We start from the raw sequence: 57,671 nt of genomic DNA, 5'->3' as shown, positions 1-57,671 counted from the left end.
CTCCGACGCGAGCGCGACGCCACGACGCGCGACGGGCGCCTCCTCCGGCGCCTCCTTCACCTCGAACGAGGAGGCCCGAAAGTTCGCCGCCTGGAACGGCTCCACCGACGAAGGCGGCGGGATCGAGGAGCGGAGCGTGCTCGGGGGCGGCAGGTCCACGGCCAAGCGCGTGGCCAGGGACGCGCTGCGCATCGACGCGGGGCCCTCGTCGGCGTCGTCCTCGGCCGGCGCTTGGATCATTCGGCCTCGTACGGACATCGGCGCCGGCTCGATGTCGTCGTCGTCGACCGGCGCGGGCGCGGCGAGGGGCGCGGCGCTGCGGACGCCGAGGCCCGCTGCGACCGGGAGCCCCGGCGGTCGATCGGTGATGGTGATCGAGAAGCGATGCGAGGACGGCGCGAGGTCGCGGACCGAGGGCGGCACGAGCTCGATCCCCGCGAGGGCCTCGAGCGAGGAAGGCATTCCGTCGCGGCGCGAGCGCGGCGCGTCGCTGTCGAGCGACGACGACGAGACGCTGGCGAGCGACGACGGAGGTAGGACGCTCGTGCGTTGCGACGAGTCGAGCCGCGACGAGGGCGAGAGCTCCCCGCCACGCCGGCTGCGCGGCCCCTCGCCCCGGCGCGAGCGCGGCCCGCCATCGCCGCGCCGGCTGCGCGGCCCCTCGCGCCACGACGCGGGCATCGGCTCGAAGACGCTCACGGGTCCGTCCTGGCCGAGCAGCTCCGAGAGCAGCGGTTTGCACGAGCCGCAGAGCGTCCCCGCGCCCGTCTTCGTCCCGAGCGCCTCGACCGACGGGCAGCCGCCCTCGATCGCCAGCGCGAGCGCGCCGCGTGTCACCCGCACGCAGCCGCAGACGATCGCCTCGGCGGGCCAGTCCGTGACGGGCGAGGACTCGGACTTCGGCCACAGGTTGCCCGTGCCGCGGAACCTGCGCATGTCCCAGAACGACAGCGGCAGCGGCGCTTTGAGCAGCTCGCGGATGCGGTCGAGGTTCTCCCACTCGCCCACGGTCACCGCGCCGATGAGCCGTCCGTCGCGGATCACGAGCTTGCGGTAGACGCCGCCGCCGCTCCACACGAGCGCGTTGCCGCCGAGCCGCTGATCGCCGTCGTGCTCGCCGAGCGCCGCGACAGTCTCGCCCATCAGCTTGAGCTTCGCCGAGATGTCGGCGCCGTCGAACTTGCGCTCGGCGCCGAGCAGGTTCGCCGCGAGCACGTCGACCATCTGGTAGCCCGGCAGGACGAGGCCGTAGGTCGTGCCCCGGTGCGACACGCACTCGCCGACGGCGAAGATCTGCTCGTCGGGCTGGCGTGTCTTCCGGTCGATCGCCTGCAGCCGATCATCGACCACGATCCCGCCGTCGCCGGCCATCTGCAGGCCCGCCGCTTTCGCGAGCTCGCCGCGCGGGCGCACGCCGGCCGCGAAGATCACCATGCCCACGAGGAGCGTCTCGCCGTCGTCGAAGTGGAGGCGCAGGCCCATCGGGGGGCCGATCTCGCCGGCGACCGCGTCGACGGCGTGTGGCGCCGGAGTCCGGTACGAGGCGGCCCCGTACGCTCCGCCGGGCGGATCGAGCGTGACCTCCTCGATCCGGAGGAGCTTCTTGCCGCAGCGGATCTTCACGCCCATCCGCTCGACCTTGTCGCGCAGGACCGCGCCGCCCTCGGCGTCGAGCTGCCGCGGCATGAGGTACGGCGAGACCTCGACGACGTGCACGTCGAGCTCGAGGTCGAAGACCGCCTTCGCCGCTTCGAGCCCGAGCAGCCCCCCGCCGATGACCGCGGCGCTCTTCAGAGGCGCGAAATCACAGGCGTACTCCTCGATGTCGGCGACGTCGTCGAGCGTGCGGTAGACGAAGACGCCCGGCAGGTCGGCGCCCTCGATCGGCGGCACGAACGGGCGCGAGCCCGTGGCGAAGACGAGGCGGTTGTACTCGACGCGCAGGCCCGAGCGCGAGCGCACCACGCTCTGCTCGCGATCGACCTCGACGATCGGATCGCCCAGGAAGAGCTCGATCCGGTTTTGCTCGTACCAGTTCGGCGGCGCGAGCGAGAACGTCGAGAGCGGGCGCCCGGCGAAGTATTCCGTGAGGTGGACGCGGTCGTAGGCCGGGAACGACTCCTCGCCGAAGACGAGGATGCGGATCTCGTCGTTCGCGCCGTACTCCACCATTCGCTGGCAGAGCTTCCAGCCGACCATCCCGTTGCCGATGATCACCAGGGTTTGGGACTGGTCGCTCAGGTCCACCGTCGGTCTCCGCTCACCCCTCGTACTCTCGGTCATCGCGGCGGCGCTCGGCCCTTATACTCCATCCCGGTATTTCACGGACGGAAGCGAAGGCTCGAAAAGACCACGCAAGCCGATTGGGCAAGCGATGCGGCCCACGAAAAAGGCCCGCGTTCCGCACTCCCCTGCCCTGCCCGCGCCGCGAGGCATCGCGTCAGGCTGGGCTCGCCGCGCCGCTCATGCAAGCCGAACCGGGAGCCTCCGAACGGCGGAGCACGCTCGGGCGTCAATCAATCGACGGACGGAACCGTGGCGTTCACCCAGGTCGCGACGCCCCGCGCGGCCGCGGGCGCCCGGAACGCCGCCGCCGAGAGCTCGCGCTGCATGCAGTTCGCCGCCGCCTCGTAGCGCGCCTCGGTGCCGCTCGCGCTGATCGACGAGGACACGAGGTAGCCGTCCACGTCGATTTTGAACCGGAGCACGATTGTGTCGGGCGGTAGGATCTTGCCATCGACACCACGGCAGCGCGTGACGAGCGGATAATAGAGCTGCGCCCGCGCGGCGCGCTCGACGGCCGGCGAAGGGATTCCCTCGTGGACGTCGGGGCTCCCCCCCTGGATCTGCATTCGTTTGCCCATGCGCGGCGCAGACGCGTCGAGGCCTTCCGTCGTGGCCCGCGTCTCGTCGCGGACGCCCGTCTCCGCACCCACGAGCGTCCCTCCGTCCGGGCCCGTCGACGTGGCCGAGGCCTTCGGCGCGGCGGCGAGGATCTCCTCCAGCACCCCCGGCACGGGCGCCTTCGCGACGGGCGCGCCGCCGTCCTCGGGCTCGGCGAGCGGCAAGCGCGCGGCGACCTCGGGCGAGAACACGGACGAGGCTGCGCGCGGCGCGGGCACGGGCGCAGGCGCAGGCGGGGGCTCGCTCGTGCACGCGGCGAACGCGGCGCACCATGCGACCGCCACCACGAGGCCTCCGTTCTGCTCTCTTCGCACCACGCGTAGGGTCTACCGAAAGCGCGCCGCTTGCAACGGGCGCCCTTGCTCGCCTGTCTTCGGGTAGCATCCGCGGCCCGTGCGCGATCTCTGGAGGATCCTCCGCGTCGTCCGGCGCTCCTTGCGCGGGGGCCCGCTCGTCGGCTTCGTTTTCGCGGCGGGCCTCGCGTCGCTCGCGGGCGTGATGGCGGGCGTCCTGCCGGGCCTCGTGGGGGTCGCGATCGGCGCGATCCAGGGGCGACCCGCGTCGCCGAGCCCCGGCCTCGCGGGCCTGTTCGCGCGCTTCGTGTCGGGGCAGAGCCCGTGGCTCGTCATCGCGGCGACGCTCGTGGCCGTGACGATCAGCGTCAGCGTCACGATGGCGCAGAGCCGCGCCGGATCGGAGCTCTCGGCCGAGCTCACGGCGGCGCTCCGCGTGGAGCTCGTGCGCGCCGCGCTCTGGGCCTCGCCGCGCGCGGTGGACGCAGCCGGCGCGCGCGCCCTCGCGCCGAAAGGTGGGCCGCCCGCGCCGCCCGGCGTGAAGGCGCCTGCCGTGCGCGGCTTCGAGGCGGTGAAGCTCGTCATTGCGCGCGACGCGGCGGCCGTATCGGATTTTGCCGTCGCTGTCATCACGGGCTTGCCGCAGGCGATCGTCACGCTCCTGGTCCTCGCGTTCGAGCTCGCGACGGGCGGCGCGTGGCCCGTCCTCGTGGGCACGGCGCTGCTCTTCGTGCTCTCGCGGCTGCTCTCCGATCGCGCCTCGCGCCGCGTGGGCGAGCGGATGCAGGCGATGCAGCGCTCGGACACGGCGGTCTTCGGCGCGCTCGGCGAGATGCTCGCGGGCACCGAAGAGCTGCGCCTGCTCGGCGCGCGGCAAACGGCGCTCACCGAGGTCACGGACGCGGCCCACCGCGCGGCCGACGCGCGCCGGAGCTTTGCCGCGGCGCTCGCGGCGTCGGGGCAGATCAAGAGCGTCCTCGTGGCGATGTCGCCGCTCGTCATCCTCGTCGCGCTCCGCCTCTCGGGTCGGAGCTACGAGGCCGGCGACGTGGCAAAACTCCTGCTCGTCACGCCGCTCCTGCTCGCCCGCTTCGAGGCGCTCGACGGCCTCCGCGCGGGCCTGCTCGAACGCGCGCCGCTGCTCGCCTCGCTCCGCGATCTGCTCTCCTTGCCGCCACACCCGCCCGAGCCCGAGAGCCCGCTCCCGCTCGCGGCGATCACGAACGACGAGGTCGTCCTCGATCACGTCGGCTACCGGCCCGAGGGCGCCCAGGAGGACGTCCTCCACGACGTCTCGCTCCGGATCCCCGCGGGCGCGGTGGTGGCCATTTGCGGCGCATCGGGCTCGGGCAAGTCCACGCTCGTCCGCCTGCTCTTGCGGCTCGACGATCCGACGCGCGGCAAGATCGAGGTCGGCGGCGTCGACCTCACGCGCCTCTCGCCGCGCGACCTTTCGCGCCTCTTCGCGGTGCTCGGCCAGGCGTCGGTGCTCTTCGAGCGCAGCGTCGCGCAGAACCTCGCGCTTGGCCTCGCCGATCCGCCGGACGAAGCGGCCATGCGGCGCATCCTCGCGCGCGTGCGGCTCGACGACCTGGCCGAGGACAAAGGCGGCCGGGGGCTCGAGGCGGTCGTCCGCAAGGTGCCGCCGAACTTCTCGGGCGGGGAGCAACGGCGGATCATGCTGGCGCGTATGCTCCTCCGCGACGCCCGCCTGCTCGTCCTCGACGAGCCGGAAGCGGGGCTGCCGGGGGCCACGGCGGAGGAGCTCCTCCGCAGCGTGGTCGAGCTCTCGGCCGGACGGACGACGATTCTCGTCACGCATGCGCCGCACCTCGTGAAATCGACGTTCCATGTGGTGCTCGACAAGGGCCGTATTGCGGCAATGGGCACGCACGAGGAGCTCGTGCAGACCTCGGAGGCCTATCGGGCGCTGCTTTCGGAGGGGCAACGAAAACAAGCGGCGCCGCCGGGCCCCGCCGCCGGTCCGATGCCGGGCCCGCCCCCTCGCCCGCCGCATTGACGCGAGTCTTTGTGGCGTGGTCCGCTTGGGTATGCGTGCTTTCTCTCCGCGTGTACGAACCCTCGTCTCCGGCGGGCTCCTCGCTTGCGCGACGACGGCGCTCGTGCCGCTCGGCTGCGGGGCCACGGTCCGACAACTGGCGCAGCAGGACGACCGCCCGCGCGTCCCCGTCGCCACCGCGGAGCGCCTGCGCGAATGCGTGGATGAGTTCGGTGGTGACCTTTCGGGGGGATACTACACGTTCGACGTCGCGGTGAAGGTCGACGAAGACGGCCGCGTGATCGATGTGGCGTCGAAGGGCGTGGCCCACGCCGATCTCACGGGCTGCATGCGGCTCGCGCTGCGAGGCATGACCATCCCGGAGGATTTGCTCAGGATGCGCAAGCTGCGCCTGTCCGCGTCGCCCGCTCCTGCGAACGGGCAGACACCGGCCGAGCGCGGGCTCGTCGGCAACCCTGCGCTCGTGGTCGTGGCGATCGCCCTCGCCGACCTCATCATCGAGGCGGCCCCCATCGTCGTCGTGATCGCCGCGTCGGTGGAGATTGGCAAGTCGGAGATTGCGGAGGCGGGTCGAAGGAAGAAAGAGACTTGTAGTGACCAGCTGGGCGCTTGCCTGGAGAAGCATCCGTGGAACGGACCGGGGGAACATCGGGGGGCGAGCTTGTGCCACGCGTGCTGGAAGAAGTGTTCGAACGGCAAATGGCCCGACATGATCCCGCTCGGCGACGAACTCGTATCGTGCAAGTATCCAAAGTAATCACACAAACGGCAGTCGTAGGACGAACATGACCACGAAAGAAGAAGAGAGCGACGAGCTCAGCAAGGAGTTCGTCGTGGCCAATGTCAGGCTCCTGGTCGAATCGCTGGAGCGGACCCGTACCTTCGCTGAGGCCGTCAACGACCACCGTCGGCTCGAGGCCGAGTTCGTGGCGCGCGCACCCGACAATGAATTCCATGTGCTCGAGACGAGACGGGGCATCGCCGAAACCATCCTCTCGCTCGCATACGAAAAGCACCCGCCCTTCGAGGCCTGCCGTGCAGCCTGGAACGAGGCGGTTCGCCTTGGCTTCAAAGACCTCGCTGCGAGGTGCGATGCGAGCAGGTTTTACGCGGATTGCTGCCGGTATGACGAGAAAACCGAAGAGGGGCTGGCCGTGCTCGAACCCCTCCTCGCCGAGCTCGAGCGCGGGTTCGAGGAAGCCAAGGCAGCGCAGACGTTCACGGGCCTTTACGAGCAGGAGCTGGCGAACCTGGGCGACCTCCAGGGCGCGCTTCTGGCGCAGCAGAGGGGAGAGCCCAACCCAGAGCGAAGCACCCGGCGGCTCGACGAGGCGCACCCTCCCACCCCGGAAGAGGAGAGGAACGATGCGCTCTGGGACGAGTTTTCCGAAGCGTGCCTCGCCGTTTACAAAACCTTCGCGAGGACACGGGAGCGGAGCTTCGCCGACGTCGCTGCCGATTACAAGCGGGTCGAGGCGGAGTTCACGGCCCGCGCCGGCGAAGACGAAGCCACCCAGGACCTCGTGCTCAGCGTGAAGGAACGCATCGCCGACGATCTGCTCAGGGCAGCAACCATGCTCGAACAACCCTTCGAGGTCTGCCGCGAGGCCTGGAACGAGGTGGTTCGCCTGGGCTTCCCGGAGCTCTGGGAACAATGCTGGATGGCACGTAGGTACGTGGAAGCCTGCTTGCGCAACCACAAGCCCGAGGAGGGCCTCGCCGTGCTCGAACCCCTCGTCGCGGAGCTCGAGCGTGGGCTCGACGCGGAGCTAAAGCGCCGGAGCGAGGCACAGGCGAAAGGCGAGGTTCCCATGCAGGCAGGCCTGACCCCGACGTATTACCAATCCATGCTCCGTTCTCTGCGCGAGCTCCGGGACAAGCTCGAAGCGCAACGAAGCGGCCCGTGAGCACACCCTGCGCAGGCCCTCCCTCCACCGGCCACCGTCATCCTCTTGACACCTTCCCCCATTCCCCCGTAGCCTGCCTTCCCGATCGAAGAAGGAGACCCCATTCCCATGCGCCCCCCCGACGAAGACGCCGCGTTCAACCACAATGTCCATTACGGCCGTTACGTCTCGCGGCGCCTCCGCCGGGCCCTGCGGGCCGGACTCGCGGCCGACGTCGAGGCGGCGACGCTCCTCGTCCTCCAGCACGGTCGTGAATGGGAAGATTCGAAGGGCCCCGTGCAGGACGCGCGCGCCGATCGCGACGCGGCCGACGACGAGCTCGATACCATCGCGCAAGACGCGCGCGCGCGCCTCGCCGGGCGGAGCGCCGACGCCGTCAAGAAGGCGCCGTATACGCTCATCTTCCCCGAAGGCATCGGATACTACACTGCCGCCCCCCTCGACGAGGAAAAGAAGCGATACGACGAGCTCCAGAAGCGGTTGAGCGAGCATCTCCCCGCGAATGACGAGGTCCGAAACGACGCCGTCCCGAAGATCACCGCCGGCCTCGCCGCCTTCGAAGCCGCCGAGAAAGCCCTCGCCGCGTCCCTGACCGCGGAGTCGCTCGCCTCGACCCGGCTCGACGCCGCCGAGGACGCCTTTCGGCGGCTCATGACCAAGGTGTATGGTCTGCTCGTCAGCGAGCTCGGAAAATCCGCCGCAGAGAAGTTCTTCCCCAGGCCGAGCGGCGCGAGGCGGAAGAAGGGCGGCGGCTCGGAAGGCTGAAGAACGAGCGTCCGGACGCGTCGGGATCGCGCGCAAGAGCTCCCAAGGACGCGCCGGACACGTCGGGAGGGCGCGCGAGAGCTCCCAAGGACGATCCGGACGCGTCAGGATGGCGCGCGAGAGCTCCGGCGGGCGAACCGGACACGTCGAAATCGGGCGGGGGACCTCTGGAGATGCGTCCCCCCGATTCCGAAGATACCGCCCTGCCTCGGCATGCCTCCTGTACCCACCGGTGCTACGCCCCGCGTCCCCCGGACGATCGGGGCGAGGAGGCAATCCCATGAAGCAAGCGTTCGTCCGGAAAATGCGGGGATTTCCCGGAATCCTCGGGACGGCTTTTCTGGTCCTGTTTCTTTTGATCCCCGCGGGCTCGGCGCTCGCCCTGCCGCGCGTGGGCCAGCCGGTGCGGCGGGTGGTCGTCGAGGATCCGGACGGGCGCGTCATGGACCTCGGGTTTCCCCGGCCGAAGCCGACGCTCATCCTTTACGAGGATCGCAAGTCGGCGGCGCAAAACCGGGCTTTGAAGGACGAGCTCAACAAGCTCGCGGACACGAAAGCCGAGGCCAAACAGATCCAGTTCGTGGCCATTGCCGATACGAGTGATTATCGCGCCTGGCCGCTGCGCGGCTTCGCCGAGCGCTCTGTGCGCAAAAAGGCCGTGGAGGTCGGGCAGACCATCTATTGCGACTGGGATGGCGCATTCCGGAAGACGTACGGCCTGCGGCGCGGCGTGAGCAGCGTGGTGCTCGTGGGCAAGGACGGGCGGATCGAATACGCGGCGGACGGCAAGCTCGACGCCCCGGCGCGGAGCAAGCTGTTTGCGCTCCTCCGGGCGCAGGTCCGCTGAGGCTTGCAGCGCATCCGCGGCCGTGGGATCAACCTTCTCCCATGAGAACGGCGCCTCCCTCCTGCCTGCCTCGCCGCACCTGGCTCCTCCTCTCGCTCGGCCTCCTCGCGAGCGCCGCGGGCTGCAAGGGCTCTGCCGAGGGCGGGGGCGCGGGCGCCGGCAAGGTCAAGCTCACGCTGAACTGGGTGGCCGAGCCCGAGTTCGGAGGGTTTTACGCGGCGCGTGACGGAGGCGCGTTCAAGCGCGCCGGGCTCGACGTCGAAATCATGCCCGGCGGCGCGGGCGTGCCCGTCCTGCAGATGGTCGCGAACGGGCAGAGCGATTTCGGCGTCGTCGGCGGGGACGAGGTCGTCATCGCCCGCGCGCGTGGCGCCGACGTCGTCCCGATCTTCGCGACGTACCAGACCTTCCCGCAGGCCATCATGGTCCACGCCTCGCGCGAGGCAAAGACCATGGCCGACGTCTTCGCGGGCGGCACCCTCGCGATCGAGCCGGGCACCGCGTATGCCGCGTACCTCAAGAAGAAATACGGTTTCGATAAGGTGAAGGTCGTGCCCTACGACGGCGGCATCGCCCGGTTCGTCGTGGACAAGGAGTACGCCCAGCAATGCTTCATCACGTCGGAGCCGATCGCGGCGCGAAAGAAGGGCGCGGAGCCGAAGGTCTTTCTCGTCGCCGACGAAGGGTATGACCCGTACGCCACGGTCATCATCACGCGAAAGGCGTTCTGGAAAGAGAACCCGGAGCGCGTCCGCGCATTCGTGCGCGCCGCGCGGGAAGGCTGGCGCGCCTACCTCGACGACCCGGCCCCCGCGAATGCGGTGATGCAAAAGCTCAACACCACGATGGACGCCGAGACGTTCACCGCCGTCGCCGCGGCGCAGAAGACGCTCGTCGAGAATGCGCAGACGAAAAAGCTCGGCATGATGACGCGCGAGCGCTGGGATACGCTCAGCAAGCAGCTCCTCGAGCTCGGCATCATCGACAAGGTGCCGCCGCTCGACGACTACCTCGTCGCAATCGACGAGTGATCCTGCTCCCTGGTCGATGCGCACCGCGTCGTAGACCAAGCACGTGCGCTGGATTGCCGGTGCATGGTGGAATCCGGCAAACCGGATCCCGGAAATGACACGTCGTCCGGACTTGGTCGTCTTCTCGACCTCTGGTAAGCTCGTGTCCAGGGTTATGGGGGTGGGCAGGAGCGGGGGTCGCGATGCCCGAATTGTCTGCGCAGGAGTTCTTTCGAGCCGGCGAGATTCCCGAGGGCGCCGTCCTCTCTGGCAAGGAGCTGGAGGCGGCGTTCTGGCAGATCAAAAAAATGCAGCGGGAGTCGCAGCAGCAGCAAGCGTTCTGGAAATCGGTGAACGACTCGCTCTCGGACGCGTACCAGAAGCTCGCGTCGTTCCAGAAGGAGCTCGCGTCGTCCCGGGAAGCGCTGCGGCAGGCCAACGAACGGCTCGAAGAAAAGGTGCGGGAGCGGACGCTGGAGCTCACCGACAAGCTCGAGAAGATCGAGGAGCAGCAGCGGACCATCCGCGCGCTCTTCACGCCCGTCATCCAGGTATGGGACCGGATCCTCGTCTTGCCCATCGTGGGCGAGCTCGACGCGCGCCGGGCCTCTGAAATGATGGGCGGCCTGCTCGAAGCGGTCGTGGACACGCAGAGCACGTTCGTCGTGCTCGACCTGACCGGCGTCGACGACGTGGACGCCGAGACCGCCGACCACCTCGTCAAAATGAGCCGCGCCGCCGGCCTGCTCGGCACCACCTGCCTGCTCTCGGGGCTCTCGCCGCGCGTCGCTGCCGCGCTCGTCGCGCTCGACGTCGCGCTCGGCGAGCTCCTCTCGTTCGGAAAGCTCCAGGCCGCATTGCAATTCGCGCTCCGGCGCCTTGACAAACCCACCGGCCGCAGCGTCTAGCACGCGAAGGGAGGCCGCCGCCATGTCCGACATCCTGCTCGTCGAGGACAATGAAATGAACCGGGAGATGCTCTCGCGCCGCCTCGTGCGCCGGGGGTTTTCCGTGCGGCTCGCGGAGGACGGGGGCACAAGCCTACGCAGGGTCGCCGAAGCGCTGCCGGACCTGATCCTGATGGATATGACCTTGCCGGACATCGACGGCCTGGAGGTCATCCGCAAGCTCAAGGAGGACGCGCGGACGCGCGACGTGCCGATCGTCGTGCTCACCGCGCGCGCAATGCCCGAGGACCGCGCGCGCGCCTTCGCGGCCGGCGCGGACGAGTACGACGTCAAACCCGTGGATATCGACCGCCTGCTCGAAAAAATGCGGACGCTGCTGGCGAGGAGGGCCTCATGAGCCCATCCCATCGCCCCGACACCATGCCCCCGAGCCGCCCCCCGCCCGGCGAGGAGGAGCTGCGGCGCCTCGTCGCGCATTTGCGCCACGAATTGCGAACCTCGCTCACGGCCGTGATCGGATACAGCGAGGACCTCCTGGAGACGCTGGAGGGCCCCGAGGCGCTCCGAACCGAGCTCGAGGCCTTGCGCGGCGCCGGCGCGGCCGTCCTCGCGCTCGTGAACGAGCGCCTCGGCGCGGAGGCATTGCGGGCGCTCTCGACGTCGACCTTGCCGCGCCTCGTGCGCGCGCTCGGCGACGCCTGCGCGGAGCCTGCCTCGGCCATCGCGCCCCTCTGCGTGCGCCTCGTCGCCGCGGCCGAGGGCGCCGGGCAATACGCCCTCATCCCCACGCTCTGCCGCATTCAGGCGGCGGGCGTGATGCTGAACGATCTCCTCGCCGGATACGCGCTCGAGCTCTTGCCGCACGCGCCCCCCCTTGGCGGCATGCCGAAGGCCGCGGATCCGACGAACGAGGCGCGCCTCGCCGAGGCGCCGTCCGCCGAGCGGGGCCACATCCTGCTCGTCGACGACAATTCGGTCACGCGGGACGTGTTGCGCCAATGGCTCGTCCGACAGGGGCACGACGTCGAGGAGGCGAGCGGCGGCGACGCGGCGCTCGAGCTCCTCCGGGCGCGCGCATTTGATCTCGTCCTGCTCGACCTCGTCATGCCGGATCGGAGCGGCATCGAGGTGCTCGACGTCCTCCGGGCGGAGGACCTGCTCGGGCGCGCGCCGATCATCGTGCTCTCCGCGCTCGACGAGTTCGACGGCGTGGTCTCCGCGCTCGAACGCGGCGCCGACGATTACGTGACGAAGCCCTTCCACAGGGTGCTGCTCCGGGCGCGCATCCGCATGGCCCTCGAACTCCGGCGGCACCGCGAGCGCGAGCGCGCCTACCAGGGAATGCTGGCGGAGCTCCGTCACGCGCGCTGACAAGCCCCCTTTCGGAACAACCATGCAGCTCGTCAGGCAGATCGTCCGGGAGCGGCGCGCGTACAACGGCTGGGTCGCCAACGAAACGATGGAGGATTACTCGCTGCGTTATGCGCCGAGGTCCTTCCGCAAATGGTCCCCGCTCCTGCTCGCCAACACCGCGCTCGGGGGCATCTCGTTCCTCGCGCTGGAGGCGATCGGCGGCTCGCTCGTCGTCCATTACGGCTTCCAGAACTCGTTTTGGGCCATCGTCGTCTGCAGCGCGATCATCTTCCTGACCGGCGTGCCGATCACGTATTACGCCGCGAAATACAACCTCGACATGGACCTCCTGACCCGCGGCGCCGGGTTCGGGTACATCGGCTCGACGGTCACCTCGCTCATCTACGCCTCGTTCACGTTCATCTTTTTCGCGCTGGAGGCCTCGATCATGGCCCAGGCGCTGGAGCTCTGGCTGGGCCTGCCGCTCGCCGCCGGTTACCTCGTCAGCTCGCTCTGCATCATCCCGCTCGTCCTCTTCGGCGTTACGCTGATCAATCGATTCCAGCTCTGGACCCAGCCCCTCTGGCTGGTCCTCATGATCCTGCCGTTCGTCTACGTCTTCCGGAAGGACCCTTCCGCGCTCGCCGGCTGGACGAGCTTCGGCGGAACATCCCCGAGCGGCCGCCATTTCGACCCGATCCTGTTCGGGCTCGCCGCGAACGTGTCCTTTTCGCTCATCGTCCAGATCGGCGAGCAGGTCGATTACCTCCGGTTCATGCCGGACAAGACGAAATCGAACCGCAAGCTCTGGTGGTTCGCGCTGCTCGCCGCGGGCCCAGGCTGGATCGTGCTCGGAGGCGCCAAGCAGCTCGCCGGGGCATTCCTCGCCACCCTCGCGATGCGGCACGGCGCGACCGTGGAGAAGGCGCTCCAGCCGATCTGGATGTACGTGGCCGGCTACGAGTACGTCTTTTCGAATCGGAACTTGATGATCGGGGTGGGCATCCTGTTCGTGCTCGTCTCGCAGCTCAAGATCAACGTGACGAACGCCTACGCGGGCTCGCTCGCGTGGTCGAACTTCTTCTCGCGCCTCTCGCACAGCCACCCCGGCCGCGTGGTGTGGCTCGTGTTCAACGTGGCGATCGCGCTGCTCCTCATGATGTTCGGAGTGTTCCACACCCTGGACAAGGTGCTCGCGTTGTATTCGAACGTGGCCATCGCCTGGATCGGGGCGATCGTCGCCGATCTCGTGGTGAACAAACCGATCGGTTTGTCGCCGAAGTACATCGAGTTCAAGCGGGCGCACCTCTACAACGTGAACCCGGTCGGGTTCGGGTCGATGGCCGCGGGCTCGGTCGTGTCGATGCTCTGTTATGCCGGCTTTTTCGGTCCGGCGCCGAAGGCGTATTCGTCGTTCATCGCCCTCGGCCTCGCGTTCGTGCTCTCCCCGCTCATCGCCGTGGCGACGAAGGGCAAGTATTACATCGCCCGCACGAACGACCATTTCTCGAACGACAAGGCCCACGGCAGCGAGCCGTGTTGCCTCTGCGAGCATTCGTACGAGCCGCAGGACATGGCCCATTGCCCCGTCTACCAGGGCTCGATCTGCTCGCTCTGCTGCACGCTCGACGGGCGCTGCCACGACGCCTGCAAATCGCAGCCCGAGAGCCGCCAGCGTATCGCGACCTTCCTCGAAGGAAAACTCGCGCCGCGCCTCGCCTCGCGCCTCCTGCGCTTCGCCGCCGTCTATACGGGCATGGCCTTCGCGGTGGCGCTCGTGTTTTTCCTCTTCCACCAGGCCTCGGGCGTGACGGGCGAGAGCCGCGCCGCGCTCGGCCGGACGTTCACCGAGCTTTATGCGGCCGTCGTGGTCCTCATCGGGATCGGCGCGTGGTGGCTCGTGCTCTCGTGGGAGAGCCGCGAGCTCGTCGAGGAGGAGCTCGACCGGCAAAACGTCGAGCTCGAACAGGAGGTGAAGGAGCACAAAAAGACGGAGAGCGCGCTCCGGCAAGCGCGCGCCGAGGCCGAGACCTCGGCCCACGCCGCGGAGGCGGCGAACCAGGCGAAGAGCCAGTTCCTCGCGAATATGAGCCACGAGCTGCGCACGCCGCTCAACGCGATCATCGGCTACAGCGAAATGCTGGAGGAGGAGGCCGACGAGGGCGGATACGAGGCCATCGTACCGGACCTCGGCAAGATCCGGCAGGCGGGCAAGCAGCTCTTGCTGCTCGTCGACGATGTGCTCGATCTGTCGAAGATCGAGGCGAACCGGATGGCGCTCGATCCCACGCCGTTCGACCTCGCCGCGCTGCTCGAAGAGGTGCGCGGGACGGTGCAACCGATGGTGGATCGCAATGGGAACGAGCTCTACGTCGAGGGCGCGGACGGGCCGCTCGAAATGGTGGCGGACAGGAAACGCGTGATGCAGACGTTGAACAACCTGCTCAGCAACGCGGCCAAGTTCACGAAGGGCGGGCGGATCCACCTGCGCGCGTCGCTGCACGAGGCGGAAGGCCGGCCTTGCGTGAGGCTCGCCGTGCGGGACGAGGGGATCGGGATGTCGCCCGAGCAGCAGCGCCGGCTGTTCCAGCCCTTCACGCAGGCCGACCTCTCGACGAGCCGCAAATACGGGGGGACCGGGCTCGGCCTCTCCATCACGAAGCGGCTCGTGGAGATGATGGCCGGGACGATCGAAATGGAAAGCGAGCTCGGGAAAGGAACGACCTTCACGGTGACCTTGCCGCGCACGCCGGCGCCGCCCGACGGCGAGGGGCTTTAATCGCGCGTGAACACCTCCGTGTGCTCGAGCCGGAGGTCACAGCCATTCGAGTGCATGGGCGCCCGTGTGTCGGCGAAGATCTGGCTGCGCCGCACGACGACGCGTGTGCCCGGGCCCTCGCAGCGCACGCCGGAGCTGTGCGAATAGCGGCCGAGCTCGAGCCCATCGAGCACGACACGCGCGCCGCCGCGCACGCTGAGCCCGCCCACGTCCTCCTCGGTGACCTGGGCGATCCCGCCCTCGCCAGCCGGACCATACACGGCGAACACCTCGCCGCCGCTCACGTGAAACGGCAAATAAAAGCCCGGGGCGACGCGGATCACCGTTTTGCCGTTGCCCAGCGCCGGAATGGCGTCCCGGATCTGGCAGAAGGGATCGTGCCTCACACCCGTGGCGTTATCACATTCTTCGTAATGCGTGACCACCTCGCGGCCCACATAAAGGACCTCTTTTTCGGGGATGCACCGGCCGCCCTGGTAAAGGTCGCACACGTTGCTCGCGCAGTGTGCGTGACGATTGCACGCCGCGCAGACTCCCTGGACGCAGCCGAGCCCGCCGGCGCAATCGGAGCCGTCCTCGCAGCGTCGCGCGATCGCGGACACATCCTCGGCGATGGATTCGGTTTCGTCCGCGAGGAATTCGGGATCGGGGCCCGCGCAGGCGGGGAGAAGGGGAAAAACGAGGAGGTATTGCAGGGTGTTTCGAGGAGACATCGGGGGGGGCGGCTGGCAAGGTCCGCGCCGCGCCCCCTTCTCCTTCAGCCCTCGGACTTGCCGACGGCCGACTTCCCCCGAACGGCGGCCCAGTAAAGCGCGCCCGCGATCGCGCCGAACGCGAGCACGCCCGAGATGTTCGAGGCCGAAAAACGCGTGAACACGGTGGAGAGGTCGAACTTGTGTTCCATCCCAAGCCCCGCGACGAGCGCCGCCACGAGGCCCGCGATGGCGCCGCCCGCGATGTATCCCGAGCTGAGCAGCGTGCCCGGGCTGAACTCTTCATCGCTGCCCGCCTGCCCGCGCTTCCGGTCGACGAGCCACCGCACGAGGCCACCGACGAAAATGGGCACGCTCGTCGAGATGGGCAGGTACACGCCGACCGCGAACGGCAGCGCCGCCACGCCGCAGAGCTCCATCACGATCGCCAGCATCACGCCGATGAGCACGAGGCTCCAGGGCAACTTGCGCGTGAGAATGCCGTCGATGATCAGCGCGAACAGGCTCGCCTTGGGGGCGTCGAGCTTCTTCACCTCGCGCAGCTCGTACACGAGCTTCCCGTCCTCGCCGAGATACCGCCCCGCGTGCATCGCCCCGCCTTCGGCCACCTCGTAGACCGTGTACGATTTGCGATCCGGGCCGAGCATCGAACCTTTGCTCGCCGCGTTCGCAGGCACGGCGGTATCGCCTTCGAGCTTCTTCGGCTCGTGCGGCACGCGGCCGCCGATGCCCGGGTCGATCACGAACGCCACCTTCCCCGAGTCTTCGACCAGGTATTTCCCTTGGGGAATGGCCGCGCCCGAGTTCGGCTGGTAGGCGACGCGATAGTCCTTCCCGTCCGGGCCCTTCTCCACCTGCGCCGTGATCGACTCGACCGGAATGGGCGCCTCGTACGTCTCGGCGGCCCGGGTCGTGTAGGACGCATTGAGGAAGAGGAGCGTGTATCCAATGACGAGCGCGCTCGTGACGACCCCGACGAGCAGGCCAATCTGCTGCCGCCGCGGCGTCGCGCCCACGAGATACCCCGTCTTCAGGTCCTGGCTCGTCGCCCCGCCGTTCGAGGCCGCGATGCACACGATCGCCGCCGTCGAGAGCGCCATCGCCCGGTGATCCACGCCCACCCAGCCCATCGCCAGGAAGAGCAGGCACGTGATGAGGAGCGTCGCCACCGTCATGCCCGAGATCGGATTCGACGACGAGCCGATTTCGCCCGTGATCCGCGAGGAGACCGTCACGAACACGAAGCCGAAGAGCATGATCAGGATCGCCGTGGGCAGCGAGATCCCGAGCGTGGGCGCGAGCCATATCGCGAGCAGGAGCGCGACGAGGCCATACACCACGAAGTTGAAAGGCAGGTCCTTCTCCGTGCGCGGCGTCGCCTTCTCGGCCTTGCCCGCGCGGAAGCTCTTGATGCCGCTCCGGAACGCCTTGACGATCGTGGGCAACGCGCGGCCGAGGCTGATGAAGCCGCCCGTCGCCACCGCGCCCGCGCCGATGTAGAGCACGTACCGGCTGCGGATGTCGTTCGGCGACATGTCGCGGATGAGCGTCGTCGCCGGGAAAATCGGGCTATCGATCTTGTCGCCGAAGAACGCGATGAGCGGGATCAGGATGAGATACGCGAGCACGCCGCCCGCCATCGTGGTGCTCGCCGTCTTCGGGCCAATGATGTAGCCGACGCCGAGCATCTCCGGCGTGAGCTCCCCCGCGACGCTCGCGCCCTTCCAGCTCGTGAACCGGTAGGCGGGGTTCATGTTGAAGAGCTTCAGCGGGTCGCCGAGGAGCTTGTACAAAAAGCCGAGCCCGAAGCCCGCGAACACGGTCTTCGCGTTCGTGCCGCCCGTCTCGCCCACGATGAGCACGTCGGCGCAGGCCGTGCCCTCGGGGTATTTCAGTTTTCCGTGCTCCTCCACGATGAGCCCGTGCCGGAGCGGGATCATCATCAACACGCCGAGCAGGCCGCCGAGCACCGAGAGCAAAAGCACCCGGCCCGCCGCGAGGTCGTAGCCCATGAGCAAGAGCGAGGGCAGCGTGAATGCCACGCCCGCCGCGATCGACTCGCCCGCGGAGCCCGTCGTCTGGACGATGTTGTTCTCCAGGATCGTCGCGCGCCCGAAGAAGCGGAAGATCGTGATTGACATGACGGCGATCGGAATGGACGCCGAGACGGTCAAGCCGACCTTGAGCGCGAGGTACACCGAAGACGCGGCGAAGACGATGCCGAGCAACGCGCCGAGCGCCACGGCGCGCACGGTGAGCTCACGTGGGCTCTCGCGTGCGGGTACGTACGGCTCGTGGGGCGCGTGCGAGGCCGAAGGCTCGGGGGCGGCGGCCTCGACTTCGGGGACCGGGGAGGGCGCGGACGCGGACATTGCGGCACCCTATCACAGAACCAGCGCGCCGATGTCTCGGCCTAACGCAAAGAAAGGTCCTCCTCCTGCAAGATGGCATTGATGCGGACGGCGGCGGCTGCCCCTTCGGCCTGCGCCACGCTGACGAGCTGGACCCGGGGCGAAGCGTCGCCCACGACGAAGACGCCCTCGGATTCCGTGCTCCCGTGGAACTCCGCCTCCGTCGTGCCGTCGCCGTTGATCTTGCAGCCGAGCTTCGTGGGCAGGTCCGAGCGCGGCACTTCGCCCGTCTTCAGGAAGATCGCCCGCCGCGGCACGACCTCGCCGTCGGAAAGCACGACCCGCGCGAGCGCCTCGCCGTCGCCTTCGAGCCGCTGGATGGGCGCCTCCCGCAATCCGATTCGATGTTTTTCGAAGAGGCGCCTGTCGTCGTCGGTGAGCGCGGCCGGGCCGTGCGTGAAGACAAGGATGTCGTCGCTCCAGCGGAGGAGCGACAATGCCGCGCGCCTCGCGCGGCGGGCAGGGCCGAGGACGCCGATCGGCTGGTCCCGGCACTCCCACCCGTCGCAAATCGGGCAATGGTACACGCCGCGCCCATAATACGTGAGGATGCCCTCGATGGCCGGGATGACGTCGAGCATCCCCGTCGCGAGCACCACCTTGCGCGCCTCGACCCGGCCTCCGTCCGCGAGCTCGGCCTCGAATCCATGCTCGCATCGCCGGACGTCGCAGACCTCGACGTCGCGAATCGTGACGCCGTACCGCCGCGCCTCCTCGCGCCCCCGCCGCAAGAGCTCCGCCGGGGGCAAACCATCGTGCCCGAGCAGGCCGTGAATGCCCCGCGCAGGCGCATTGCGAGGGGTGCCCGCGTCGCAGACGAGCACTTCGCGGCGGCAGCGCCCGAGAATCAGCGCCGCCCCGAGCCCGGCCGGACCTCCGCCGACGATGAGCACGTCGAAACGTTCCACCCCTCGCCTCCCCTCGTTGAGCCGCCCCGAGGGGAACGTGGCGCCGAGAGCAGCTCGCGGGAAGCCCAGCCAGGCGATCGGATGCAGGATTCAGGATCCGGGATCCTGGTACATCCGTGATCCAGGTGGATAAACGGAGACCCAGGTTTGCGTACGTGCCTGAGGCGTCGAAGCCTCAGGCCACCTTACAGGCGACGGGCGCCGCGGAAGCGCTGCGGGTACGAGCCCGTGCCGTCCGCGCCCGCGTTGAAGATCGACCAGCCGCCGGTGTTGCCCACGGTCGGGCCGTTCGCCGTCGTGCGGCTCGAAATGAAGCGGTAGTTCCCGCCGTTGTCGCGGCCCACGAACATGCCGACGTGGCTGATCGCGCCCACATCCTTGCCGCAGAGCAGGGCCGTGGCGATGGTGTAGTTGCACTGCGTGTCGAAAAAGACGAGGTCTCCAGGCTCGATCGCGGCGAGCTCGGTCGTCGTCGGCGCGCCCTGGAAGGCGGGGGCGCCCGCGGGATGCGTGCGGAAGGGGACGACGATCTTGCCGGGGGCGAACCGGTACATGTCCTCGCTCGAGCGCGGCAGGTGCCCAGGAACCGACTTCAGGGAAAGGGGAAGGCTCACGTCCTCGCCTTCATACGTGAAGTTCGTGCGGCTCCCCCACACGAGGCGCATGTAGCCCGAGCAGTCGAGCGCGCCTTCGAGGCCGAGGTCGGCCAGGATGCTCTTCGCGTCGATCGGATCCCAGTCGATGCCGAGGAAGTCGTGGAAATCGGCGCCGAGCGCGTACCGCGCGTCCTTCGAGCCGCCCTCCACGTAGTCGTACGAGATCGCGATCACGTCCTGCGTTCCCGCGTCGCAGTTCACCCCGCGGGCCGCATTCAGCCACGCCGAGATCTTCGCCTCCGAGGTCTTCTCCACGTCGAAAGGCTCGCTCAGGGTCCGCACCCACGTCGACGTGGTGACCGTGCTCGCCGACGTGGCCGCGCCGAACGTGCGCGAAGCCCCCGCCATCCGCACGGAATACCCGCCGTGCGTGAACCACGCGACCGGCTCGCCGCCCACCGACGCGATCATCGTGTCGCCCGACTTCGCGAACGAGAACGTCGCGACCTTCCCGCAGGGCCCCGCGCTTTGCGGCTCTTCCTCGACCTCCACGACCGGTTCGTCGTCGGGCGTCGTCGGCGTCTCGTCTCCGCCCGTCTCCTCTCCTTCGTCGCCGACCACGACCTTGGTATCTTCGTCGCCGGCGTCGGCGCCGCCTCCCCCGCCGAGGCAGCCGGTGAGGGTCGCGGCGAGCGCGAGGCTGGGGAGGAGCGCGCCTGCAAAAGAGCGAACGGCAGCCAAAATCGTGGCCATGGGGGAACCTCCGAGGGTCGGGGTTACGCGGCGCCGGGGATACCGGGCCTGCCGCCGGGGGAAGCGGCGTGGTTCGGCAACGATAAGCTGCAAGCGGTGTGCCGGCCGAATTTACGACGATCAGAACCGTCGCGCGGCCCGAAGCCAGGTGGGGCCTTCGGGGTCCCGTCCGGACCACGGGAGGGGGCTGTGGCACGGGAGGCACAGTCGATATGAAAAAAAGTCCAGATCGCGCGCCTCCGTATCGCCATTGCCGTTCTTTTCGGGCGGGAAAAGTGCAATGCGAAGCGCGCCGCGCCGAAGGTGCGCCGTCAGAACCGTCGCGCGCCGCGGAACCGCTTCGGGTAGGTCCCGCTGACGCCGGTGGCGTTGTTGAAGACCGACCAGCCACCCGTGTTCGCCACGGTGGGGCCGTTCGCGGTCGAGCGGGAGGAGAGGAAGCGGGCGTTGTTCAAGGTGTCGCGACCGACGTAGATCCCGGTATGGCCGATCGAGGTCCAGTCCGTGCCGCAGGAGGGGGTCGACACGGCGTAATCGCAGCTCGAATCGAAAAATACGATATCACCAACCTCGATCGCCGCGAGCTCCGTGGCCGTGGGGGTCCCGTTGAAGGCCGTGGCGCCCGTGGGCTGGGTGCGGAACGGCACGATGATCTTGCCCGGCCCCGATTGATATTGATCCTTGCTCGACCGGGTGAGCGTGCCCTTGACGTACAGCGACATCGGGATCTTCGCCTCCACGCCGTTGTAAAGAAAATTCGCATGCTGGCCGAAGAGGAGCCGCAGATACCCCGAGCAATCGATCTTGCCCAACTGCGTGGTGTCCGCGGCGATGATGTTCGCGTCGATCGGATCCCAGGCGAGCCCGAGGTAATCGTGGTAGTCCGCGCCGTTCGCGTACCCGGCGTCCTTCGGCGCGCCCTCGATGTATTCGTACCCGACGGCGAGGATGTCCGACATCCCCGTCACGCAATTGACAGCACGCGCTGCGTTGAGCCAGGCGCTGCGGGCCGTGGTCCCCATCGTGGCCGGATCGAAGGGTGTGGTGAGCGTGCGAATCCACATGGTCGTCGTGACCGACGGGACGCCGGTCACCCCGGCGGCAAAGGTCCGTGAGGGGCCGGTCATCCGGACCGTGTACGAACCTTTCGTGAACCATGCGACGGCCGTGGTGTTGATCGAGGCGGTCGTGACGTCCCCCGACGTCGTGTATTTGAACGTGGCCGCCACGGTACACGCCGCGCCCGCCTGGGGCGCCGAGCCGCTGCTGGCTTTTTTCCCTTTGGAATCGTCGGGTTCTTCCTCTTCGATCTCGGCCTCTTTGGCTTCGTGGTCGTCTTCGGGCGGGGCGCTGAGCTGCGTGATATCGAGCGGCTCCTCTGCGTCGAGGAGGCAGCCGGGGAGGCTCGCGGCGAGCGTCAAGCAAGGAAGAAGGGCAACGGAAACACGGAAAATGGCCGGGTTCTTGGGCATGACACACGTCACCTCCGGCACTACGGGGACGTGCACGCCGGGGTCGGGGGCGGCGCCGGACGTCGTTACGCAGTGACCATCTCCAGCGTAACCTGTCCGCCGCCACGGTCCTTCATTTTTGGCGCCGAATCGGACGAAGTCGTAAGTTTGGTGAGAAACATCTCACTTCATGAACGAATTCGAAACGCTCGGCGGATTCTCGTGGTCGCCCCTCGACGCGGGATGGTACCCTGGAGGGTTTTCGTTTCCCTCATTTCAGGGCAAGGAGCCGCCGCGGAAGGGAAAACGGCGCGCCGCGCCCCCGAGCCGTGGTATCGTTACCGGTTTGGGGATCTGTCGTCGAAGAGCGAAAGCTGTCTCTTCGGCCGCTGGAACGTGGTCGGGGCCTCGCGGGTGATGCGCTCCCGGTTCAGGCCGAGGCGCGCGCAATGGGCCTCGAACACCCGCTCGACCATGGCCCACCGGGGCCCGAGCCCCGAGAAGCGCGCCCCGAACGCGCTCTCGTTCATCTTGCCGCCGCGCATCTCCTGGATCGCATTGCGTACTTTTTGCGCCCGCAGCGGATACGCCTCGGCGAGCCGCTCTTCGAAGACGGGCAGGACCTCGGCCGAGAGCCGAAGGGGCTGCAGGAACGCCGTCCCCGCCCCCGCCTCCCGCGCGCGCTCGAGCAGCTCGGCGATGTCCGAATCGTTGAGCCCTGGAATGACCGGCGCAATGGCGATCCCGACCGGGACCCCCGCGTCCGCGAGGGCGCGCATCGCGCCGAAGCGCAGGCTCGTCTTGCTCGCCCAGGGCTCGATCTTGCGCCCGTCCTCGTCCCTCGCGAACGGAATGCTGAGGAACACGTGCGCCCGCGCCCGCCGCGAGAGCTCCGCGAGCAGGCCCGCGTCCCGCGCCACGAGGCGGCTCTTCGTGATGATCGAGACCGGGTTCTGGAAGGCGAGGCAAACGTCGAGACATTGACGCGTGAGCTCGTAGCTCGCTTCGAGCGGCTGATAACAATCGGTGTTTCCCGAGAGGACGACCCCGTCGCCGCGCCAGCTCGGCTTCTCGAAGGCCTCGCGGAGGAGGCGCGGCGCGTTCGTCTTGACCACGATCTTGCGATCGAAATCGGTGCCCGCGCCGAAGCCGAGGTACTGGTGGCTCGGGCGGGCATAACAGTAGGCGCAGGCGTGGATGCAGCCGCGGTAGGGGTTCAGGCTGAAGCGGAAGGGCAGATCCGGGCTCTCGTTCTCGGAGAGGATCGAGCGGGCCTGCTCCTCGAAGACCTGGAGCGTCGCGTTCGGCGGCTCGTCGAGCCACTCGACCTCGGTCTTCGCCCAGGGGTTCGGCGGGTTCTGCACGGGGCGCGGCATGCCGCGCATCCTAGCGCGTAGGCGCCGGTGTGTCTGCTCGGATGTTCAGCCCGTGCGGCTCACGCGTACGCGCGGAGGAACGCGAGGAGCGGCGGGTTCACCTGATCGGCGTGGGTGAGGTTCGACGCGTGCGCGGCGCCCTTCACCGTGACGAAACTCTTGCAGCCCGAGAGTTTGTCCGCGAGGAGGCGGCCGCGCTCGAGCGAAATCGCGAGGTCCGCGTCGCCGTGGAAGACGATCGCCGGCTGCTTGATCTCGCTGAGGCGATCGGTGATGTCCTCGCGCTCGAGCAGGGCGAGCGTGGGGGCCACGAGGTCTTCGATCGAGGCCTTCCGCCACATCGAGACCCAGGGCTCCCAGTGCTCGGGCGCGCCGAGGATGAGGCCGGCGATCCCATGGACGATCGGATCAATCGGGCCCTGCTGCCGCCATGTCTCCAGCATGCTGCGGTTCCCGGCGAGCGTCTCGGCGTCGTCCACGCCGCCCTGCGAGTTGATGAGGACGAGGGCCTTCACGCGATCGGGCCACTTCAACGCGGCGCGCAGCGTGAGAAAGCCGCCCTGGGACATGCCACCGACGACGGCGCGCTCGATGCCGAGGTGATCGAGGAGCCGAATGCAGTCCTCGACCGAGTCCCAGTAGGTGAAGCGATTCCCGTCGCTCTTCGTGCGGCCGAAGCCGCGGGCGTCGAAGCGGATCACGCGGAACTCGGGCGCGAGGACCGCGACCTGCGGATCGAACATCGTCAGATCCATCAAGAAGCCGTGCGCGAGCACGACGGGCGGTCCCTCGCCGCCGGAGTCCTCGTAGAAAATCTTTTGGCCATTCAGATCGACGTGGGGCATGCGAGAAAGGAAACCGAAAGGGGCCTTGCGGTCAAGGTCCCTCTTTCGGAGATAAGGAGCGGGGACAAGAATGAGCCGATCGATCGTGGCCATCACGGGCGCATCGGGGTTCCTCGGCCGGGCGCTCGCCGCGCGCGCGCTCGCCGCGGGCTTCAGGGTTCGCGGGCTGGATCTCGTGCCGAATCGCGAGGGAGGCCCTTCGATCGAGCTCCTCCGCGGGGACGTGTCGGATCCGGCGGCCTGCGCGGCGCTCTGCGCGGGGGCGGAGACCGTCTACCACACGGCCGCGGTCGTGCGGGAGTCGGGCCCGATGACGCTCTTCGAGCGGGTGAACGTGGGCGGAACGGGGGCGATGCTGGTCGCGGCGCGGCGCGCGGGCGTGCGCCATTTCGTGATGATCTCGTCGGTCATGGTGCACGGCTTCGATTTCCCCGACGGCGTGCCCGAGGACGGGCCCCTGGGCGGCTTCGACAACCCTTATTGCGCGACGAAGATCCGGAGCGAGGCGCTCGCGCTCGCGGCGCACGAGCCCGGCGTCTTCGATGTCTACGTGGTGAGGCCCGGCGACGTGTATGGCCCCGGCTCGATCCCCTGGACGGAGCGGCCGACGCGCATGATGGCCGCGCGGTCGTGGATCTACGTCGATAGCAAGGTTTGTCACGTGAACCACGTGTACGTGGACAACCTCCTCGACGCGATCGAGCTCGTGCTCGCCGCGAACAAGGGCGGCCTGCCTTTCACGGTCACGGACGACAGGCGCACGACCGCGCGCGAATTCTTCAGCCATTACCAGCGATTCCTCGGCATCCGCGGGCTCCCCGATCTCCCGGGGCCGCTCGTGCTCCGCGCCGCCGCCACGCTCGATCGCGCGGCCTCCGTGCTGGGGCGGGAGCTCGAAATGAACCGCGAGGCCGTGCGCTACGTGCTTCGGCGCGGGCAATACGGGATCGAGCGGATCAAGGCCCTCGGGTATGCGCCGCGCATCGGGCTCGACGAGGGCATGGCGAGGAGCGTCGCGTGGCTGCGGGAGAAGGGGATGGGGCGGTAAACGCGGGTCAGGTCACGGCCGCCGGCGCGTCCAGCTTGCGTGACTCGGCCCCCTCCTCCGCCAGGGTCTTTTCGCGGCGGGCCAGGAAAAGGGCCACGCCGAGCCAAAGGCCCGCGAGCGGGACCGCGACGAGCGAGATGCCCGAGGACGACAAACCCAGGGTGAGCAACCCCGCGTGCGCCCACGCGCTCGCGGCATCGCCCCCGCGAAAGACCACGGTGTCGATGAAGCTCTTCGCCTTGTATTTCGCCTCCCGGGGGAGGACGGTATAAAGCACCTCGCGCGCCGGGCGCTCGATCGCATATTGCGCCGCGCGGCGGAGTCCCTCGACCACGGCAACGACCGCGAGGGAGGGATAGACGGCGAGCGCCGAGAATCCGAGGCCAGAGAGGACGGGGAGCACGACGAGCGCCGCGGCGAGGCCGAGCCGGGTCATGAGCCGGCCCGTGAGGAACAACGAGAGCGCGGCGGAGAGGACGTTCACGGCCGTGTCGTTCCAGGCGAAAAGAGCCGTATGCGCCGCCGAATCCTGGGCCGCGCGGCGGACGAGATCGGTCTTCTGGAGATAAAGAAAGGTGTTCATCGTCGTCAGGAGCAACATCGCGAGCGCGATGCCCGCGAGGTACGGCGACGCGACGATGAGGCGGACGCCGGCGAAAAGCGAGCCACCGACGGGTTTGTCCGAAGAGGCGCGCGCCTCCGAGGCGTCACGCGCGCCCGCGTAATGCTCGGCGCGCCGCGCGCAGAGGACACACGCTTCGAGCGTCACGGCCGAGAGGACGAGCAACCAGAAGAGGTGCGTTTGCCCGAGCCGCTTGCTCACGGCCGCCGTGACGAGTGGGCCCAGGATCGCGCCCGCGCTGCCGCCCGCGGCGATGATGCCGAAGAGGCGCTTGCCCTGCTCGCTCGTGAAGACGTCGACGAGGAAGCTCCAGAGGACGGAGACGACGAACAGGTTGTAGACGCTGGTCCAGACGAAAAAGACGCGGCCGAGGAGCGGACGCGGGACGCCGAGGGACGCGAGCGCGAAAAAGAGGAGGAGGTTTGCCGCGAAGAAGCGGTGGACGACGGGGACGAGGCGGCGGCGCGAGAGGCGCGTGACGAGGGCGCCATAAAGCGGGACGGCGCAGAGCATCACCCCGAACGTCGCGGAGAAGAGCCACGGCAAGGCCTTCTCGCCGCCCGCGATGCCCATGGCGTCGCGGAGCGGGCGAATGAGGTAATACCCGGAGAGGAGCAGGAAAAAGTAGACGAACGACCACACGACGGCGCCGATCTCCTCGGGGCGCACGGCGACGACGCGCAGGCCCTGGCGCAAGACGAACCCTCGCAACATCGCGCGCATCATGCCCGAACGGCGCGCGGCGGGTACGGGGAATGCCGGTTCTTTTTTTGCTTCACGCCTCCGCGAGCGCCGCGTCCGCGACCTCCGCGTCGACGAGCCGGCGGTTTCCCGAGGCGAAGACCTGCTCGGTCTCGGGGCCGCGGCCCGCGATCACGACCACGTCGGAGGGGCCCGCCTCCGCGATGGCTCCGCGGATCGCCTCGGCGCGGTCGAGGACGACACGGACGTCGGGGTGATCGCCGAGCCCGACCCGGATTTCCTCGGCGATCGCCGCGGGGTCCTCGCTTCGGGGGTTGTCGCTCGTGAGCACGATGCGATCGGCCCGCCGCGCGGCCTCGCCCATCGAAGCGCGTTTGCCGCGGTCCCGATCCCCGCCGGCGCCAAAGACCACGAACACGCGGCCCGTCGTGAGGCCACGCGCCGTCGTGAGCGTGCGGGCGAGCGCGTCGGGGGAATGCGCATAATCGACGACGGCGCGTGGACCCGCGCCGAGGACCTGGAATCGACCGGGCGGCGCGGGCACCTGGGCGATCGCGTCCGCCGCCTCCGCCGGGGGGACACCCGCCTCGATCGCGGCCGCGAGCGCGGCGAGCGCATTCTCCAGGAACGGCTCGCCGATCGCGCGAATGCGTATTTCCTGCGGCATGTCTCGAACACGCAACGTGGAAGCGAGCCGGGCGCGTGTTCCATCCCAGCCCACGGAGATCTCCTCGGCCACGAGATTGGGCCGGAGGACCGGCTTTCCCGGCGCGCGTGAAGGGAGGCCGTACGTGACGGTGCGCGCGCCTTTCGCGACGACCTCGGCGAGCAGCTCCGAGGCGGGATCCCAGGCATTGAGGATCGCCGCGCCGTCCGCGGGCAGGTGCACGAAGAGCTGCGCTTTGCTCGCGAGGTAATGCTCGGGCGAGCCGTGCGCGTCGAGGTGGTCCCGCGTCAGGTTCGTGAAGACCGCGAGGGAAATGGGCCACGCCTTGGCAAACCCGAGCGCGAGGGCCTCGCTCGTGGCCTCGACGGCGGCATATCGCGCGCCCTGTTCAAAACCGTGGCGCATGGCGTCGAGGAAGTCGTCGTGCGTCGCGGGGAACGGGAGCGGCGCGTCGTCGAGGAAGGCGCCGAGCGTGGTCACGCGAAGGACGGGCCGGGCGAGGCGGGCGAGCGCGGCCGCGAGGAACGTCGTGGTCGTGGTCTTGCCGTTCGTGCCGGTCACGCCCACGGTGGTGATGCGGCGTGACCAGCGGGGCGGCGGAGGAAACATGGCGCCGAGCGTAGCAGGCGAAAGGGCGATCCAGGGGCGCGACTTGGGATACGATGGCCCCGCGCCGCGATTCTGCCGGCGTGATGGGAGACCTTCATGAAGACATCCTTGCTTGCGACCCTCTTGCTCGGCGCGCCGCTCGCTGCGCTCCTCGCGCCGAGCGACGCCCACGCGTGTGGCGGCTGCGTCGTGCCGCCCATGGTGAACACCATCGTGAACGCGCACCGAATGGCGCTCTCGATCTCGCCGAAGCAAACGGTGTTATGGGATCAGATTCGGTACAACGGCGACCCCAAGGACTGGGGCTGGATCCTGCCCGTGAAGCCCGGCGCGGTCGTCGAGCTCTCCACCGACGCCTGGTTCGAGACGCTCGACGCGGCGACGTCGACCACGGTGTTCGCGCCGCCGATCAGTTGCAACAATGGCCCCGATTTCGATTGCGGGTGCACGCAGTTCGATTCCGCCGCGGGGAGCGGGGGCGAGCTCGGACCGGGCGGGGGCGTGAACGTGGTGCACCGCGGCACGGTGGGCCCGTACGAGACCGTGACGCTGAGCACGCAAACGCCGGGCGCGCTCGACGATTGGCTGACGATCGCGGGCTACGTGATCCCCGAGGAGACGGCGCCGGTCATCGACACGTACGTCGCGGAGGGGTTCGATTTCATCGCGCTCCGGCTGCAGCCGGAGAAAGGTGTGAGCGACATGAAGCCGATCCGCGTGGTGCAAACCGGCATCAGCCCGACCTTGCCGCTGCGCATGGTGGCCGTGGGGACGGGCGCGAACGTGGACATCACGTTGTTCCTGATCACCGAGGGGCGCTGGGGCGCGAAGAATTTCGAGAATGCGCTCGTCCCCGAGAGCCTCGTCTCGTGGGATTTCGCGACGAACGCCTCGAACTACGCGACGCTGCGGGAAGCGACGCTCGCGGCGAACGGCGGGGCCACGTGGCTCACGACGTTCGCCAAGCAGAGAGCGCTGCTCGCGCCGATCCAGGGCGCGGTGCGGGGGCAGGCGCAGCTCACCCTGGCGGTCGACGAATTCGGGTTCCCCTCCCGCACGGCCAATACGATCGCGGAGGGATACATCGGCCAGGGCGTGCTGAACCAGGAGACGACCGACCAGACGTGCATCATGAATTTCAACACGTTCGCGAGTGATACCCGGATGGTCGTGGATCCGTGTCCGGCGGGCAAACCCTCGAACGATCCGTCCTGCGGCGAGATTGGCGCGGGGGAGATCGACGCGCGGGTCTTCGAATGCGGCGAGAGCGACGAGCTCGTCGATTCGACGATGGACGACGTCGCGACGGCGCTGAATGGCCTGCACCCGGCGGACGTTTGGCTGACGCGGCTCGAAGCGAAGCTGCCGCGCGCGGCGCTCGCGAAGGACCTCGAGCTCGAGCCGTCGGAGCTCCAGGTCGAGGTGGAGCACGAGATCCGGGCGCGTTCGTCGAAGAACGTGGACACGATCTGCCCGTCCGGCGTGGTCGTGCTGCCGGGCAGCGGCTCTGGATCCAACAAGGATCGCGGGACGTTCGTCGTGGTCCTCTCGACGCTCGGCGCGGGCGTCCTCGCCCTCGCGCGGCGGCGCCTGCGCGGCGCTCGTTCCCCCCTGCCCGCCTGACGTTGCGCTACTCCACCGAATACATACAATAATCGATCGAGCAGCCCTCGGTGACGCAGGCGATCATGTTCTGGCGGTTCTTGCTGGTCACGGCCGAGAGCAACGCCTGGCAATCCTTCGTCGTGAGCCGCCCGCCGCAAGCCTTGACGGCCGGCGCGCACGCCGATTGCGTGGAGGGCTCGACGCACGACGCCTTGCGCACGGCGGACATCCCGCACTGGTTCGCGGCGTCGAAGCTGCAGATCGATTGCTTGCCGCTCTTCGCGAGCAGACAATCGACCGCCTTCTCGGCCACGCTCGGCTTGAGCCCATGCGCGAGCTTGCCGCACATGTCGCGGGTGTCCGTGAAGCTCTCGCATTGAGGCCCCGGCGCGCGCAGGGTGTTGCATCCCTTCGGCGCCGTGCCGCCGTCGTCGCACAAGGAAGGCTCCTCCGCAGACGCGGACCCGGGCCCTTCGAGCGTCGCGCGGATTCCCTCGCTCGGCTCGGCCACGGCCGGCTGGCCCGGCGGGAGTGCGGCCGCGCCGGCGGGTTTCTCCTCCTCGGGCAACGTGACGACCGGCGCCGCGACGACGGGATCCCCACCGGCCCCGGGTTGCGCTGCGCCGCCGCACGCGCCGGAGGCCATGGTTGCGGTGAGGAGGAGAAACCGGGAGCGGTCGATCTGCATGGCCGCAAGAGAACATCGGAGCGGGGCGCAGCCGTCAAGCGGGATGAGGTCAGAAGACGCTGCGGTCGAAGATCTGCGAGCGACGGGGCCGCGGGGTGAACGGGACGAGGTACGGGTGTGGATCGCCGTCGGGCGGGCCCTTGGCATTTCGCGCGGCGTGCTCGCGGAAAACCTCGACGTCGCGCTCGAGGTCCTTTCCGAGGCGCGGATCGCCGCCGAGGTAATCGCGGAAGAGGCCGAGGCGGAGCGTCGCGGCGAAGGCCGGATCGACGATGGCCACGTTGCACTCGCCCTCGTATTCGAAGCCGCGGTCGTTCACGTTGCAGCTCCCCACCATGACGAAGACGTCGTCGACGAGGAGCAGTTTTCCGTGATGGTCGATCTCCTGGACGCGGCGTTTGCCACGGCCGTCGCGGCCCGCGCAGCGAAGCGCGTAAAGCTCGAAATCGGGGAGCGCCTCGCGGATGCGCTCGAAGCAGGTGTGGCTCCAGGCGCCGGTGAGCGGGTGGTTCGCCTGCGCCTCGCTCGTGAGGACGAGGACCGAGAGGCGCGGGTTTTTCCGAGCCGCTTCGACGATCGCCTCGCTCACGTAGGTGGATCGAAAGTATTGATCCTCGATGTAAAGGAGGCGGCGGGCGGCGGCGATGGCGCGCAGGTAGGCGTCGAGGATGCCGCGCTCGGCGTGTGGCGCGGGCATGGTGCGGACGACCTGCACGGCCGAGCGTCCGGGCGCTTCGGGGAGCACGGCGGGATCGGGCGGCGGGACGAACGTGGAGCGCTCGGCGTGCGGCGCGCCGCGTTCGAGGAGGCGATTCCACCGCTCCCGGAAGTTCTCTTCGAGGTGGGCGACGCTCGGCCCCTCGATCCGCGCGACGAAATCGTGGCGCGGCGGATGGTCGGCGGCGCAAAGCCCGTCTTTTACGCGGGCGCGGTAGGCGCTCGGCCGCGTGAAGCGGCACCGGCCGGGCTCGAAGAGGCGGTGGTGGCGGGTGTCCCAGTCGTTCTGGCGCATGTTCATGCCGCCGCAAAACCCGATGCGGCCGTCGACGACCACGGTCTTCTGGTGAAACGAGCCGATCTGCACCTCGCCGAGGAGGCGGTTGCCGAGCGGATACCGCTCGCCGAAGATCGGGCGCTCCGTGGGGTTTTTCTCGGTGAGGACCTCGAATCCATCCCCGGCGGTGAGCGCGACGCGGCGCGCCTCGCCGGGAATGGGTAACACGGGCGGGTCCCAGAGGAGGAGCTGCACGAGGACGGACGCGCGGGCCCGGGATTCGAGGATGCGCTGGATGGTGTAGGCCTCGCGCTCGGCCGGCTCCGCGAGCGGGTCGGGGCGCAAGAGCTCGAGCTCGGGCTCGTAGACCCACGTGGTGACACGAATCGAGCGGCGCGCCGCGAGCATCGCCTCGGCCACCGCGCGCCAGCCGTCTTCCCCGTCGACGAGCACGTCCACGCGATTGCCGAGCGTCGGGGGAGTTCCGAGGTGGGAAAACCAGACGTAATCGAGGACGACGTGGGCGACGCTGCGACCTGGCGCGCAATCGACGCGCTCGACGCGGGAGCGCACGCCTTCGAGGCCGCTCATCGCGGCGACGACGTTGCCGCATTTCCCGGGTGTCAGGAAAAGCGTGGTGCGGAGCGGGCGCAGATCGAACGGCGAGGCCCCGGGCTCCACGATGAGCTCGTAATCGCCGCGTCGCGGCAAGAGGACGCGAAACCGCCCCGGCGTGATCTCCTGCCCCACCACGGCCCCGCCCGGCCCGAGGAGACGCACGGATGCCCCCTGGACAGGCGCGCCGTGAGGCGTCGTGACCAGGACTTCGAGCTCGGCCCGTTCCCTCGGCATACGCCCTCCCCTAAGGAAGGCCCTAGTACCAGGCGGGCAGACTCGAAAGCGTGCGTACGCGAGCGAAACCACGAATGACTGCGTACGTACGTTCGCAAGAAACGGGATTGCTACCGTCCCGAAAAAAACCGGTAGTATGTGGAGACCGGAGGATCGACCTACCGATGAAGGCAGGGGAGCACCGCGCAGAAGCGCCGTCGGCGACGAGGGACGAAGCCCTCGGGACGATTCCCCCAGGGACAATCCCCCCAGGGTCGGGCGCGGTGGCGACGGCCCCCACGTGGCTCGACGATCTGCTCGTCAGTGAACACCTGCACGTGGCTTTCCAGCCGATCGTGGATCTCGGCACGGGCGAGGTGATGGGGCGCGAAGTGCTCGGGCGCCTCGGCCCGGGTGCGTCGGAGGCACACGCGCGTGGTGTTTCCGGGCCGCAGGCGCTCCTGGAGATGGCGCACTCGCACGGAAGGCTCGTGGCCGTCGATCGGCGCTTTCGCGAGATCGGGATCGAGACGCTCGCGCGCGTGGGATCCGAAGGCGTGTTTTTCCTGAACGTCGATCCGCGCGTGATCGACGATCCGGCGTTCAGCGCGGGGTTCACGCGGCGCCTTCTGGAAGAGCATGGAGTCGCGCCGACACGAATCGTCCTGGAGCTGACGGAGTCGGGGGCGGTGCTCGACAGCGATCGGCTGGAGCGGATCGTGCGGCACTACGCGAGCCAAGGGTTTCGGATCGCGCTCGACGACGTGGGCGCGGGGTACGCGTCGCTCACGGCGCTCGTGCGCGTGCGGCCGCATTTCTTGAAGCTCGACAAGGCGATCGTGCGGCACCTCGCGGAGGATCCGCTGCGCGCGCACCTCGTGCGATCGCTCGCGGACTTCGGTCGACGCGCGGGGATCCAGGTGATCGCCGAGGGCATCGAGGACGAACACGATCTGCAGGCGCTGCTCGCGTGCGGCGTGGAGCTTGGTCAGGGGTATCTGCTCGCGCGGCCCGCGCCGGAGCTCGGCCCGCTTCCGCCGCCCGTGAAGGATCTCGTGCGGCGCGCGGCAAAACAGGCGGAGCGCGATGGCCAATCGAGCCCGCCGCCGCGCACGATCAGCGCGCTCCGCGGCTCGCATGCGTCGGTGCTGCCGGGGACACCCGCGGGCGAGGTCGCGGGCTTGCTCCGACGATCGACGGCGTATACCGCGCTGCCCGTGGTGGACTGTGAGGGGCACGTGCTCGGGCTGGCGACGCGGGAGCGGCTGCTCGACGAGCTCGCGCATACACGTCGTGGTGGCAGCCCGATCGTGGCGCTGATGGATCCGCATCCCTTGCGCGTGGACGAGGCGACGGCGCTGCCGGTCGCGCTGCGGCTTGCGACGTCGCGGGACGAGTCGCGTGTGTACGATCCGGTGATCGTCGAGCACCAGGGGCGGTACCTGGGCATCGTGACGGTGCAGGTGTTGATGCGGGCGGTCGCGGACGGGGAGTTCTAGCCTCGCCTCGCCGGAGGGCATCGCAGCGCACCCGATCCCGCGTGCACGCGTTGCAAACGCGGATCCCAGCGTACCCGACCCCGCGTACACGCGTTGCAAACGGGTCTTCGAACGTGCGTGGTGCCGTCTGCACGCGTTGCAAACGGGTCTTCGAACATGCGTGGTGCCGTCTGCACGCGTTGCAAACGGGTCTTCGAACATACGTGGTGCCGTCTGCACGCGTTGCACGCGGGTCTACGAACGTTCGTTCTGCCGTCTGCACGCGTTGCACACGGGTCTCGAACGTGCGCTCTGCCGTTTGCACGCGTTGCAGACACCGATCGGAGCGCGCAGCGCGCCCCGTCAGAGCGTGCTTTCGGGTCCGTAGCAGGCGCCGACGAAGCCGCAGTGGAGCTTGCGGCATCGATCGAGAGGGACAGCGTCGAAGCGGTCGGCCCAGCGTGCCTCGGCGAAGCGCTCGCCGAGGGTCTTGAGCTCGTTTGCGAAGCGGTCGTGTTCTGCGTTCGTGATGGTTCCGTCCGCGCCGTCCGACGCGAGGAAGATGGGCTCGGGGGAGGAGCCTGCGAGGAAGACGACGCCTGCGCGGATGCGTCGCTCGGGCTCGCGGCGGTGCATGCTGAGCGCGTAGGCGTGGAGCTGGAAGGCGTAGACCGAGAGGTCCGAGCGCGGACGTGAAAGCTTGTAGTCGATGACGTCGACGGTGCCGTCGGGGCGGAAGACGACGAAGTCGACGGCGCCACGAAGGCCGAGCGCGCGTGGGGAGCCGTCGGGCGCTGGGGAGAGGCCGATCGTGAGGACGAACGGTTCTTCGCGGAGCATGCGCAGGCCCTGATCACGGATCGATCGGGTGTAGGGGCCATCGAGGAACGCCGCGATGCCTTCGGCGATACGTGCGGCCTCGGGCACCTCGGGGCGGAGGCCGGCGAGCGCGAGACGACGGCGGACGTCGGCGACGTCGACGGTGCGGCCAAAGGCTTCGCGCGGCCAGCGTTCGAGGACGCCGTGGGCCGCGAGGCCGCGGGTGCGCGGATCGAGGTCGGCTTCGGTGTCGATCTCCACAGCTTCGGCCGCGGGATCGCCGGGCAGGTCGACGTAGCCGGTGCTGATCGGCTCGTCGAAGCCCATGAGCTGGCGCAGGCGGAAGCGGCGCGCGCAGCCCTGGAAGAGCGAGAGCGGGGTCGTGGCGATGGAGATCGTGCGGGTCGGCGGGCGCTCGGGCCAGGGCGGCGCAGGGCCCGTCGGGGAGACGGCTCCATGGCGCGCCTCGCGGGGCTGCGCATGCGGATCGGCGAGGAGGGCCGAGGCCTGCTCGCGGCGGGTGATCGCGTCCTTGATCGTGGCCTTCGTGAGGCCGTCTTTCAGGGACTCGAACGCGGAGCCACCCTTCGCGCGCTTGCGGGATCCTTCGGGCGGATCGGGCACGCCGATGAGGACGAGCGCGCGCTTCGGACGCGTCATCGCGACGTAGGTGAGCCGCTGCCGCTCGGCGAGCTCACGCGCGCGTGCAAGCTCGTCCGCTTTCGCTTGGGCCTCCGTGCGGAGCGCGTCGAGCACGGGCCGCTCGCCTCGTTCGAGCCGCGAGAGCATCACGTCGGAGAGCGGATCCGGACGCGAGGCGTGGTGCCGCAGGATGAGCGTGGGCTTGGGGCCGCCGAGGGAGGCGATCTGGATGCCCGAGGGCCGCGGCGCGACGCCCGCGTCGAGGTCGAGGACGATCACGACGGGGAAGTCGAGGCCCTTGCTCGCGTGGATCGTCATGAGGCGGACGGCGTCTTCCTCCTCGGCGAACGTGGTGTCGTCACGCTCGTCGGAGTCGTCCCGCATGCGGCGATCGAGCCAGCGGACGAAGCCGGGGAGCGAGCCGCCGCGGCGCCGCGCCACGCCGAGGAGGCGATCGACGTGGCCGATGCGCATCTCGGGGCGAGGCATGGAGGCGAAGACACGGTCGAGGTCGAAGGCCGCGACGGACGCGCGGATCGCCTCGCCCGGGTGCAAGCGCAAGGCCGCGCGGCGCAGCTCGACGAAGCGGCGGACGAAGTCTTCGAGGCGCGTGCGATCTGCGGGCCCGAGCTTTTCCCACGCGGGCAAGCTCGGGAGCAGGCGCATGGCGTCCGATCGTTCGAGGGGCAACGACAAACCGGTTTTCGGCGTGCCCAGCCACGCGAGCGCGGCGTCGGACAAACCGACCGCAGGGCCGCGCAGGACCGTGGCGAGCGCGAGGCGGTCGCGTCGATCGACGAGGAGGCGAAGGACCGCGGCGACGTCGCGGACCTCGGCGGTGTCGAAGAGGGCGCGGCCCGCGACGATGTGCGGGATGTCGATGCGGGCGAGCGCGAGCTCGAGGAGCGGGAGTGTCTTGCGACGACGCGCGAGGATTGCGATGTCGCGGAAGGAGCCCTCGCCGCTGCGGACGTACCGCGCGGTGAAGGCCGCGGCGACGAACGCTTCGCGCATGGAGCGCGTGGCGCCGCGGACGACGGGCTCGGCGTCGGGCGGGGAGGCGCCGTCGTCGTCGACGAGCACGACCTCGCCCGTGCCTGCGGCTTCCGCGACGGGGACGAGGCGATCGGCGGGGCCGTAGACGACCTCGAAGTCACGCGGATGCGCGTCGCCTGGTGCGTGGAAATCGTGGGCGGAAAACGCGTTGACGAAGTCGAGGATTTTTCCGCCGCTGCGTCGGCTCTCGCGGAGCGCGACGAGGTCGGCGCTGTCCTCGGCGGCGCAGATCTCGGGCGCGAGGGCGAGGGCTTCGCGGGCGAAGGGGCCGCAGAGCTCGCCCGTGATGCGCGAGAAGACGGCGACGTCGGCGCCGCGGAAGCCGTAGATGGATTGCTTGCGGTCGCCGACGAGGAAGAGGCCGTGTCCGACGAGGTTTTCCGCGATGGGCGCGCGTCCCTGCGGGCGGTCGCTGTCCTCGCGCTCGCGGAGGAGGTAGACGATGTCGCGTTGCGCGCGGCTCGTGTCCTGGAACTCGTCGACGAGGAGCGCGTCGATGGAAGCGCGGACCTGCGCGGCGATCTCGGGGCGATCACGGAGGCCGTCGCGGGCCATGCGGAGCATGTCGCCGAAGCTCAGGAGGCCTTCCTTGCGGCGGAGCGCGCCGAGGCGGGTGCGCGCGTCTTCGAGCAGGGCGACGATGCCGCGCTCGCGCACGGAGAGCGCGGGGGCCTCGCGGAGGAGGGCGAGCAGGCCCGCGGCGCGGTCGGCGTTGCTGTCGCCGGGCAGCTCCTCGCGGAAGGCGGCGAACTCCTTGTCGGCGTCGCTCGTCTTGCCGCGCATGGCGACGGCGAAGAGCTCGCGGAGCGGCTCTTCGGCCACGGCCGGGAAGAGCTCGCCGGGGCTCGTCTGCGCGAGGACGCGCGCGAGGACCATCGCGGCGTCCTTGGTGCGTTGTCCGCCCGCGACACACGTGGCGACGATGGAGTCGAGCGAGGCGCGGAGGGAGCGCGCGCCGCCTTCGTGTTCGGCGAGCAGGAGCTCCGAGGGCAAGAGGCCTTCTTCGTCGAGGCGGTCGCAGAGGCTCGCGACCTGCTTGCGCGCGCCCCACACGCCGTTCGCGGCGGCGACGAGCGCGCGCGCCGCTTCGGCTCGGTCGCCGCCGGCCGAGAGCGCGGCCGAGAGCGCTTCGTCCACCGCGAGATCCGCGAGCGCCTGCGCCTCGTCCTCCTCGACCACGCGCGCCTGCGGATCCACGCCGAGCGCGAGCGCATGCGTCCGGACGATCTGCTGCGCGAGGCCATGCAACGTGTCGATGCGCGCGCCCGCGGATCGTCCGAGCGCGTCCGCCGCGCGGCGCTTGATCTCGGCGATGGAAGGGGGGTCGGCGAGGATCGATCGGCGCGCCGCGATGAGGCCGGCGAGCTTGGGCTCGGGTCCTTGCTCGTCCCACGCCGCGATGTCGGAGAGCGCCGCTTGCACGCGGGTCGCGATCTCCTGCGCTGCGGCGCGCGAAAAGGTCGTCGCAACAATCCGCTCGGGCGGGATCGGTTCGGCAGGCTTGTCACCTTCGGCCCGGCCCATCGAGGTGAGCCCGAGCGTGAGGAGCACGTAGAGCGCCGTGAGCCGGTACGTCTTGCCGGTGCCCGCGCTCGCGGCGACGACGATGTTGCGGCGGAAGGCGTAGAGGAGCGCGTCTTCGGACGGAAGCGTGAGGCTCATCCGCCGCCCTCCTCGTCCGCCTCGCCCGGCACCACGGCCGGCCTGCGGCAGACGTCCCGCGCGTCACACCGATCGCAGAGATCTCCCTTCACGGGCCGCGGCTCGATCCGTCCGTCCCAGAGCGAAAGCACCACCTTGCGGGCCGTACGCTCGGCGTCGATGCGCTTGTCCGCGATGGCGCGTCGGTCCGGCTCCTTCGACGGTGAGGCCTTGATCTCGCCACGTTTGTCTGCGCCGAGATAAAACGCCTGCACCTCGTCGGCGCCCGTCGCCCGCGCCACGGCCGCGGCATACAGCGGTAGTTGCAGGTGCAGCGTTCCCTGTTCGCTCTTGCTCGGGATCTGCCCCGTCTTGTAGTCGACCACGCGCGCCGCGCTCTTGCCGCCGTCGCCCCGATCCACGCGATCGATCTTGCCCTCGACGAAGACCGACGCCCCCGGCGCCTGGTCCCCCTCCCCTTCCCCCGGCATCGGCGCGATCGGGAGCGCGTCCCAGGGCGCCGCGACCGAGGGGCCGAACGGTTGTTCAGCAAGCGCGAAGGAATACCCTTGCTCGTCGAGGCCATGCGCGACGAAGCCAAGCGCGACGTCGACGGCCGCGATCAAGAGCTCACGCCGGAGCGGCGCCGCCTCCTTGTCCGCGCCGACCGCGCGCATCGCCGCGTCGCGCGCCGCTTCGAGCGCCTTCCTGCGGTTCGCCCGCCCACCCGCCTCCCACGCCGCCTCGAACGCCGCCGCCGTGGCCGCGTGGACCTGCGTGCCGCGCTCGCGTGGATCGGCCGCTTCGAGCGCGTCCTCCTGGCGACGCGTGCGCCACACGCGCCGGGCAAACCCTGCGAACGCGCAGCCCGCGGCCTTCTCGATGTGCGTGACCGCGATCGGCCGCCCAGGCGCGTCCCCGCCCACGCACGCGCGGAGGTGCGCGGCGAGCTCGGGATCGGCCGTGTCGATCCGGCCCGTGAAGGGCCCCGCGTCCGCACGCGGATCCAGAAAGTACGCAAGACGCGCCCGCTCGATGGAGACACGATCCGCGATGAGCGGCGCCGGGAGCGAGCCCGCCGAGAGCGCGACGAGCTCGGCGCCGCGTGGATCGATCCGCGAGGCCGCCCGCGACACACGCGACGAGGGCTCGACGCGCTCGGTGATCTTCGATCGAAGCGCGCGCGTGACGGTCGGGTGCGGGGCCGCCTCGTCGTCGGTGGTGCTGTACGAGAGCACGACACGCCGCGCCCCGCCCATGGCCCAGGCGAGTTCGGCGCGGCGTATGCGATCCCGCTCGCGCGCCGTCGGCGGCCGGGCCGAGGCCGGCAGCGTGGACCAGAGGCGCTCGTCGATGAGCCCGCCGTCCGACTCCGGCCCATAGCCACCCGGCCCGAGCCCGGTCACGAGGAGGACGTCGTACTGGATCCCACAAAGCTCGGAAGGCCGCGCAATCCGAACGGCGCTGGCCCGGCTGCCGCCGCCGTCGGATCGACCCTGCGTCGCGCTCGCCCGACGCACCTCGGCATAAAGCTCTTCGACGCGGGACGGCGTATCTTCGAGGCCGAGCATGGCCGCCGCTTCGACGACGGCGCGTGTCGCGTCACGAATGGCGCGCACCGCGGCTTGGCCCTCGCCAATGGCCCGGAGCGCGAGGGATCGGCCGCGGAGCGCCTCGACCCGGAGCGCCGCGCCGAGCTCGCCCATCGAGGGCCGGCCGAGATCGAGCTTGTCGCAAAGCGCGCCAAACCTCGCCGCAATCTCGGCCCGGGTCTTTCCGCCCGCGAGAAGGACGATGCTCTCCAGCATGCGCGTGAGCGCATCCGGCATCCAGGCCTCGTCCGTATCGCCCGCGGCTTCGATGACCGCGCGGAGATTCTCGACGAGCAGCGTGCCAGTCCGATCGACCTCGACCGGAACGTCGCGCAACCTGTGCGCGAGCAATGCGGCCTTCGCCTCGGCGTCGCGCTCGGCGCGCTCGGAGACCCAGATACCGGAATGAAGCCCGGGCGCGCGGAGGATATCGATGACCCGTTCCCGGGTGACGGGCCCGGACGCGAGCGCAAAGAGGCCGAGCGCGGCGCGGCCCTCGGGCGAAGCGTCGGCCGAGGGGCCCCGCGGCTCGTGAAAAGGAATGCGCGCGTCGGAGAGGGCGGCGCGGAGCGGATCGAGGGTGCCGTCGTCGAGCGCGGGGACGACGATCGCAATGGATTCGGGCGGGACGCCGCTGCCGAGCGCGCTGAGGACCTCGGCCGCGACGGCGCGCGCTTCGCCCTCGGGGCCCGCGGCGCGCAATACGAGGGAGGCGGCGCCGTCGCGGAGGGGGCTCCAATCGAGGGAGGGGCCAAACGCGAGCTCGGACCAGCGTTTTTCGAGGACGGTGGCGACAGAGCCGACGGCCTCTTCGTCGAGGTCGGTCGGTTCGAACAGGGATTCGCCCGAGAAAAGCGGCATCTCGACGACGAGGCCACGGCCGCCGGCCTCGCGTGCGCGGGCGTGCAAGGCCTCCAGCCAGGAGAGGTCGTCGGCCTCGAAGGAGACGAGGCCGGAGACGGTGACGTCGTGGGCCGACATTTCCTGGAGGAGGGCGTCACAAGGGCCCCGTCGGAGGGCGCGGGACAGGACGAACCCGGCGCTGCGCGGGTCGACGAGGCTTTTGTTCGCGAGGATTTCGTCGGCCCGGCGCATGACCTCGGCGAGGAGCGCGGCCTGGGGGCCCTCGGCCTGGAAAAGGTGGTCCGGCCGAACGCCCGCGCGCCGGAGGCGGCCCAGCGCAAGGTCGACGACGTCGGCAAACGCGACGCGCTCGGCGGGTGCGTCGGGGAGATCGACGCCGGCAACGGGGCCGGCTTCGAGGGCGACGCGGGAGACGAGGCGGGTGACGGCGCTCGAAGCGAGGCCACAATCCGGCTCGACCATGGCAAGGGCGCCCTGCACGAAGGCGCGCAAGGTCCTGGCGCCACGAGCAGCTTGGCCCGGCGCAGCAAGAGCGAGCTCGACGTGGCGATCGGTGGGCGCGAGAAACAGGCGCGCCTTTTTGGCAGGGGGGGGATCGCGCGGCAAGAGGTTTCCCCGGGGGAGGCGTCGGGCGGGTGAAACGGGGGATGGGGGTGGGGGTTTGCCAAGGCTGGGGGTGCGAGGTTTGCCAAGGCTGGGGGTGCGGGGTGGTGGTTGTCTCACGCACCCTCAGGCGCGTGGCAGGTACACTTTTCACTTCTTCCCCGGCCGACCCGACCGGTATCCTCCCTCGCCATGGCCGACTGCGACACACCCCGCGACGAGGCGACCGAGCTCGAAGCCTGGCAGCTCGACGTGCAGCTCCGCGCAGCCATTGCCGAAGACCGGCCCGAGCTCGCCGCTCCGCTCGCGGAACGGCTCTTCGAGATTCGCGACCAGCACCTCGGCGCGTTTCACCCCGACACCCTCGCCGCCGCCACCACGGCGCTCACGCATTATTCCAAGCTCGCACAATGGGCCCCCGCCCTGGGCCTGCTCGAGCGCCTCCTCGACGCCCGCATGCTTCGTAGCGCCGAAGACCCTGCCGCGCTCGAAAAGCCCCTCCAGGCGCTCTCCGACCTCGCCCGGCTGCTCAGCCATGCCGGCGAGCTCGACAAGGCCCGCCGCGCCGCGACGAAGGCCCTCGAAATCAAGCGCAAGATCCTCGGGGAAGAGCACCTCGAGGTGGCCTCGTCCCTCGCGCTCCTCGCCGACATCGAGCTCGAGCGCGGCGAGCTCGGCAGCGCCTCGGACGCCGCGCTCGCGGCGTTCCAGATCCGAGGCGAGCACCTCACCACGCACGCCGCGGACGTCTATGCGGACACGCTCCGGATAGGCGACATCTTCGTCGCGATGAACGATCACGAGGAGGCGCGCAAGAGCTACCGGCTCGCCGTCGACATCACGGCCCGCGCGCTCGACGGCGACCCGCGAAAAATGGGGGAGGCGCTCCTGCGTTACGGGCGCGCCGCGCTCGCCGAGGAGAAGCCGGAGCACGCCGAAAGGCCGCTCGAGGGTGCGCTCGAGATGTACGAGAAAGTGTACGCGCCGAAGGACCTGGCCCTCGTCGTCGTGCTGGACGAGCTCGGGAAAGCGTACCTCGCGCTGGACGATTACGACGCCGCCGAAAAGACGTTCGAGCGCATGCGCGACGTCTATGCGGCGCACTACCCCCCCGAGAGCACCCATTGCGTGGTGGCGACGGTCCATCTCGCGGAGGTCGCGACGAAACGCGGAGAGCACGCGCGCGCGGCGGCGCTCTACGAAGAGGCGCTTTCGATCGCGGAGAAGGAGTTCGGCAAAGAGAGCCTGCGCCTCCAGGTGGTGCTCGACCGCGCGGCGGAGGCACGGCTCGCGGAGGGGAACCTCCCACGCGCGAAGGAGCTTTCGACGTGGCTCTTGCGGCTGCTCGAGCCTCATGTCGCCGGCCCCGACGATCCGGTGCTCTTGCCGACGGTGCGCAAGCTGGCCGATATCGCGCTTCGCGAGAAAGCAGCCGGCGCAGAGGGCCTCGACGTCGGGGAGATCGAGCGGCTGCTCGGGTGGGCCGTGCGGCTGATGGAGGCGGCGACGGCCAAGCTCAATGCCGAGACGGAGGAGATCAAGGCGAAGCTCGCGCGGACGCAGGAGGAGACGTCGGGGGAGGGGGCCGGCGAATGAGGAGCGCGTGCCGGGAGAGGACGGCGCACGTGAAACCCCTCGTCGCCCTTGTTGCGACGCCCTAGGAGCTTCCGCTCCTCAGTCAGGGATTATCGTGCGTTCGCGCTGCACGCTGACGCGAACCTCCGAGAAGAACCCGTCGGGGAGCATCACCGAGCTCAGAATGCGGTAGCGGTTCGTTCCAGCCAACGGCGGATCGAAGTGGTTGACAAACTCGGTATAGGCCTCCGGCTTCGGAGAAAACCTGCACTCCTGGCTCGTGAGGGGACCGTTCGGATACCACGTGCCTTGCTTGACTCCGCCGCCGACGAACACCCACTCCCCGACGAGGATGCTCCACGCGTACACGCGGAACTGCATCTCCGCCAGATTGCACAGCTCTTCACGGATCGACGTCGACTTCTCGGCATGAAATTGAAAGGACCGGTCATAGTCGAGCGGCGGCGTGCTGGTCGAGGGCACGGAGACATCGACGACATAGCTGTTGCAGCCGAGGATGGCGCCCACCAGGCCGGTGTTGTAGGACGGGCCCGCGCTCGTCGAGGTTTTCAGGGTATCACCGGCGAGGAGGCTCAACGTCGCGTCCGGCGCGCCCGACAAGCATCTCACGAGCAGCGCTCCAGACGGGCCCGTATCCTCGCTCGTGTCTGGATCCTCGGCCTCCGATGCGCCGCCTTCCCCTCCACAAGCGCCGAGCATGGCCACGAGGGACGCGACCGCGAGAGACGCGGCGTACCCGACCGGTGCGTGGATCGGCGTCCTGGTGGCGGATGCCCTTCGAGAGGTCGGCCCATCATGCATTTTCATGTTTCCTTCCTCGTGGCGGAGTCCATGCACCACGCCTCTCCATTGCGGATGCGAGGTGCGTCCTCGCGGATGCATCGCAATGGGCGTACCATCTCCCACATGCCATCCCGGTCTCACGATGGGCGGAATGTGCACCTGGCCGTTTACCCGACGCCCGCCATCCCGTAGCACCTCGACCCTGCGCCGCCTGCCACCCCCCGGGACCGCCGGGCTTCTCCGACATGCCCGCAGCACCACCCGCCGCCACCAGCGACGACATCCGAGCAGCGTCGCGCCCCCGCCCGAGGCCACGAGCCAGAGCATCGGATCAACGTGCACGGGCAGGAACGTGCCTGCGTGAGCTTCTCGGACCTGCTCGAACAGCCGCGCCCCCCCTACGCCGAGCTGGTCAGACCTGCTCGACGGGGCGGGGCTCAGGTCTTCCGAGCAGATCGGCGTTGCTCGGAGGTAGCGTCCTGTGCCCCGTACGAGCTTCTCGGACCTGCTCGAACACCCCCGAGCCCCCTCCTCCGAGCAGGTCTGACCAGCTCGCACCCCCGAGCCCACCCCCTCCGAGCAGGTCCGGGAAGCTGCCCGTCTCGTGCAAACCCGGGGGCCGTCGACACGTCAGGCTGCGTTCGAACTCCGTCAACCCGCCGCGGTGCGACGAGAAGCACCGAACCCCCCAGGAGACCGCAGCTGGAGAGCCCGACCGAACGCACTCTCCCACCCCCGCCCCCTCACCCTACCCCCGCACGTCGATCCGCTCCGGCTCCAGCACCACCCCGAGGTACGCCAGCGCCTCGCCCGGGTCCGTGAACACCCCCGTCGGCCGCTCGTCCGCGCGCACCTGCCGCGTCACCTGCAGGATCCCCACCGCCGTCTGCACCAGCGTCGCGATCTTCTGGAATTCCCGCAAGAAGTGCTTCCGCAATCGCCCGAACTCCGCCTCGAAATCAGGGTCGTTTCGCGGAGGCGCCGGGCGCGCGTCGATGAGCAACATCGTCCGCGGCCGCGAGACGTATCCGATCGCCGTCTCCATTTCGACGAACGTGTCCCGCAACGTCTCGATGCTGGGGTACGGGACGCTCGTTCGGGTCACGATCAAGAGCTTTCGGGTCACGTCGTGCCGCAGGACCATGTACGGGTTGCGGTAGACCTCCTTGGGCCCGCCGCGACTCGACGGGATCATGGTCACGGAGCCGGCTCCCGCGTGCACGTGACCATGTGGAGCGAAGAGCCTTCGAGCGGCTGGACCTCGACCGCGCGGCCAAAACGCGAGCGCGAGACGAGCGCGCGGATCGCCGGCGCGTCGCGCGGAACGACGGCCCATTCGAGCAGGTGCTCCATCATCGGCAAATCCGTGAGGTCCGGGCCGAGCGCCGTCCATACCGCCGTCCCCGAAGGCGCGAGGTGGCCCCAGATCCAGTCGAGCAGCGCCACCGCGTCGTCGTCCGAGAGGTAATCGAAGAAGTAGAGCGCGTAGACCATGTGCTGCGGTCCGAGGAAGATCTCCGAGCCCGAGCCAGAGAGGCTCAAGGGCTCCGCGCAAAGGAAGGTCATCGACGAGGCGTGGCCCGCCTCCGAAGCCAGGTGGTTGCCCCGGCGGAGCGCGTCCGGATCCGGGTCGATGCACGTCGCCGCGAGGACGCCCTCGCCCGCCTCGTCCATCGCGTCGAGCAGCTCGTCGCCGCCGCCGCTTCCGATGCTCGTCACCAGGAACGCGCCAGGGCCCGCGTGCTCGGTGGCGCGACGGACGATCTCGGCGGCCATCGCCTTGCGGCTGTCGCGGCGCGCCCGGCAGACAGGCCGATCGAGGAACCACCGGTCGACGAGCGGACCGATGAGGCCGTCGCCCTCGGCATCCGCGTCGGCGATCGCGCGGCGCGTGCCGTCGTCCTCGGCGACGCCGCCGGGTTTGTCGTAGAGGCGCGCGATCGTCGCGCTCGACATGAGCAGCGCGAAGCAGATGCGGAAGACGAAGCTGCCAACACCCTCGCGCAAGCGGCTGATGTCCCGGAACGTGAGGAGGTCGTCGACGCTGATCGCGAGCAGCGCCTTCTCCGTGGTGTGCTCTTCGAGCAAGGCGACCACGCGATCACACGAAGATGCGACCACACGCGCCGCCGCGTCCGGCGCCATCCGGCGCGCCGCGAGCGACTCCTCGACACGCTGGACTTCACGCAAGACGCTCGTGAGGCCGTCGATCAGGCTCGAAGGGACGTGCCGCGCCGAGAGCTGGCCGTAACGCGCCTTGTGCGAGCGCTGGCCGCGGAGCTTCGTGAGGCTGCCGCTCAAGGCGCGCACGCGGCGGGACAAACTCACCGCGAGCGAGCGATAGAAGCGGGCCGCGAGGTCGGGGTGCGCGGAGAGGAGGGCCTCGAGGTCGGCGTTGTCGATGCGGTTCAGGACGGCGTCGCCCTCGGCGACGACGGTGGCGCTCGCGCTGCGTCGTTCGAGGAAGGAGATCTCGCCGAGGATCTGGCCCGGGCCGAAGTAGCCGACGGTGACGCCGCCCGCGCGGACCGAGATGAAGCCCTCTTGCACGAGGAAGATCGCCTCGGGGCTCTGGCCCTCCCGGACGATGGTCTCACCGCGCACGACGTGCCGCCTCTGGCTCGAACGGAGCAGGAGTTCGATGTCCTGATCCCCCAGGAAACTCAGCTTGTCACGGAGCATGCGTCGGACCTCCCTGATCCCCCACGGTCGCCTTGCGGAAATCGAACGCCGCCGGGATGCCGGCGAGGCCGTTCTCGATGACCCTCTCCCAAGCTTCGAGCCCAAACCGATAGAGCGCGTCGCGGCTCTCGGGCACCCGGCGCTGGAAGGAGTTCATCATCATGTTCATCCCCCGGAGCACCGGCGCGACGTGGCGCCACGACGTGCGCGGATACGCGAGCGCGTCCGCCAGGTCCTCGCCGACGAGGTGCCGCGACAGACCGTAGAGCAGATCCACGAGCCGCTGCGCCACCGCCTTCTGCGCCGGGTTCTTCGCGAGCTCGAGCGGCGCCTCCATGAGCGCCTTCACGAGCGCGCGCGAGTCGTCGTCGGGCGGATCCATCACCGCATGGATCAGCCGGATGAGGCGGAGGCCCTCGGCCTCCGTGGCCGCGCAGATCGTCGAATCGACGCCGCTGAGCAGGCCGCCGTAACGCCAGAGCTGGACGATGTCGTCACGCTCGGCCTGCGGGACCTCGTAACCGAGCTTGGACAGGCCCTCGATGAGGACGGACGAGAAGAGCACGTTCGTCCCGGCCATGTACGCCTGGTTCACGGGGATGCCCCAGCGCTCGTAGGGCCAGGATTTGCGCTGGAGCAGGAGCCTGCGCACCTGGGCGTGCATGAGCCGGACGCGGATCGTGATCTTGAAGCCCTCGGCGCCACGGCGAAGGCCACCCGGGCGGCACGTCTCCACGAGGAAACGCGCGGTCTCGGTGAGCCTGCGGGAAGCGCGCTGGACGAGGCGGCCCGAGGCCGTGAGGGGCTTACTGCCATCCGGCGAGGCATAGGAGAGCGGGAGCGAGTAGCAGGCGAGGACAACCGCGCCGAGCGGGCCGGTGCGTAACACGGCGCGGCCGCCGCGGTCGAGTTTGTCCCAGTCGAGCCAGAGCGGAATCTCGTCGATCTGCCGGAAGAACTGCACGAACGCGCGCGGCGGGCGGCGGACGCTGGCGATGCCCTCGTCGAGCGCCTGCTGGAGCATGCGGTTCGCCTGCGCAGGGCGGAGATCGTTCAACACGGCGACGAGCTCGTCGGCCGGCGGGTCGCCGCGCATGAGGAAAGGGCCGAACGAGTCGACGGCCTCGCCAAAACGCGCGCGCGCCGCCGTTCGATCGACGTACCACGCGGGTACACGCGGCACGGCCGCGCCTTCGGGTATGTCGGGGTGCAGCCTGGGGCTGTCGGTGCTCATGGCCGCCTCTCCTCTCCGACTCCTACCACGCCGGACGGACGCCACGATATGCCCAAAGGCACGTCATTGCCTCTTGACACCCAACCCCCCGTGCCGCCCACGGCGTATCAGCGGATCGAGCGCGGAGGCCGCACCGGTTCGTCGTGCGAGGATCCCGGGGAGGAGCCGCTCGGCGACGCGGCGACCCCGGTCGAGGTCTGCGAGGCCGGCGGGGTCGCCGTGGACGCGGGCGCCCCCATCGAGGCAGGGCTCGACGCCGAGGACGGAGACGTGTGGGGCGGCTTCATGCTCTGCCGCAGGGCGCGATGGTACGCGAGCGTGAACTCCTGCCGATCGGTGTAGACCGTGAGCATTCCCCCGAGCGCGAGGTTCGCGATCGAGACGCCCATGCTGACGATCTTCGAGCGGACGAGGATGTGGCTGCCGACGATCTTGCCGCGGATCCAGAAGATCCAATCCGTCAGCTTGAGGCGGGCGTCGGAGTCGTAGCCGCTGAGCTCCCACCAATCGTTGAAGATGACGGGTTTCGCGCCCTGGCTGATCAGCTTGTCGATGGGGTGCGTGATTTTACTCACTACCTCTTTTTCGAGATAGCCGCTGACCTGCTCGTAGACGACGTCGTCCGTGACCTTGATGCGCAGCTCCCCCCTGCTCCAGCGGATGTGGTCTTCCGCACTGGAGTGGGTTCTCGGGGGGCCTGCCGGGGGCATGCGCCACTGATACCGGAATCCAAGGCGGAAGGCCAGCTTCGGCCTGCATTTCCGCGCAGAACCTTCGGTTTTGCGCGGGGAGACAAGCCTCGCCCCCGACGGCTCTTCGTTCAGAAGCGGGGAGATGAGGGAGGAATCGAGGCTAACGCGGGCTCGAGATGGGCGCGCTGTCCGGCATCGCTTCGATGATCCGGCGGCGGCTGGCGCGGAGGAGGCGGCCCACGCCAGGCTCGATGTTGGGGATCGCCGTGCCGATGAGCCGCGCTCGCTCGGCGAGGCGCACGAGGCCCTCCGGTCCGATGCGCAGGCGCGCCTTCGGCTCGATCACGCAGAGCATGCCCCGCGTGCGGCCCGCCGCGTCGAGCACCGGCGCCGCCGCGAACCCCCGCACGAGGCCCTCCATCACCGAGACGTCGCCCTGGAAGAACGGATGCGCGAACGCGTCCGACACGACGAGCGTCTCCCCCGCCCCGAGCACATGCCGGCCGATCCCCCCGAGCACCGGCCACCTGCGCGCATCCATCCCCACCGCCGAGATCAGGGCGCGGCCCTCCCCCTGGGCCACGATCGCAAGCGCCACCGACGCGTGCAGCTCCTCCGCCGCCGACCGAACGAACCAGTCGAGGCGCGGATCCCGCGGCCCCTCCTGCATCGAGCGGACGGAACGGGCCTGCGGTGTCGAGAGCGCCGCCTCCGAGAGCGGCGCCGGCAGCTCCGCGCCCTTCAGCAAGGCCTCGGCGACGTTCCGGAGCGTGTCCGGTGAGGCGCGGTGCGGCAGGATCGCGCTGATGCCGAGGTGCTCGCGCAGCGCGCCGGCGAAGGTGCGGAGCTCGGGGAACGGCGAGGTGACGATGACCTTCGCGCCACGACCGCTGATGCGCGCGCGCAGCCAGTCGAGCACCTCGAACCCGTCGACGACGGGGAGCGAGAGCGACGTGACGAGGAGCGCCGGGGTCCCAAAGCGGCGGAGCAGCCAGATGGCGCGCTCTCCGTCCTGCGCCACGAGTGGGACGAGGCCGAGGGCGTCGACGACGGCAACCTGGGCGGCAGAGAGGGCTGGATCGGGTTCGGCGACAAGGGCGAATGCGGACATGACGTACCTCCTCCGGGGGGCGGGGGGTTCAGGGGATTCGCCACCTACATAGACAATTCTTATGCCACGGCATGGATGCCGTCGGGAAGGGCCCGATCGAGCAGATGACGCGCGAACGTGGCGCGTGTCGCGCAAAGATCGCGCGCCGAAGGTCCGTCCCGCGCGAGCTGTGCTGATGCCTGGACATCGCACTGATGTCCGCGCCCCTCGCATGTCGCGCGGTCACTGCAAATCCTGCGCAAAAAGGGGACGCACGTTCTCCGGTCCCTCGTTGCGCGGGTTGTTGACGCGCGTGGAGACGGGCGTCACGACGAGGTCGTCGCCCACGCGCGCCGCGACCATCGCCTGCAGGACATCAGGTCGCTGCTCCTCCGGATCGAGCCAGGATCCGTAAGCATCCGTGGAGAGGATGACGGGCATGCGATCATGCACGTCCGCCACCGCCGCGCGGGCCTCGGCCGTGAGGATGGTGAAGGTGTCGAGCGTGCTGCCCTCGGCGTTCTTCCAGCGCGCCCATAACCCGGCGAAGGCGAACGGCTTCTCGTCCGGCATGTGGATGCGGCAAGGCTGCTTCTTGCCGGTGCCGAGCTTTTTCCACTCGTAGAAGCCGTCCGTGACGACGAGGCAACGCTTCGACTTGAAGCTCGATCGGTACGCGGGCTTCTCGGCGGCGGTCTCGACGCGGGCGTTGATCATGCGATCGCCGATCGAGACGTCCTTCGCCCACGAAGGGACGAGGCCCCAGCGAGCGAGCTCGATCGTGCGCGGCGCGCCCGGCGCGAGGACACGCACGACGGGCATGTCCTGGGTGGGCGCGACATTGAAGCGCGGCGAGAGGAGCGGGACGTCGTCCACCCCGAAAAGGGGGCCGAGCAGGTTCGGCGCTACGTTCGTCAGGGTGTATCGGCCACACATGGGAACATCCGAAACATCGGCAGGCGGCGCGTCGGCTGTACGCGGCGAACCCGTGTCCACGAGGACAGGCGCGCCGCGGGGCGTTCGTACCACAGGAAGGGGCGCTCGTGGGAAGGAGGATGCGAGCCCCCCTCGCGCGAGAGCGGGCGTGTTGACAAGGGAGCGAGCGGCGGCGACGATGCGGCGCCCGATGGCGATCCACGCGCTCTCCCGTGACGATTTGCTCGTCCTCGTCGACGGTTTCCTCGACGCGTTCAACCGGAACGACCTCGACGCCGTGATGCATCATTTCACGGAAGACGCGCTCTACGTGACGTACGACGGCAAAGAGCACCGCGGCAAGGGGAAGATCCGCGCGGCATTCGAGCCGCAATTCCGTGGCGAATTCGGCAAGATCTCATTCATCGCGGAGGACCGGCTGCTCGACGAGGAGGCCGGGAAAGCAATGGTGCGTTGGACCTGCCGGCACGAGCTCGAAGGCGGGCAGGCGGCGCTTCCCGGGCTCGCCGAGGTGAGGAACCTGGTGTTTCGCGGGGTGGTTGGGCGGGTCTTCGCCTGGCAGGGGCTCGACGTGCTGCATTTCGAGGGGGGCAAGGTGCGGGAGAAGCGAACGTATTCGCACGCGCACGTGCCGCTCGGGCGCGGGGCGAGGTAGCAAAAACCCCTAGGACGCGGGCGCCGCTTTCGCTACCGTCGGCGCGCTTTCCCGATGCTGGGACGACTCGATCGAACGTCTCTCCTCGCCGCGGCCCTCGCGCTCGGGGCCTGCACACGCCCGGCGCCCGAGCCGGCGCACGCGAAGACGAGCCCCCAAGCAGCGCCGTCCCTCGGGCTCGACAAGCCCCTCGTGGGCGGGGCGCGGCTGTTTCATACGGCCGTCGATGAGTCGTTCTGGGTCTCGCACGAGGCGGATCGGGATCGGTTGGTCTCGGCGGGCGTGCGGTTCGAGCTCGGGCCCGAGAGCGGCGAGGTGCTGGCGGCGGCGTGGGACGTCGATCTGGCGCTGAAGAGTGATCCGCTCCTCGGGGCGCTCGCAGTGGCGCCGCACCTCGGCGGCGGGTTCGTGCATTGGAGCCGGACGCGGGTGTTCCGGTCGGACACGTTCACGGGGCCGATGCGGCCGGTCGCGTTCGGCGGGGCGCGCGGGTTCGGGGCCGTGCGCGGGGCGCGGAGCGGGCTCGACGCGGTGCTCGTGTTCGGGGAAGCAGGCACGGCCGCGCTGCGGAAGGGGAGCGACGTGCTGGAAGCGCCGAGCGAGGCGGGGCTCGCGGACTTCGCGGCGCTGGACGCGAAACGCGCGGCGCGCGTGGACTTCCTCGGCAGGCTCGCTTCGACGGGGGACGGAGGTGCGACGTGGAACGACGCGGCGTCCGTCGCGGGCATCGGGAACAAGATGTTCCTGGTGCAGCCGGGCGCGCTCGCGGTGGACACGTGGCAAGGGCGCCTGCCGCTTGGCGCGGACGGGCGATTCGGGCCGATGGACGGGGCGCAACACGGATCGAGCCACGGGCGCGGGTTCGAGCCGATCCTGCCCGGGTCGAGGGCGGACGATCGGAACGCGTGGTGGATCTGGCGGGATACGCCGCCGATCCAGGCCGCGGTGCTCGGCGGGGCGAGGGTCGCGGCGGGGCGGGCGCTGGCGATGAGCCCGTCGGCCGTGGCGGAGGTGGATCTCGCCGGTGCTTCGATCCTCCGCGCCGTGACGGATTTTCCGCAGCCGGGGCTCATGTGCTCGGCGGTGGCGGGGCCCGAGGCGCCGCTCGTCGTGTGCGGCTGGGAGATGTACCAGGACACGAGCTCGTACGTGATGCGCCTGCGGGACGGGGCGCTCCCGCCCGTGGTCGAGAAGGCCTTCAGCGATGACGGCTACTTCGTGACCGACGACGCGGGCGCGCTCGCGTTCGTGGGATCGTGCAAGTACACGCCGCGGCTGGTCGATCCGAACGATCCGTCGCGCATGGACTTCGGCAGCGAGCTGCGGCCGGCGACGCGGATCTGCGTGCGGCGAGGTCCGGACGACTGGGTCGAGCACGCGATCGAGCTGCCGCCCGGGCAGGAGTTGTACGGCTGGGCGCCGCGGCGGGACGGGACGGCCGTGGCGCTGGTCGTCGATCCCCACGCGGAGGGTTTGCCCGAGGCGAAACACGATACGTCGAGCGTGGTCGTGCAGGGCGGGGTGCGGATCGTGCGGGTGCCGGCCGAGGTCTCCGGCATGGTGTTCTCGCGCCCGTCGTGGAGCCCGTACGGCATGTACTCGGGCAACGTGCGCGGGCCGCTCGGGCCGTTCATGGATCGGCGGTTCCAGGCGCGCGAGGACGGCTCGCTCGAGGGCTGGGTGGCGTCGCCGAACGCGGGCGACGTGAGCGGCGTGTTCGCCGGGGTCGTCGTGGATCCGCACGGGCGGGTGACGACGTTCCCCCCGCCGCCGCGGGTCCTCGGCATGAGCGTGACGGGCGACTTCGGCCTGGCGATCACGCGGGACGGCGATCTGTACGAGACGATCGATCACGGCCGGAGCTTCCAAGCCGCGGGGCGGTCGCCGCTGCCGCCCGCGTCCTTCGGCGGGTTTTGCTCGCCGCTCGGGTGCGTGATCGGCCCGGTGACGCGCCTCGGCTGGGGATCACCCGGCGCGGCGCCCGTGGTGTACCCGGACAACCCCGTCGAGGAGCCGGAGCCGGAGGCGCCCATGCGCCTCACCTGCACGCCGAACGGCAAACCGGAGATCATGCCGGACGCGGCGATCGTGCCAGACAAGGGACGGTTGTCGTGGCAAACGGGGCTCGGCAACATGGTCACGCTCGTGCGCGAGGTGGAGAACGTGCCCGGGGAGGAGCCGGGGCAAGCGGGGCTGCCGCCCGAGATCACGCAGATGCTCCCGCCGGAGGTGCTCGCGCAGCTCCCGAAGGACGCGCTCCAGGTCCTGTTGAAGAACATGCCGCAGGGCGGAGCGGCCCCGCCGGCGCCGGGGAAGACGCCGCCGCGGAAGGCGAGCGCGGCGACGCTGCGCACGCACTCGCTCCTGATGCGCGCGCTGTTCGAGCCGGGCGCGTCGCCGCTGCGGATCGACGCGACGAGCGCGGACCTGGAGAACACGCGGCGCGTGGTGGTGACGCCGCTGCTGACGCCGAAAGGGGACGTCGGGCTCCTGTTCGTGACGGACAAGCACGAGCTCGTGGTGACGAACGAGCGGGTCGCGACGCTGCCGCTCTTCGAACCCCGGCGCTACACGGTGGCCGACGCCGCGCCGGGGGCCGGGCTCCTGCTCGGGCCGGAGCGCGCGCTCGTGCTGGGCGAGATCCGCCGGCGTATGACGATCGAGGAGCACGCGCAGGCGCCGCTACGCCCGCCGGTCTTCGTGGGTCAGGAGCGCGACACGGGCGGGCGCAGGCCGATGACGCTGGCCCGGCGGGACGACGGGGCGATCGGGATCTTGCTCTGGGACGGGAGCCCGCCGCGCGTGGTCGCCGTCGCGGAGATCGATCCGGCGACGTCGAGCCCGCGGCCGCGGACGCCGCTCGCGTCGTGGACGACGGCGACGCCAGCCGACGATCCGCGCTGCAAGAAGGCCACGGGCTGGCGTGCGCTCGTGCCCATGGAGCCCTCGGCGTGGCTCGGGTTCGACCCACGCGCGCTGCCAGGCGTGTCGTTGCGCGCGTCGGGCGCGGCGCTCGTGCGCTGGACGGAGGAGCGGGTCTGCGTGGAGGCGATCGACGTCGGGGCCGAGCGCCGGCTCGACGACGTCACGCGCAGCGAGGGGAGCCTGGTCGTGCGCTGGGAAGCTTCAGGCTCGAAGCGCCGCGGCGCCGTGCTCCAGGCGGGCGGGCTGCGGCAAGAGCTCACGTGCAAGCTCGAACCAACGCCACGGGAGCAAGCCCGATGAAGCGCGCCGCCCTCACGTCGGCCTGCGCGCTCCTCGTGGCCGCGGCGAGCTGCACGGGCGCGCGCCCCACGCCGAGCACGCCTTCGGCCGAGGAAGCTGCGCGCGGGGGCGTGGAGGAGAAGGCGTCGCGGGCGTCGGTCCTCGGTCCACCGCGCTGGGTCGTGCCCGGCGCGGCCGAGTGGATCGAGCGGACCGAGGCCGGGGTCGATCGAGCCCTCGCGGGCGGTCGCCGCGTCGAGGCGCGTGGCGCCGACGTGATCGCGCGGGCCAAGGACACGGCCGATTTCGACGGTGCGGCAGCGGCCCCGCCGTGGAGCGCCACGCCGACCGCGCCCGCGCGCTACGTGCTCTGGAAGGAGCGCGAGGTGTTCGGCGCGGCCGCGTGGCTCGGCGAGGCCCGGTCGCTCGGGAAGCTGCCGGCGACCGTGCAAAGCACGTTCGACTGGATCGACGGCGTCGGCCTCGTGACGGCGGCCGGCGTGTTCGTGGTGTCGCCCGCGGGAGGCCCGCCGCGGAAGCTCGACCTGCCCGGGTTTGCCACGGGGCTCGCGGCCGACGCGCGCCGCGCGCTCGTGCTGACCGTGTTCGGCCACGCGCGCCTCACGGTGGACGGCGGCGCGACCTTCCGCGACGTGTCGGCGGAGCTCGCCGATGCGACGGAGATCGAGGTCCGCGGCGAGGATCTGCACGTCAAACTCCGGGGCGAGGAGAGCCGGCTCGTCGACGCACGCGGGGCCATCGTGTCGGATCGCGCGCCGCAGGGCCCGAGGCGCCACGAGCCGCCGCCCGAGCTCGATGATTTCTGGCCCGAGGACGCTGCCCAGTCGCCCCTCGACGCGGCGGCCGCGTACGGCATGCGCTGGCTCGAAGGGGACGCCCTCACGGTCACGGAGAGCGCCGTCGCGCGCGTCGACCTGCGCACGGGCCGCGCGACCGCGCTCCTCGCGCTCGAAACGGCCGAGGACACATGCGCGCCGCTCCGCGTGAAGGACGGCGCGTTGCTCGTCTGCGAATCACACAACCGCGCCACCGTGCTCGACCTGCCGAGCGGCAGGCGCATCGAGCGCACGTTCGATTTGCCGGACGCGCCGACCTGGGATCGCTTCGTCGTCGCGGACGGCGAGGCGCTCGGCTTCGTCGGCCCGTGCGAGGGGCCCGCGCCTGGCTCGCCCGCCGACGTCGTCGCCTCGGCCTCGCCCACGAACGCCTCGAACCAGCGGAGCCCGGTCTTCTGCGTGCGCAAGGGCCCGGGCGTGTGGGTCGAGCACCGGCTCGCGCCCGCCGACGCGAGCGACGTCGTCGCCTGGATCCCGCGCGCCGAGGGCGCCGCCGTGGCCCTCGTGGCCATCCCCGGCACGTTCCTCCACGGCGCGCCCCGCGTCACCGTGCGCGGCGCCCTCCGCGTCGTGCGCGTGGGCCGCAACGAGCCGCCGCTCGACATCACCACGTACAGCTCCGAGACGAGCGCGCTGCTCACGCGGGCGCTCCACGTCACCCCCGACGGCACCATCGAGGGCTGGCTCCCTTCGGCGCACAGCCCGTCGAACCTCGCGGCCGTGACCATCGACGCCGAGGGCCGCCCCCGGCAGCACGCCTTCCCGGCGCAGACCCTCAGCGTCACGACCTCGGGCCGCTTCGGCCTCGCCCGCACCGAGACCGAGCGCCTCTTCGAGACCACGGACTACGGCCGCAGCTTCCGCCTCGTCGCGCCCCCACCGAGCGGCGGATCGGCCGAGCCCATGTCGTGCAGCGAGATCGGCTGCCAGGTCGGCACGTTCGTGCGGATCGGCTGGAACGACGGCTCCGAGCCGGCGCCCGAGGACACGACCCCGCCCAGGCAGAACCCCGAGTACCAGCGCCCGATCCCCGAGCCGCCGCTCGTGCGCCTGGCCTGCCGGTACGCCGGCCTGGGCGAGGGCAAGCGCATCCCCGAGTCGTTTGGCCTCGGCTACACGAAGACGCCGATCGCCCGCCTGACGCCCGGCCGCATCGGCTTCACGGGCGGGATGTTCATCCCCTGGAGCGGCCCGCAGCCCGGGGGCACGACGGGCGACGCCGAGGTCGCCTACGTGCCCCTGCTCGACCTCGCGGCGCCCATCGTCCGCGCCACGATCCCGATCGCGCGCCTCGGCTCCACCCCGTTCCACCCGTACGAAATCCGGCTCGGCTACGTGCTCGACGGCACGAAGGTGCGGGCCGTGGCCACCGCGGGCATGGGCCGCTGCGCCGCCTCCCTCGTCGACGACGCGGGCCTGACCCTCCCGATCGGCGGGTGCATCGACGACCCCGCGGTGGGCGTCGTCCACGGCAGCCGCGCCCTCCTCGTGAGCGGGAACGGCGGCGGTCAGGCCGTCTCCGCCGTGGAGCTGCCCCGCTCCGCGCCGACACCGGGCCGCGCCGTCATCGCCGGCGCGCGGCGCGAGCTCGGCTTGCTCCATCCGCCCGAGGGCGCGAGCCGCTTCGACCTCGCGGCCGGCCTGCGCGGAAAGGACCCGGTCGTCGTCGCCGTCGACGCGGGCGGCAACGCCGTGCTCGCGCCGCTCGACCCGGATCGGGGCACGCTCGGCCCGGAGAAACGCCTCGCGTCCCTCGACGGCCTCGCCGCCGCCTCGGATCCTCGTTGCGCGCCGCAGCCCGACGACGCCCGCGTGGTCCTGCCCTTCGACACGGAAATCGGCCTCGCCCAGGGAACACTCCACGGCATCGTCGCGAGCGGATCGGCGGGGTTCGCCGTCCTGCGCTGGTCGCCGGCCCGCGTGTGCCTCGAAGCCGTCGAGCTCGCGGTCCGCGACGAGCGCCACGAGGTCGAGCTCGGCTACTACGACCCACCGGGCACGGTCCGCAAGGTCATCGCCCGCTTCGACGGCAAGGGCCCCGGCAAGGGCACGCTCGTGGTCCTCGGCTTCGGCGTCGAGGTCCGCCAGCCGCTCACCTGCGAAGGCATCGTTCGATGAGAAAACGCGCCGTCCCCGGGGCCGCGTCGATCGCCCTCGCCGCCCTCGCCGCCTCCTTCGCCGCCTGCTCCGCGAAGCCCGCGCCCCCGGGCGCCGCCGCCTCGCCGCCCGCGCCGCTCCGCGCGAAACCCAACGCCACGCCCGAACCCCTCCTCGGCCCGGCTCGCTACATCCTCGCCGAGGGCGTTGGCGTCTCCTTCGACGAGGCTGGCCGCGCCTCCGCCTTGCCCCGCCGCGAGCCCGCCATCGCCTCCGGCAACCGCTTCCTCCTCGACGGCGGCCTCGTCCTCGCCGAGGCGCGTGGCCCCGAGGCGCTCTCCGGCTTCCGCTCCCTGCCCGCGCGCCTCGGCGGCGGCTACGTCTTCTGGTCGGACGCGCGCACCTACCGCGCCGACACCTTCCTCGGCGAGCTCCGCCCCATCGCGCAAATCGCAGCCGAGGGCGGCGCGCGCCCCTGGCTCGATACTCTCGTCCTGCGCACCGACCTCGGCCTGCTCGAGCTCGACCCCCGCGCCCCCACCCCTGCCCTCCGCCGCACCGACCTCGCGCGCTTCGCCGAGGCCTTCTCGCTCGACGGCAAGCACGGCGTCCGCCTCGACGCCTTTGGCCGCGCCGAGATCACCACCGACGGCGGCAAGACCTTCCGCGACCTCACCGCCGAGCGTGGCGACCGCGTCTTCAGCTTCGAGGAGGGCGAATCCGGAACCCTCCTCCTGCTCCCGGGCGCGGGCCGCCAGCCCACGCTCGCCCTCGACCCCGCCAAAGGCCTCGTCCCCGTCGCCGCGACCCCGCAGAACGACCTCGGCGTGGGCATGACGCCCACCTCCGCCAGCGAACCGCTCCCCTCGAGCCGCCAGCTCGCCCCGTACGATCTCCCGGGCGCCGTCTTCGCCGGAGCGCGCCTCCCGGGCGGCCGCGCCCTCGTCACGCGCGAGCAAATCGTCCGCGTCCTCGCCCTCGGCACGGGCCAGCTCCTCGACGACGCCCTCCTGACCGGCGTCGCCGAGCCCTACACGCGCTGCCAGCCCATCACCCTTGGCGCCGAGGTCCTGCTCGCGTGCACCCATCCGCACGGCGCCCATGTCCTCGCCTTCCGGGACGACCCTTCCGCGCCGCGCCTCGAAGCCACCTTCCCCGAGCCTTCCGCCTTCATCGCGGGCCTCGGCGCGCGCTTCGCGTTCACGGGCCGATGCGGCGCGCTCGTCCCCGCCGTCGCCGATTTCCGGGGCGCCCCGCCCGTCAGCGAGCCGCCCCTCCGGCTCTTCGGGCCGAGCGAGTCCGAATCCACGGCGCCCCCCGGGGACCCGCCCGAGCCCCTCGACCCGACTCCCGCGGACGAGGCCTACATCTGCGTCCGCGCCGCCGACGGCACCTGGACCGAGCGACGCCTCCTCGGCGAAGACGCGTCCCATCTGTACCGGTTCCTCCCTGGGGACGGCGGAACAGCCACCGCCCTCGTCCTCCGCGGCAAGGACACGAAAACCGCCCCCCCACCCGCGCCCGAAGGCGTCCGCATCCTCCGCG

The 57,671-nt window shown here is 70.1% G+C and carries 41 protein-coding genes (2 of these 41 running past the window's edge); 19 read left to right on the top strand and 22 right to left on the bottom strand.

The annotated features are described in order from the left end of the window. Together POL67_RS12150 and POL67_RS12145 are read right to left on the bottom strand one after the other, a co-directional pair. Positions 1-2,247: the 5' portion of an FAD-dependent oxidoreductase gene (locus POL67_RS12150; RefSeq protein WP_271917438.1), read on the bottom strand. The gene continues 1,572 nt to the left of window position 1, outside the view; 2,247 of the gene's 3,819 nt are visible here — the first part of the coding sequence; the start codon lies at positions 2,245-2,247; its stop codon lies beyond the left edge, outside the window. Between the two features lie 269 nt (positions 2,248-2,516). Next, positions 2,517-3,221, bottom strand: coding sequence for a hypothetical protein (locus POL67_RS12145; RefSeq protein ID WP_271917437.1), 705 nt, complete (start codon positions 3,219-3,221; stop codon positions 2,517-2,519). A 76-nt stretch (positions 3,222-3,297) separates the two neighbouring features. Here POL67_RS12145 and POL67_RS53545 point away from each other — a divergent pair, with 76 nt between their 5' ends. The 10 genes from POL67_RS53545 (at position 3,298) to POL67_RS12095 (ending at position 14,786) form a co-directional block, all read left to right on the top strand. After that, positions 3,298-5,217, top strand: a complete 1,920-nt coding sequence (locus POL67_RS53545) for an ATP-binding cassette domain-containing protein (protein WP_271917436.1) — start codon at positions 3,298-3,300, stop codon at positions 5,215-5,217. 31 nt (positions 5,218-5,248) lie between these two features. After that, entirely contained in the window at positions 5,249-5,974 is a 726-nt protein-coding gene (locus POL67_RS12135; protein ID WP_271917435.1) for a hypothetical protein, read from the top strand. A 28-nt stretch (positions 5,975-6,002) separates the two neighbouring features. Next, entirely contained in the window at positions 6,003-7,124 is a 1,122-nt protein-coding gene (locus tag POL67_RS12130; protein WP_271917434.1) for a hypothetical protein, read from the top strand. Positions 7,125-7,232: 108 nt separating this feature from the next. Further along, a complete protein-coding gene (locus tag POL67_RS12125) occupies positions 7,233-7,889 on the top strand; it encodes a hypothetical protein (protein WP_271917433.1) in 657 nt (218 codons plus the stop codon). Between the two features lie 280 nt (positions 7,890-8,169). Continuing rightward, positions 8,170-8,736 (top strand): YtfJ family protein, encoded by a 567-nt coding sequence (locus tag POL67_RS12120; protein ID WP_271917432.1) that lies wholly within the window; start codon positions 8,170-8,172, stop codon positions 8,734-8,736. Between the two features lie 41 nt (positions 8,737-8,777). Then, complete coding sequence (locus POL67_RS12115; RefSeq protein WP_271917431.1) at positions 8,778-9,767, top strand: ABC transporter substrate-binding protein; 990 nt, start codon at positions 8,778-8,780, stop codon at positions 9,765-9,767. Between the two features lie 182 nt (positions 9,768-9,949). Next, positions 9,950-10,654: an STAS domain-containing protein gene (locus POL67_RS12110; RefSeq protein ID WP_271917430.1), complete on the top strand. Its 705-nt coding sequence runs from the start codon at positions 9,950-9,952 to the stop codon at positions 10,652-10,654. Positions 10,655-10,676: 22 nt separating this feature from the next. After that, on the top strand, positions 10,677-11,051 hold the full coding sequence (locus tag POL67_RS12105) for a response regulator (RefSeq protein WP_271917429.1): 375 nt from the start codon (positions 10,677-10,679) through the stop codon (positions 11,049-11,051). Next, positions 11,048-12,025 carry a response regulator gene (locus POL67_RS12100; protein WP_271917428.1) on the top strand — a complete coding sequence of 326 codons (978 nt, stop codon included), beginning with the start codon at positions 11,048-11,050 and terminating at the stop codon, positions 12,023-12,025. The genes POL67_RS12105 and POL67_RS12100 overlap by 4 nt, the downstream gene beginning before the upstream one ends. Before the next feature lie 22 nt (positions 12,026-12,047). Beyond that, positions 12,048-14,786: an ATP-binding protein gene (locus tag POL67_RS12095; RefSeq protein WP_271917427.1), complete on the top strand. Its 2,739-nt coding sequence runs from the start codon at positions 12,048-12,050 to the stop codon at positions 14,784-14,786. Here POL67_RS12095 and POL67_RS12090 read toward each other — a convergent pair. From POL67_RS12090 to POL67_RS12060, 7 genes are all read right to left on the bottom strand, one after another. Further along, positions 14,783-15,499 (bottom strand): hypothetical protein, encoded by a 717-nt coding sequence (locus tag POL67_RS12090; protein ID WP_271917425.1) that lies wholly within the window; start codon positions 15,497-15,499, stop codon positions 14,783-14,785. The genes POL67_RS12095 and POL67_RS12090 overlap by 4 nt on opposite strands. A 44-nt stretch (positions 15,500-15,543) precedes the next feature. Beyond that, a complete protein-coding gene (locus POL67_RS12085; protein WP_271917424.1) occupies positions 15,544-17,871 on the bottom strand; it encodes an OPT family oligopeptide transporter in 2,328 nt (775 codons plus the stop codon). A 41-nt stretch (positions 17,872-17,912) separates the two neighbouring features. Further along, positions 17,913-18,818, bottom strand: coding sequence for an NAD(P)/FAD-dependent oxidoreductase (locus tag POL67_RS12080; RefSeq protein WP_271917423.1), 906 nt, complete (start codon positions 18,816-18,818; stop codon positions 17,913-17,915). Between the two features lie 185 nt (positions 18,819-19,003). Next, entirely contained in the window at positions 19,004-20,167 is a 1,164-nt protein-coding gene (locus POL67_RS12075) for an NlpC/P60 family protein (protein WP_271917422.1), read from the bottom strand. 311 nt (positions 20,168-20,478) lie between these two features. Further along, positions 20,479-21,639, bottom strand: a complete 1,161-nt coding sequence (locus tag POL67_RS12070) for an NlpC/P60 family protein (RefSeq protein ID WP_271917421.1) — start codon at positions 21,637-21,639, stop codon at positions 20,479-20,481. 317 nt (positions 21,640-21,956) lie between these two features. Beyond that, complete coding sequence (locus tag POL67_RS12065) at positions 21,957-22,994, bottom strand: PA0069 family radical SAM protein (protein WP_271917420.1); 1,038 nt, start codon at positions 22,992-22,994, stop codon at positions 21,957-21,959. Positions 22,995-23,053: 59 nt separating this feature from the next. Beyond that, entirely contained in the window at positions 23,054-23,839 is a 786-nt protein-coding gene (locus POL67_RS12060) for an alpha/beta fold hydrolase (RefSeq protein WP_271917419.1), read from the bottom strand. A gap of 70 nt (positions 23,840-23,909) precedes the next feature. Here POL67_RS12060 and POL67_RS12055 point away from each other — a divergent pair, with 70 nt between their 5' ends. Beyond that, a complete protein-coding gene (locus tag POL67_RS12055) occupies positions 23,910-24,887 on the top strand; it encodes an NAD-dependent epimerase/dehydratase family protein (protein ID WP_271917418.1) in 978 nt (325 codons plus the stop codon). A gap of 7 nt (positions 24,888-24,894) precedes the next feature. Here the strand turns inward: POL67_RS12055 and POL67_RS12050 are convergent, their stop codons facing one another. Together POL67_RS12050 and POL67_RS12045 are read right to left on the bottom strand one after the other, a co-directional pair. After that, positions 24,895-26,223, bottom strand: a complete 1,329-nt coding sequence (locus POL67_RS12050) for an NTP/NDP exchange transporter (RefSeq protein ID WP_271917417.1) — start codon at positions 26,221-26,223, stop codon at positions 24,895-24,897. A gap of 61 nt (positions 26,224-26,284) precedes the next feature. Beyond that, complete coding sequence (locus POL67_RS12045) at positions 26,285-27,487, bottom strand: Mur ligase family protein (protein ID WP_271917416.1); 1,203 nt, start codon at positions 27,485-27,487, stop codon at positions 26,285-26,287. A gap of 96 nt (positions 27,488-27,583) precedes the next feature. Here POL67_RS12045 and POL67_RS12040 point away from each other — a divergent pair, with 96 nt between their 5' ends. Further along, the gene (locus POL67_RS12040; protein ID WP_271917415.1) at positions 27,584-29,110 is read left to right on the top strand and encodes a DUF2330 domain-containing protein; all 1,527 of its coding nucleotides are present in this window, start codon (positions 27,584-27,586) and stop codon (positions 29,108-29,110) included. Positions 29,111-29,117: 7 nt separating this feature from the next. Here POL67_RS12040 and POL67_RS12035 read toward each other — a convergent pair whose 3' ends face one another. Together POL67_RS12035 and POL67_RS12030 are read right to left on the bottom strand one after the other, a co-directional pair. Then, the gene (locus POL67_RS12035; protein ID WP_271917414.1) at positions 29,118-29,780 is read right to left on the bottom strand and encodes a hypothetical protein; all 663 of its coding nucleotides are present in this window, start codon (positions 29,778-29,780) and stop codon (positions 29,118-29,120) included. A 49-nt stretch (positions 29,781-29,829) separates the two neighbouring features. After that, positions 29,830-31,626, bottom strand: a complete 1,797-nt coding sequence (locus POL67_RS12030) for a phospholipase D-like domain-containing protein (protein ID WP_271917413.1) — start codon at positions 31,624-31,626, stop codon at positions 29,830-29,832. A gap of 263 nt (positions 31,627-31,889) precedes the next feature. Here POL67_RS12030 and POL67_RS12025 point away from each other — a divergent pair, with 263 nt between their 5' ends. Next, complete coding sequence (locus POL67_RS12025; protein ID WP_271917412.1) at positions 31,890-33,104, top strand: EAL domain-containing protein; 1,215 nt, start codon at positions 31,890-31,892, stop codon at positions 33,102-33,104. A 342-nt stretch (positions 33,105-33,446) separates the two neighbouring features. Here POL67_RS12025 and POL67_RS12020 read toward each other — a convergent pair whose 3' ends face one another. Together POL67_RS12020 and POL67_RS12015 are read right to left on the bottom strand one after the other, a co-directional pair. Further along, positions 33,447-37,262 carry a UvrD-helicase domain-containing protein gene (locus POL67_RS12020; RefSeq protein ID WP_271917411.1) on the bottom strand — a complete coding sequence of 1,272 codons (3,816 nt, stop codon included), beginning with the start codon at positions 37,260-37,262 and terminating at the stop codon, positions 33,447-33,449. Then, entirely contained in the window at positions 37,259-39,814 is a 2,556-nt protein-coding gene (locus POL67_RS12015) for a PD-(D/E)XK nuclease family protein (RefSeq protein ID WP_271917410.1), read from the bottom strand. Before POL67_RS12015 ends, POL67_RS12020 begins: the two co-directional genes overlap by 4 nt. On the opposite strand from POL67_RS12015, the gene POL67_RS12010 reads away from it, so the two are divergent. Together POL67_RS12010 and POL67_RS12005 are read left to right on the top strand one after the other, a co-directional pair. Beyond that, positions 39,803-40,336 carry a hypothetical protein gene (locus tag POL67_RS12010; RefSeq protein WP_271917409.1) on the top strand — a complete coding sequence of 178 codons (534 nt, stop codon included), beginning with the start codon at positions 39,803-39,805 and terminating at the stop codon, positions 40,334-40,336. The genes POL67_RS12015 and POL67_RS12010 overlap by 12 nt on opposite strands. 156 nt (positions 40,337-40,492) lie before the next feature. Further along, complete coding sequence (locus tag POL67_RS12005; RefSeq protein WP_271917408.1) at positions 40,493-41,896, top strand: tetratricopeptide repeat protein; 1,404 nt, start codon at positions 40,493-40,495, stop codon at positions 41,894-41,896. A 78-nt stretch (positions 41,897-41,974) separates the two neighbouring features. On the opposite strand, the gene POL67_RS12000 is transcribed toward POL67_RS12005, so the two are convergent. The 7 genes from POL67_RS12000 to POL67_RS11970 form a co-directional block, all read right to left on the bottom strand. After that, positions 41,975-42,472 carry a hypothetical protein gene (locus POL67_RS12000; RefSeq protein WP_271917407.1) on the bottom strand — a complete coding sequence of 166 codons (498 nt, stop codon included), beginning with the start codon at positions 42,470-42,472 and terminating at the stop codon, positions 41,975-41,977. Positions 42,473-43,427: 955 nt separating this feature from the next. Beyond that, complete coding sequence (locus POL67_RS11995) at positions 43,428-43,874, bottom strand: hypothetical protein (RefSeq protein WP_271917406.1); 447 nt, start codon at positions 43,872-43,874, stop codon at positions 43,428-43,430. A 2-nt stretch (positions 43,875-43,876) separates the two neighbouring features. After that, positions 43,877-45,361, bottom strand: coding sequence for a cyclic nucleotide-binding domain-containing protein (locus tag POL67_RS11990; RefSeq protein WP_271917405.1), 1,485 nt, complete (start codon positions 45,359-45,361; stop codon positions 43,877-43,879). Beyond that, on the bottom strand, positions 45,351-46,595 hold the full coding sequence (locus POL67_RS11985; RefSeq protein WP_271917404.1) for an oxygenase MpaB family protein: 1,245 nt from the start codon (positions 46,593-46,595) through the stop codon (positions 45,351-45,353). The genes POL67_RS11990 and POL67_RS11985 overlap by 11 nt, the downstream gene beginning before the upstream one ends. A gap of 107 nt (positions 46,596-46,702) precedes the next feature. After that, entirely contained in the window at positions 46,703-47,305 is a 603-nt protein-coding gene (locus tag POL67_RS11980) for a hypothetical protein (RefSeq protein WP_271917403.1), read from the bottom strand. 142 nt (positions 47,306-47,447) lie between these two features. Next, a complete protein-coding gene (locus POL67_RS11975) occupies positions 47,448-48,398 on the bottom strand; it encodes a response regulator (RefSeq protein ID WP_271917402.1) in 951 nt (316 codons plus the stop codon). A 222-nt stretch (positions 48,399-48,620) separates the two neighbouring features. After that, positions 48,621-49,313 carry an SOS response-associated peptidase gene (locus POL67_RS11970; protein ID WP_271917401.1) on the bottom strand — a complete coding sequence of 231 codons (693 nt, stop codon included), beginning with the start codon at positions 49,311-49,313 and terminating at the stop codon, positions 48,621-48,623. A gap of 190 nt (positions 49,314-49,503) precedes the next feature. Between POL67_RS11970 and POL67_RS11965 the strand changes: the two genes are divergently transcribed. The 4 genes in view from POL67_RS11965 to POL67_RS11950 are tightly spaced (at most 54 nt apart) and all read left to right on the top strand, a layout consistent with a single transcriptional unit that may run on beyond the window. Beyond that, on the top strand, positions 49,504-49,968 hold the full coding sequence (locus tag POL67_RS11965) for a YybH family protein (RefSeq protein ID WP_271917400.1): 465 nt from the start codon (positions 49,504-49,506) through the stop codon (positions 49,966-49,968). A 54-nt stretch (positions 49,969-50,022) separates the two neighbouring features. Further along, the gene (locus tag POL67_RS11960) at positions 50,023-53,193 is read left to right on the top strand and encodes a hypothetical protein (RefSeq protein WP_271917399.1); all 3,171 of its coding nucleotides are present in this window, start codon (positions 50,023-50,025) and stop codon (positions 53,191-53,193) included. Next, the gene (locus tag POL67_RS11955; protein ID WP_271917398.1) at positions 53,190-56,147 is read left to right on the top strand and encodes a hypothetical protein; all 2,958 of its coding nucleotides are present in this window, start codon (positions 53,190-53,192) and stop codon (positions 56,145-56,147) included. Before POL67_RS11960 ends, POL67_RS11955 begins: the two co-directional genes overlap by 4 nt. After that, positions 56,144-57,671: the beginning of a hypothetical protein gene (locus POL67_RS11950; protein ID WP_271917397.1), read on the top strand. It continues 1,538 nt past the right edge of the window; only the first 1,528 of its 3,066 coding nucleotides appear in the window; it begins with the start codon at positions 56,144-56,146; its stop codon lies beyond the right edge, outside the window. Before POL67_RS11955 ends, POL67_RS11950 begins: the two co-directional genes overlap by 4 nt.

The sequence above is a fragment of the Polyangium mundeleinium genome, from assembly GCF_028369105.1.
Classification (GTDB): Bacteria; Myxococcota_A; Polyangia; order Polyangiales; family Polyangiaceae; genus Polyangium; species Polyangium mundeleinium.
The sequence above is the reverse complement of the archived record's forward strand: the minus strand, read 5'-3'. Positions and strand labels throughout refer to the sequence as shown.

Excerpts from the sequence above, each read along its gene's own strand:
- POL67_RS12040 (WP_271917415.1), top strand. The coding sequence starts at position 27,584 with ATGAAGACATCCTTGCTTGCGACCCTCTTGCTCGGCGCGCCGCTCGCT.
- POL67_RS12070 (WP_271917421.1), bottom strand. The coding sequence starts at position 21,639 with ATGCCCAAGAACCCGGCCATTTTCCGTGTTTCCGTTGCCCTTCTTCCT.
- POL67_RS11985 (WP_271917404.1), bottom strand. The coding sequence starts at position 46,595 with ATGAGCACCGACAGCCCCAGGCTGCACCCCGACATACCCGAAGGCGCG.
- POL67_RS11965 (WP_271917400.1), top strand. The coding sequence starts at position 49,504 with ATGGCGATCCACGCGCTCTCCCGTGACGATTTGCTCGTCCTCGTCGAC.
- POL67_RS12090 (WP_271917425.1), bottom strand. The coding sequence starts at position 15,499 with ATGTCTCCTCGAAACACCCTGCAATACCTCCTCGTTTTTCCCCTTCTC.
- POL67_RS12135 (WP_271917435.1), top strand. The coding sequence starts at position 5,249 with ATGCGTGCTTTCTCTCCGCGTGTACGAACCCTCGTCTCCGGCGGGCTC.
- POL67_RS12050 (WP_271917417.1), bottom strand. The coding sequence starts at position 26,223 with ATGTTGCGAGGGTTCGTCTTGCGCCAGGGCCTGCGCGTCGTCGCCGTG.
- POL67_RS11970 (WP_271917401.1), bottom strand. The coding sequence starts at position 49,313 with ATGTGTGGCCGATACACCCTGACGAACGTAGCGCCGAACCTGCTCGGC.
- POL67_RS12005 (WP_271917408.1), top strand. The coding sequence starts at position 40,493 with ATGGCCGACTGCGACACACCCCGCGACGAGGCGACCGAGCTCGAAGCC.
- POL67_RS12115 (WP_271917431.1), top strand. The coding sequence starts at position 8,778 with ATGAGAACGGCGCCTCCCTCCTGCCTGCCTCGCCGCACCTGGCTCCTC.
- POL67_RS12015 (WP_271917410.1), bottom strand. The coding sequence starts at position 39,814 with ATGTCGGCCCACGACGTCACCGTCTCCGGCCTCGTCTCCTTCGAGGCC.
- POL67_RS11960 (WP_271917399.1), top strand. The coding sequence starts at position 50,023 with ATGCTGGGACGACTCGATCGAACGTCTCTCCTCGCCGCGGCCCTCGCG.
- POL67_RS12085 (WP_271917424.1), bottom strand. The coding sequence starts at position 17,871 with ATGTCCGCGTCCGCGCCCTCCCCGGTCCCCGAAGTCGAGGCCGCCGCC.
- POL67_RS12065 (WP_271917420.1), bottom strand. The coding sequence starts at position 22,994 with ATGCCGCGCCCCGTGCAGAACCCGCCGAACCCCTGGGCGAAGACCGAG.
- POL67_RS12030 (WP_271917413.1), bottom strand. The coding sequence starts at position 31,626 with ATGCCGAGGGAACGGGCCGAGCTCGAAGTCCTGGTCACGACGCCTCAC.
- POL67_RS11955 (WP_271917398.1), top strand. The coding sequence starts at position 53,190 with ATGAAGCGCGCCGCCCTCACGTCGGCCTGCGCGCTCCTCGTGGCCGCG.
- POL67_RS12035 (WP_271917414.1), bottom strand. The coding sequence starts at position 29,780 with ATGCAGATCGACCGCTCCCGGTTTCTCCTCCTCACCGCAACCATGGCC.
- POL67_RS12095 (WP_271917427.1), top strand. The coding sequence starts at position 12,048 with ATGCAGCTCGTCAGGCAGATCGTCCGGGAGCGGCGCGCGTACAACGGC.
- POL67_RS11995 (WP_271917406.1), bottom strand. The coding sequence starts at position 43,874 with ATGATCCCGTCGAGTCGCGGCGGGCCCAAGGAGGTCTACCGCAACCCG.
- POL67_RS12125 (WP_271917433.1), top strand. The coding sequence starts at position 7,233 with ATGCGCCCCCCCGACGAAGACGCCGCGTTCAACCACAATGTCCATTAC.
- POL67_RS11975 (WP_271917402.1), bottom strand. The coding sequence starts at position 48,398 with ATGTCCGCATTCGCCCTTGTCGCCGAACCCGATCCAGCCCTCTCTGCC.
- POL67_RS12130 (WP_271917434.1), top strand. The coding sequence starts at position 6,003 with ATGACCACGAAAGAAGAAGAGAGCGACGAGCTCAGCAAGGAGTTCGTC.
- POL67_RS12110 (WP_271917430.1), top strand. The coding sequence starts at position 9,950 with ATGCCCGAATTGTCTGCGCAGGAGTTCTTTCGAGCCGGCGAGATTCCC.
- POL67_RS12055 (WP_271917418.1), top strand. The coding sequence starts at position 23,910 with ATGAGCCGATCGATCGTGGCCATCACGGGCGCATCGGGGTTCCTCGGC.
- POL67_RS12105 (WP_271917429.1), top strand. The coding sequence starts at position 10,677 with ATGTCCGACATCCTGCTCGTCGAGGACAATGAAATGAACCGGGAGATG.
- POL67_RS12060 (WP_271917419.1), bottom strand. The coding sequence starts at position 23,839 with ATGCCCCACGTCGATCTGAATGGCCAAAAGATTTTCTACGAGGACTCC.
- POL67_RS12100 (WP_271917428.1), top strand. The coding sequence starts at position 11,048 with ATGAGCCCATCCCATCGCCCCGACACCATGCCCCCGAGCCGCCCCCCG.
- POL67_RS11980 (WP_271917403.1), bottom strand. The coding sequence starts at position 47,305 with ATGCCCCCGGCAGGCCCCCCGAGAACCCACTCCAGTGCGGAAGACCAC.
- POL67_RS12075 (WP_271917422.1), bottom strand. The coding sequence starts at position 20,167 with ATGGCCACGATTTTGGCTGCCGTTCGCTCTTTTGCAGGCGCGCTCCTC.
- POL67_RS12120 (WP_271917432.1), top strand. The coding sequence starts at position 8,170 with ATGAAGCAAGCGTTCGTCCGGAAAATGCGGGGATTTCCCGGAATCCTC.
- POL67_RS12020 (WP_271917411.1), bottom strand. The coding sequence starts at position 37,262 with ATGAGCCTCACGCTTCCGTCCGAAGACGCGCTCCTCTACGCCTTCCGC.
- POL67_RS12045 (WP_271917416.1), bottom strand. The coding sequence starts at position 27,487 with ATGTTTCCTCCGCCGCCCCGCTGGTCACGCCGCATCACCACCGTGGGC.
- POL67_RS11990 (WP_271917405.1), bottom strand. The coding sequence starts at position 45,361 with ATGCTCCGTGACAAGCTGAGTTTCCTGGGGGATCAGGACATCGAACTC.